Below are 54597 nucleotides of genomic sequence, written 5' to 3' on the forward strand. Positions count from 1 at the left end.
ACGTCTATCGCTGCTGGACCGAGCCGAACCTGTTGACGCAATGGTTCTCGCCGAAGCCGTGGACGACGCCGCGCGCCGAAATGGATGTGCGGACCGGTGGCTCCACCCTTGTCGTCATGGCCGATCCCGACGGCAAGGAGTTCCCGAATCCAGGCATCTTCCTCGAAGTCGTACCAGGCAAAAAGCTCGTCTTCACCGATGCCTATACCAAGGCATGGGAGCCGTCCGAAAAGCCGTTCATGACGGTCGTGCTGACCTTCGACGACGAGGGCGAGGGCAAGACCCGCTACATCGCCCGGGTTGCGCATTGGTCGGTCGCCGACCGCGAACAGCACGAGAAAATGGGTTTTCACGACGGCTGGGGCCAGTGCGCCGAACAGCTCGAGGAGGTCGCCAAGCTACTTTGATGCACAAGCGACTTTGATGCAAACGAGAGAGGGAGACTGATATGTCCAGATCGATATTTATTGCCATTTTCGCCTCGGCCGCCGCGCTCTTTGCCGCGCCGGGCGCCATCAACGCAGAGGAGGCCAAGCCCGCCATGACGACCGCAACCGCAACACTGCCGAAGCCGCAAAAGTCCGGCCTGCTGCCGATCAACGGCCTGAACTATTATTACGCCGTCTATGGCAAGGGCGAGCCACTGCTTCTGCTGCATGGCGGTCTCGGCACAACCGACATGTTCGCGCCGATCCTGCCGAAGCTTACCGAAAACCGCACCGTCATCGGGGTCGACCTGCAGGGCCATGGCCGCACCGCGCTCGGCGACCGGCCGCTCAGCCTGGAGGCGATGGGCGACGACATGGCGGCGATCGTCAAGGCGCTCGGCTACGACAAGGTCGACGTCATGGGTTATTCGCTGGGTGGGGGCGTCGCCTTCCGCATGGCCGTGCAGCATCCCGACGTGGTGCGCCGGCTCGTCCTGGTCTCGACCGGCTACGCCGCGGACGGCTTCTATGCCGAGATGCGTGGCCAGCAGGCACAAGTCGGCGCAGCGATGGCCGACATGATGAAGGACACGCCGATGTACAAATCCTACGTCGCGGTCGCGCCGCATCCGGAGGATTTTCCGAAACTGCTCGACCAGCTCGGCGCCTATATGCGCAAGGACTACGATTATTCTGCCGACGTGCCGAAGCTGAAAATGCCGGTCATGCTGGTGTTCGGCGACAGCGACATGTACCGGCCCGAGCACGAGATCAAGTTCTACCAGATGCTTGGCGGCGGGTTGAAGGACGCCGGCTGGGCGCGCGAGAACCTGTCGCAAAACCGCCTGGCGATCCTGCCGAACCGCACCCACTACGACGTGTTCTTCGCGCCGGAACTGACAGCTGCCACGCTGCCCTTCCTCAATGGCGAGACCAAGGTCAAGACTTGGGATGAGGTCGTCAACGAAACGAACTGACGCCCAGTCAATTGTCTGCCGGCCGTCTCCCGCGAGATGGCCGGCATTTCGTTGATGAGGCCTTGGCTCGGCGCATCTAGCCGATCGCCCGGATCACAGCTTTAGATAACGCCATCAAAGCTTTTCAATTGACGGTGCCACGCCTATCGATAGGTATCGCCTATCCTCGCAGGAAGGGACATGGGCGATGGCAAGATATCAGGGCGGGTGTTTGTGCGGTGCGGTGCGCTACCATGTCGAGGCGACACCCATTAATGAGCGCGTCTGCCATTGCCGGCTCTGCCAGAAGGCACTGGGTGCCGCCTTCAACGCGCGCGTGCTGTTCCGCATCGACGATGTGACGGTCGACGGTCCGCTGGCGACGGTGAATTCCTCGCCCGATCTCAAGCGTGGCTTTTGCCCGCGTTGCGGCACGATGATGTTTTCCCGGCGCGATTCCGCCGGCATCATCGGCATCACGACCGGCTCGCTCGATGATCCTTCGGTGTTCAGGCCTGAGATGCATATCTGGACCGCCTCGAAGCAGCCCTGGGTCCAGATCGACGACGGCCTGCCGCAATATGAAGGCGCGCCACCTCCGGCTTGAGGTGAAGTCTGGATAAAATTTAATCCAAAGCGACACGAGATAGCCGGCAAAGCGTCATTGGCGGGCCATCATTGCTGCCTATCTATTGCGTGCGGGCGGCAGTCGAGGAGGCGACGGAATGAACGACAGCATCAACACCCTGGACGAGCTCTTGAGTGATCCGATGATCAAGCTGGTGATGGAGCGCGACCGCGTGCAGCCGGCAGAACTTCGCACGCTGCTTGAGGAAAAGGTCCGCCGGGCGGGCGATGATGTGGCGGTCAACGATCGTTTTGTACCGCCGGCCCACCTTATGGCCACGACCTGCCACAAGCTGTGGCTGTGCGGCTAAGGTCTTGAAGCGGTCAGCCGGAATTTGCCGGCAAATAGCTGTAATGGCTGCGGAAATAAGCGAGCCTGAAGCCGAGGCGCGCATAGCTGCGATACGCCGGCCCGTCGCGTTCGGATTGCGGCGCCTCGATGTCGGCCACGAACAGTTTTGCACCGGCCGCAAGTCCGTCGCGCACCATCGCTTCGCCGAGCATTGCATCGAGGTCGAAGCTCGGCGCCATGATGCCGGGAACCGGCGCGTCGATGCCGCTCCAGGCCATGCCGTCGGCACCGATGAACATCGAGCGCACCGCCGTCACCGCGCCGTCCCGCCGCAGCATGTAATGATGCCAGCCGCGTCGGCCGGCCAGCGCCAGCAACCACGGTGAGGTCGGCAACCGATATTGGCCGTCGATGAACCCAGCCCATTCCCTTGCCGTTGCCGGCGTCACCCGCTCGACCGAGACACCCTTCGACGGGAAAAGCGGCTCTGTTGGCAATGGCGTGGCATCGCGAAAGATGCGTTCCCAACCGCCCTGACGCTGCAGGCCGCGTGCCTCGAGCCAGCAGCTGAGCGTCGCGGGCTCGGTATGCGGATTGGTGTAGAACCAGGGCCGCAGAATACCGGCCTCGCGATAATGCGCCAGAAGCGCGTCGAGCCGGCTCTCGGTGGCAGCGCTATCGACACCGAGATTCTTGACGCAGTTGAAATGGATGAACGGGATCGTCGTGCAGGTGGTCCAGACGAGATCGCCATCTTCGGCGATGGCAAGGCCTTGCCCTGCGGCAAAGTCTGACGGGGCGGCGCGATAGAGATCGAGCCAGGCATTGACCTCGGAGCGTTCGATGACGCGGCTGAGATCGCCAGATATCTCGTCGATCCCGATGGCGGGCGAGCGTGGCTCGGGTGGGGCTACGGGCTGAAATTCTGACAGGGCGGCGGGGTGCATGACTTCCTCCCAAGTATGGCCTTACACCGTAAGATTAGTGGAGACTAATCTCATGTCGTGAGTTGTCAAGCGGGATTGCGAGGCAGCCATGTGGCCGAACGTTGGGGGAAAGCGCACCCCGTCCGGGCGAACGTCCCGATGCAAACCCCTAACAATTCGATTCAAACTTTGTTGGTAGTTTCTTGTTAGGAATCCAGCTTGGTTTGTCCGGCGGCGTTGTCCTGCCTTCGGTCTGTTGTGTTTTGCGTACAGGTCCAGATGCGGATATCAGGCGTCGTCATCTTTTCGATCGCAGCGCTGTGCCTTGCCGGCTGTACGTCGACCTCCGGCGTCGATGCGCTGCAACTGCCGTCCAGCGAGACCACCAGCTCGGTTTTGCGGCCACCCGCGCCGGTGGCATCCGTGGCGAAAACTGATGCTGCGCCCGCTTTTGCCGAACAGGAGCAGGACGAACAGCCGGTCGCGATGGGCGTACCCGATCAGGACGTCGAACCGCCGGCCGAGGTCATCGCGCTGATGTCGCCGCCGAAGCGGCTGACACGCGCAGCACCGGCGATGCTTGCCGAGCCGGTCACGCGCTATGGTTTTCGCGACGCCAAGCCGATCAATTTCGGCAAGACATCCTCGCCCAGACGCCTCGCCGTCCACGGCGTCGACGTTTCGCGCTGGCAGGGCAATGTGAACTGGCAAAAGCTGCGCGCCCAGGGCGCCAACTTCGCCTACATCAAGGCGACCGACGGCGGCGATCATATCGACCCGATGTTTACCAGGAACTGGCGCAATGCCGACGCCGCCGGCCTGAAGCGCGGCGCCTATCACTTCTTCTACTGGTGCCGCACCGCCGGCGAGCAGGCCGACTGGTTCATTCGCAACGTGCCGAGGGTCGAGGGCGCGCTGCCGCCGGTGATCGACGTCGAGTGGAACGGCGAATCCAGCTGCAAGCGCCGCCCTTCGCGGCAAAAGGTGCTGGAGAAGATGCAGGTGTTCATGGACAAGCTCGAGCGCCACTACGGCCAGCGGCCGATCATCTACACCGCCCCCGACTTCTACCGCGACAATCTGCGCGGCGCCTTCCCCGATTATCCATTCTGGCTGCGCGCCGTAGCCGCCCACCCGTCAAAGGTCTATCCCGGCCGCAAATGGCTGTTCTGGCAATATTCCGGCTCCGGCCTGTCGCACGGGGTGAGGGGCCGCATCGACCTCAACGTGTTCCACGGCGATGAGAAGGCTTGGCGCGACTGGGCGGGTGGACGGCAGATGGTGGCCGAGGCCGAGTAGCGCTTCGCGGGCGTTAGCTGTTAGCCTTCGCCATTCTCGGGCGGTCCGAACACGAAATGTTTGTGCAATGGCGCCAACCACACCTAGGTTAAGACCGGCCGTATCTACCCGTCGCTGCAAAAGGTTACGCCTCGCCCTCCGCTTAGGCGCGATGAACATTTGATATCGCTATGCTATCCAGCCAGGACAAATGGTCGATACAACGAAGCTGAGATGTTCGATACTAGCGAGTTGCTAAAGTAATCAGCCTGTCCTAAGAGGGTGGAGGACGGGAGGGAAATAATGCCTATAAAGCGAGTACACGAGTTTCGAGATCCGTTACACAACTTCATAGAGCTCGATCGACAGCAGCGTGCATTGGTGGATTCGATCCCATTTCAGAGGCTGCGCCATATCCACCAACTTGCTCTTACTTCATTCGTATATCCAGGAGCTACCCACAAGCGCTTCGACCATTCAATCGGTGTGATGCATTTGGCTCAAAAGGTTTTTGACGTCCTTGTTGATCCAGCAAATATACATCCAACCGTTGAGCACATAATACCCGATCGACAAAATCTTGCCTATTGGCGTTCTGTACTCTCTCTTTCTGCGTTGGCGCATGATCTCGGCCACTTGCCCTTCTCTCACGCTGCAGAGAAAAAGCTTTTGCCTCATGGCGAAGATCACGAAAACCTGACTTTGGATCTCATCTCAAGTGATCTTATGGCAGGCGTATGGGATATGGGTCACCGGGTTCATGTGAGGGACGTTCAAAAACTCGCTGTTGGGCAAAAGAAGTTAAAAAATGAAAATTTTACAACCTGGGAATCGATTCTGTCAGAAGTAATAACTGGAGATTCGTTTGGTGTTGATAGGATGGATTACCTTCTTCGGGACTCATACTATGCGGGAGTTAATTACGGCAAATTTGACCACGCCAAGCTTATCCCGTCTCTCCGAATATTGCCAGAGTCCATGGGAAACGGCGGAAGTACAGAGCCATTGCTAGGTGTGGAGTTCAATGGATTGCATTCGGCAGAGGCGCTTCTTTTAGCTCGCTATTTCATGTATGAACAGGTATATTTTCACCCGATTCGCCGGATATATGATCTTCATCTGATTGATTACATGGTAAGCCACTACGGTGCGAACGGCTATCGTAAAGACGTTGCGTTCCACCTCTCTCAAACAGACAATGAGGTGATGTCATCGATTCGGGCGGCGTTTGGAAATTTCGATGCTCCCGGTCATGATTCAGCACAGGCAATTCTTCGACGAGGGCATTTTAGGTCCGTCTACAGCTACAACCCGACAGATCAGGAAATCCTTCAAAGCGCTATTGAAAGTGGGAGTTTAGAGCCTGATATCAATAAGCCGCTAAATTCTCCTGCGTATCAGCTTGGAAAGATACTATCGAAGAATTTTGGGGAGGCTAATATCAAAACGGATCTCTATATCCAGGGGTCGTCGCCGGCATTGTTCCCGGTGCTTATGCCTGATGGCCGCGTAGAATCTTCCGTGTCTGTGTCTCCGATCCTCGCCAATTTTCCTCTTATGACCGTTGATTCAATTTACGCTTCTCCAACTATCGCTGGCGACGTCCGTGCTTGGATTGCCCAAGAACGCCACGCCGTTCTCACTGGGGCCGTGAAATGACTACTACTAGGGAAATGGTCCTTGTTGGTGGCGTCGTTAAGGCGCTGAGAGATCGCCACAGCTGGACAGGTGAAACGCATATACAGAAAGCTATTTTTATAGCGAAAGTAGTGAAGCATGTTCCCTTCGAAAGTGAGTTCGTGCTTTATAAGCATGGCCCTTTCTCATTTGATCTGAGCAAGAGTATTGTTCATATGCGAAGCCGGGGTCTGCTAGTGACGGAGGTGAACCCTGGGTATGGGCCTTCCTTTAGTGTCAATGAAACGCTTTGGCGTGCTCTTGACAGGACGGCATCTAATATTTTTGCGCAGTATGAGGCTTCTGTTTCCAAAATATGCGAAATTTTGGCTCCTAAAAACGTTGCCGAACTTGAGAGGATAGCTACTGCAATTTACGTTTCGGAGCTTTTACCGAATTCCTCAAAGGAAGATAAAATTGGAGAACTTGTTCGGTTGAAGCCTCATATACTTCCAGATTTAGCTAAGAAAGCTTTTGAAGAGGCGAACCTCTTCCAATAAAAAAGCGTGGCCAATAGAGCTACTGACGACGCTTTAATTGCTATCGAAAGAGCTATCCTCAGCCCCCCTAGTCATCCCGATCCGAGTCACGCCAACGGATGTGGAGGAGCAGGCGGAGTTCGCCGATCCTTTGTGGGCGACCGCAATTCTTCCTCCACACCCAGGATAACTTCTTCGATCCGGAGTGCGAGGTTGTGTCCAATAGCCACGTATCGAGCATCCTCAACTGACCAGAAAAGCTGAGAGTCGAGCAGTGACAGCACGACCAGATTATCTATCTCTGGATAGCTTTGCTTGATTAAAGAGAGGGCTCCAATCGTCAATCTCGTTGATAGAGGAGGCGTCTTTGTATTCCAGAGGTGAACCGCACATCTTTTACCGTCTATCACTGTCCCAAAATCCGCCGTGAAGCTGAGTTTGAAGACGTCGTTTGGGCTAGTGTAAATGTGGCTCTTAACTTCAAAAAGTTTTGCGGGATGAGAAGCACGCCAATTCAAGAGGGTTGCGAGGCCCGCCTGGACGGAAGTTCGTTCTGGCAGTTTTGTTATGCGACCTACGGATTCGAGCATGCTCTCTATGCTCTCGCCCTTCGCGAGCAATCGACTAGAGTGAAGGCGTAGTGAGCGATGAAAGTCATAGGGAGCGTCGCTCGGAGAGAGCCTTTTTCGCAACTCCGTGCGCTGAGGCTTCGTATTGAGAGAGATCAATTTTAGATAAGCTGAGGTTCCAAATTTAGGCATTTTCTATGTCCCATGTTGCCTTAGCTACCTCGACTCTAAGTCCCGACTCCCCATATGATAACCTTGCTACAGGAGAGGTCGTCAGGTCTCTTTGTCCCGCGTTGGCTTCGGCTTATTCGCGGCATCCAAGGCCGACCCGGGAGGGTCGGCCTTGGTGTTTCCAGAGGATGTCACATAAAGACATCCTTATGCGTCGTACCCTTTTTGTTCCTCTTGCCATTTCGGCCCGATCTTGCGACCGGGCCGATCATGTTACGTTTTAGCGCTGCAGATTTTCTCAGCTACATCCGCTCGTAGCCCCGCAAGTATCACACTTCTCGCAAGTCCCGTTCCGCACCATCGTGAAGTTATGGCATTCCGAGCATTCGTTGCCGGTGTAGCCCTGCATCAGTGATTGCTGGCGCCGGTTGGCGGCGAGCGCTTTGGCTTCGGCTGCTTCTTTCGCGGCCTCGTCGGTGAACAGCTCCGTCGGGTCGGAGGCTTCCGCGTAGACGATGTCCTCGACCAGTTCCCTGGCGCGCTCCTCGTAGTCGCGCTTGTAGGCAATGGCCTCGTCACTGGCCGGCTTCAGCGTCAGCACGTTGGAGCCGGAGAAGGCGGTCGGGGCGGTACGGGCCGGAGTTCCGGAGCCCGCAAAGCCCTTGGGCTCGGCACCCATGCCCGACACCAGCTTGACCGGCGAGGCGCCGCGGGTCAGCCCCTTGGAGAAGGGCGTCGCCTTGCCTTCGTTGATGCCGCGTCCGAGTGCGGTCTTGTCGAAATCCGACTGGTCGACATGGGCGAGGTCGTGGCGGCCAAGATAGGAGACGGCGAGTTCGCGGAACACATAGTCGAGGATCGACGTGGCGTTCTTGATGGCGTCATTGCCCTGCACCATGCCAGCCGGCTCGAATTTGGTGAAGGTAAAGGCTTCGACGAATTCCTCAAGCGGCACGCCATATTGCAGGCCGAGCGAGATGGCGATGGCGAAGTTGTTCATCATCGCGCGGAAGGCGGCACCTTCCTTGTGCATGTCGATGAATATCTCGCCGAGGCGGCCATCATCGAATTCGCCGGTTCGGAGATAGACCTTGTGGCCGCCGACGACCGCCTTCTGGGTATAGCCCTTGCGGCGGTTCGGCAGTTTCTCGCGGTCGCGGTAGAGACGCTCGACGACGCGCTCGACGATCTTCTCGGTCACCTGCACGGCGCGCTGCGCGGCCGGTGCCGCGATCAGCTGCTCGACCGCTTCGTCCTCGTCGTCCTCGACGTCGGCAAGCAGCGAGGCGTTGAGCGGCTGCGACAGCTTCGAGCCGTCGCGATAGAGCGCGTTGGCCTTCAGCGCCAGCTTCCACGACAGCATGTAGGCGCCCTTGGCGTCTTCCACCGTCGCGTCGTTCGGCATGTTGATGGTCTTGGAAATGGCGCCGGAAATGAAGGGCTGTGCCGCCGCCATCATCATGATGTGGCTGTTGATCGACAGCGAGCGCTTGCCGATCTTGCCGCACGGGCTGGCGCAGTCGAACACCGGCAGGTGTTCGGCCTTCAGGAACGGCGCGCCTTCCAGCGTCATCGCTCCGCAGACATGGATGTTGGCGGCCTCGATGTCCTTCTTCGAGAAACCCAGCGCCGGCAGCATCTCGAACGAGAAATCATTGAGCTGCTCGTCGGTGAAGCCGAACGTCTCCTTCACCCAGTCGGCGCCCAGCGTCCACTGATTGAAGACGAACTTGATATCGAAGGCCGACTTCAATGCCGCATTGAGTGCGGCGATCTTTTCGTCGGTAAAGCCTTTTGCCTTGAGCGACCCGGGATTGATGCCCGGCGCCTGGTTGAGATTGCCGTGGCCGACGGCATAGGCCTCGATCTCGGCGATCTGGGCCTCGGAATAGCCGAGGGTGCGCAGCGCTTCCGGCACGGCGCGATTGATGATCTTGAAATAGCCGCCGCCGGCGAGCTTCTTGAATTTCACCAGCGCGAAGTCAGGCTCGATACCGGTGGTGTCGCAATCCATCACCAGGCCGATCGTGCCCGTCGGTGCGATCACCGTTGCCTGCGCGTTGCGGTAGCCATGCTCCTCGCCAAGCTCGATGGCGCGGTCCCAGGCGGCCTTGGCATGGTCGGCAAGCTCCTGCTGCTTGAGATCCGAGGCGACCAGCGGCACCGGGTTGACGGCAAGCTTCTCGTAGCCGTCCCTTTCGCCGTAGGCCGCGCGGCGGTGGTTGCGCATGACACGCAGCATGTTCTGCGCATTGCGGTCGTAGTCGGGGAAGGCGCCGAGCTCGGCGGCCATTTCAGCCGAAGTGGCATAGGCGGTGCCGGTCATGATCGCGGTGAGGGCGGCGCAAATGGCGCGGCCCTCGTCGGAATCGTAAGGAATGCCCGAGGTCATCAGCAGGCCGCCGATGTTGGCGTAGCCGAGGCCGAGCGTGCGGTACTCGTAGGAAAGCTTGGCGATCTCCTTCGACGGGAACTGCGCCATCATGACGGAGATTTCCAGCACCATGGTCCACAGCCGCACCGTGTGCTCGTAGGCAGCGATGTCGATGGTGCCGTCGGCGTTGCGATAGGGCAGTAGGTTGATTGAGGCCAGATTGCAGGCGGTGTCGTCGAGGAACATGTATTCCGAGCACGGGTTGGACGCCCGGATCGCACCGGCCGAGGCGCAGGTGTGCCAGTCGTTCATCGTCGTGTTGAAATGCAGGCCCGGATCGGCCGACGCCCAGGCGGCATAGCCGATCTTTTCCCAGAGATCGCGTGCCTTCAGCGTCTTCAGCACCTTGCCGTCCTTGCGGGCGGTGAGATGCCAGTCACCGTCCTGCTCGACGGCGCGCAGGAAATCGTCCGTCAGCGACACCGAATTGTTGGAGTTCTGGCCGGAAACGGTGAGATAGGCGTCCGAATCCCAGTCGGTGTCGTAGGTCTTGAACGACATCGAGGTGTAGCCCTGCTTGGCGAACTGGATGACGCGGTAGATGTAGTTCTCCGGCACCGCGTCCTTCTTGGCCGCCTTGATCTCGCGCTTCAGCGCGGTGTTGACCGCCGGGTCGAAGCAATCGTCGCCATTGCCCTCGCAGTTGATGCAGGCCTTCATGATCGCTTCGAGGTGCTTCTTGACAATCTTCGAGCCGGTGACCAGCGAGGCGACCTTCTGCTCCTCGTTGACCTTCCAGTCGATGAATTCCTCGATATCGGGATGATCAGCGTCGACGATGACCATTTTCGCGGCGCGGCGCGTCGTGCCGCCCGATTTGATAGCACCCGCCGCGCGGTCGCCGATCTTGAGGAAGCTCATCAGCCCCGACGAGCGGCCGCCGCCCGACAGCTTTTCGCCTTCGCCGCGCAGGAACGAGAAGTTCGAGCCGGTGCCGGAGCCATATTTGAACAGGCGCGCCTCACGCACCCACAAATCCATGATGCCGCCCTCGTTGACGAGGTCGTCCTGCACGCCCTGGATGAAGCAGGCATGCGGCTGCGGATGCTCGTAGGAAGACTTCGACTTGGTCAGCTTGCCGGTGAACGGGTCGACATAGAAATGGCCCTGGCTCGGACCGTCGATGCCATAGGCCCAGTGCAGGCCGGTGTTGAACCATTGCGGCGAATTCGGCGCGACGCGCTGGGTGGCCAGCATATAGGCGAGCTCGTCGCGAAAGGCGCGCGCGTCTTCCTCCGACTTGAAGTAGCCGCCCTTCCAGCCCCAATAGGTCCAGGTGCCGGCAAGCCGGTCGAAGACCTGGCGGGCGTCGGTCTCGGAACCGTAGCGCTCGGCTTCCGGCAGCTTGGCCAGTTCAGCCTCGTCGGCCACGGAGCGCCACAGGAAGGAGGGAACTTGCGTCTCTTCGACCTTCTTCAGCCGTGCCGGGACGCCAGCCTTGCGGAAATATTTCTGCGCCAGGATATCGGCGGCAACCTGGGAGAACTGCGCCGGCACGTCGATGTTGTCCAAGCGGAACACCACCGACCCATCCGGATTCTTGATCTCGGAAAGCGCCTTGCGGAATTCGATCTCCGCATAGGCAGATTGTCCTGGCTTGGTGAAACGACGCTCGATGCGCATTGGTCCGGTCCCTTTTGTCTACATATAGCGCTTTTCCCAGAGGATTTCTGCCCTCTTGACGAAACGCGCATGCCCGCCGTCTGCCGGCGTTCGAAAACCCCGGCTCTCATCTTCACAGTCTCCGCCGCCCTGCCGGTCGAACCTCTTGCGAGGCCGCTGTCCAACATGCTCACGGACCCTGTGGGTCCCTCAAAACTGAAAACTTTTTTGTAACGCCCTCGGTCGAGGGAAATTCACATTATCTAGCGTCGAACCTGCCTGCAAACACTAAATATAGTATTAACAGACAATTTATTCAAGTCCGACAATCCTCCCCTTTCGCCCCCAAGGCTTCAAAATCCCACGCCTCCGCCGGCCTCGTAAACAGGCGGGAATGCGGATCAAAACGCACATATTCCGGGAAAAAGACCGGCCTCGAAACTTTTCCGGTCGCACTCTCAACAGGAGCGCATGGCCTATAAAAGGCGACTCGTTTTGCGCCGTCAAGGATTCGTTTGCGGAGCTTTTATGACCCCAACATCTTGTGTGTCACATATGTGGATAACGGGGATAGAAGCGGAGCGCGGCGAGGAAGGTTCGGCGCCGCGCGGAGGTGCTTCGGGATGGCGTTCGCGGCACCTGACCGCGGCTATGCGCCGCTCGGGCTCAGGAGAACCGGCGTGGATCGGCGCAGAAATGGGCGATGATCTGGCGAAGGTCCGGTTCATGCACCATGCCCACAGCCTCGGCGGCGCTGACCCACTTGCGGGTGCGTGCCCGCTTTTCCTTCCACCGGTCGGCGACCTTGTCGACCTGCAGCGGGAACACCAGAACCTCGCACGGCACTTCCTCGCCGGAATCCAGCACCTTGGCGTAGAAATAGCGGCCGGCCTCTTGATGCGAGATCGTGCCGCGCAGCCCGGCCTCCTCGCCGGCTTCGCGCGCCGCCGCTTCGCAAAGCGGCTCCTTCGCTTCCGGCCAGCCCTTGGGAAGCACCCAACGGCCGGTGTCGCGGCTGGTGATCAGCATGATTTCGACGCCGTCCCCGCTATCGCGCCAAGGCAACGCTGCAACCTGCAGGCGGGACGGCACCGCGCCGAAGAGTCGCTGGACCCTTTCGGCCAGATGGTTGTGCGTCGTTGGCCTCGTCAACATCGGAGAAGCTTGCCCCAGCTTCCAGAATCATTTGCCGTCTCATGAATCTTACGGCTAATTATAAGCAATAAAAGTAAAAAATGTTTCATGGACCAGCGAGATTCTGCCGATTTGCGCCCGGTCTCGCTCAAATGGGGCGGCCGCGCGAGCATCAAGTCGGCATTTCTCGGCTGCGGATGATGCCTTGGGCGGGCTGGTTGCAACAAGCCGCGTTGCCGCGAATCAGCCGGCGTGGTCGTCGGCGATCGGCTTCTGGTAGGTGAAGCCCATGTCCCAGGGGAAATAGATCCAGGTGTCCTGGCTGACCTCGGTAACGAAAGTGTCGACCATCGGCCTGCCTTTCGGCTTGGCGTAGACGGTGGCGAAGTGCGCCTTGGGCATCATCGCGCGCACGATGCCCGCCGTCTTGCCGGTATCGGTGAGGTCGTCGATGATCAGCACGCCGGCCCCATCATCGGCGAGCAGCGCTGGTGTGATCTCCTTCAGCACCTGCAGCTGCCCCTGGCTGGTGTAGTCGTGGTAGGACGCGACGCAGACCGTCTCGATGACGCGGATGCCAAGCTCGCGCGAAATAATGGCGGCCGGAACCAGGCCGCCGCGCGTGATGCAGACGATCGCCTTCCATTGCCCCTTGTTGGCGCCGGCAAGCCGCCAGGCGAGCGCGCGCGCATCGCGGTGGAACTGGTCCCAGGAGACCGGGAAGGCTTTTTCGGGCAGGGACATCTTCGCGCACTCCGCAAAGCGCGCATCGCGCGCAGACACTATGGAATGCGCGCGGAATTAACTGGAAAGGCTTGGCTTTGGCAAGGGGAGTGGAAAGCTATCCCTGTGAAGCTACCGCGACAGGAAAGCCGCCACCGGTGCGGTGCGCAGCACCGTCCGCGTGACCCCGCCGAACAGCAGCTGGCGCAGCCAGGAATGGCTGTAGGCGCCGAGCACGAGCAGGTCCGCACCCGTTTCGGCGACCCTGGTCTGGATGATGTCGTCGACCGAGGCGCCGCCGGACCTCAGCACCGAGACGCTGACGGTCGCGCCGTGCCTGGACAGCGAGGCGGCGATCTCTGCGCCGGCCGTTTCCGGCGCCTCGTCGAGCGTATCCGGCGGGTCGATGACGACGATGTCCGTCTTTTCAGCCTCGATGATGAAGGGCAGGGCATCGAAGGCCGCACGCGCGGCTTCCTTGCTGCCGTTCCAGGCGAGCAGCACATGCTTGAAGCTGGTCACCAGCGGACCCGAATGCGGCACCACCAGCACCGGCCGGCCGGCATCGTAGACCAGCGTGTCGACGTCGGCGCTCGGGTCGCTGCCCGATTCGCGCTGCGCGGCGATGATCAGGTCCGCGGTGCGAACGGTCGAGATGCCGGTCAGCGCGCTGTCGCCGGAAAAACTCTCGAGGCTGCGCCATTCGAACGACAGGCCGGAATTCTCGACGCGATTGTGAAAGGCGGCCTGCAACTTCTCGGCGCGCTCCCGGTTCATGTCGGCCGAAACCTGCAGGAACTCGGTGTCCGGAAAGCCGGTGGCCGAGGTGTAGGGCACGGGCAGCGCCTCGGCATGAATGCCGATCAGATGGCTCTGGAACCGGCTGGCCAGCGGGATCGCGCAGTCGAGCACGCGCTCGGCGTCCTGTTCGTTCTGCAGTATGGCGACGATGGTCTTGAATCGCATGGCCGTCCGTCACTCCTTACGGCGATCCCATCGTGAGAAACGTCACTGCGTGATGCTTGGTTCCGTCACGCCGGCCGATCAGCCCGCCTTGTTTGCCTTGATCAAACCCGCCACCATAGCCTCTACGTCGGCGCGTGCGGAGTCCAGCGCCTGCCGGCTGCGGGCGCGCACCACCAGTTCCGTCCAGAATTTGCCGTCGCCATATTTCGGATAGGAGCCGATGATCGTTTCCGGATGCGCCTTCTGGATGTCGCCCAGCGGCCCGCCGATCAGGCCTTCGCCGAACGGACATTCCACGGTGGCCGACAGCATTTTGGTGCCGGCCCGCAACGTCGGCACGACATTGTCGAGCATCGCCTGGAAAATCGCCGGCACGCCGGCCATGACATGGACGTTGCCGATGCGAAAGCCCGGCGCAACCGACACTGGGTTGTCGATGTGGTCTGCCCCGCGCGGCATCCGCGCCATGCGCTTGCGCGCTTCCGTGTATTCGATGCCGCGGGCAGCATAGCTTGCCTCCAGCAGGGCGTAGGCCCTGGCGTCGTATTCGCATGGCACGCCGAAGGCCTTGGCAACCGAATCGGCGGTGATGTCGTCATGCGTCGGGCCGATGCCGCCGGTGGTGAAGACATAGGTGTAGCGGGTGCGCAGCGCATTCACCGCAGCGACGATCTCGTCTTCCTCGTCCGCAACGATGCGCACTTCCTTCAGGTCGATGCCGATCGCCGTCATGATATCGGCGAGGTGGCCAATGTTCTTGTCCTTGGTGCGGCCGGACAGAATCTCGTCGCCGATGACGAGCATGGCGGCGGTGACGATTTCGGTCATGGCAGGCTCCGGCAAACGGGTCGCCTGAGATAGCGCGGCGGACGGCCGGCGGCAATGCCGCCAAACGACGGATCCACCTGTGCCACCTCCCTTGCAGTGGACCCTTCGGCGGGTGATGCTGCGTGCCGGTTTGGAGCCTTGAGCAAGACATGCCGGTACCGATTCTTCCATGGCTGCCCGGCGCGCTGGTTCTGCTGGTGCTCGTCGTGGCAGCCTATCCTCTGCTGGCGACACGGCGGATCGCGGCGAAAGCCGAAAGGCTGGTGCCGGCCAGCGGGAAATTCATCGAGATCGACGGCAACCGCATTCATTATGTCGAGACGGGCGAGGGCCGGCCGATCGTCTTCCTGCACGGTCTCGGCGCGCAGCTTCATCATTTCCGCCACACGCTGTTCGGAATTTTCGGCTCGAACTATCGGCTGATTGCGCTCGACCGTCCGGGCTCCGGCTATTCGGTGCGGGCCACGGGCGCCAGCGGGCGGTTGCCCGAGCAGGCCGAAATCGTGCGGCGCTTCATCGAAATGCTGGGACTGGAAAAGCCGCTGATCGTCGGCCATTCGCTGGGCGGAGCCATCGCACTGACGCTGGCTGTCGAGCATCCCGAGGCGATTTCCGGTGTCGCCTTGCTGGCGCCGCTGACCCATATGGAGCCGGACGCGCGCGAGAAGTTCGGCCCGCTTTACATCAACTCGCCGTTGCGGCGCCGGATCATGGCTCATACGATGGCGATCCCGGCGGCTCTCAAATATGCAGAACGCACGTTGGCCTTCATCTTCGCGCCACAGACGGCGCCGGCCGACTATATGGTCGAGGGCGGCGGCTGGTGCGGACTGAGGCCAAGCCATTTCTACGCAACAGCGACCGATGTCGTGGCCATCGCGCATGACCTTGGCCGCATCGAGCAACGCTATGGTGAAATCACCATGCCGGCCGGCATTCTGTTTGGTGCTTCCGACCGCGTGCTGGGCATCGGTATCCACGGCTGGCCGGTGATGGAAAAGATCAGCGGGCTCGATTTCGAGCCGGTCGAGGGGCTTGGCCACATGCCGCAATTCGTCGAGCCGGAACGGGTCGTCGCTTTCATCGAACGCATTGCCGACCGCGCATTTGCGCCGAAGTCCGACACCGGCAGCTGACACCCTCCCGGACGCGGTATCGGCCGGCAGGGTGCCGCCCCGCGCATCCCGGCCGCCGGGAATACCTCCGAACCTAATCAGGATATCGGCTATTCCTTCACGGCTCCGGTCATCGAGGAAACATAGTGCTCGACAAAGAACGAATAGAGCACCACCACCGGCAGCGAGCCGATCAGCGCTCCCGCCATCAGCGCCCCCCATTCATAGACGTCCGAGCGCACCAGCTCTGTGAGCACGCCGACCGGCACAGTCTTGTTTTCGGACGACTGGATGAAGGTCAAGGCGTAGATGAACTCGTTCCATGACAGCGTGAATGCGAAGATGCCAGCGGAAATCAGGCCCGGCACCGACAGCGGCAGCACGATCTTGGTGAGGATCTGCCAGCGGCTCGCCCCGTCGATCAGCGCGCATTCTTCCAGCTCGAACGGGATCGAGCGGAAGTAACCCATCAACAGCCATGTGCAGAACGGGATCAGGAAGGTCGGATAGGTGAGGATGAGAGCGAAGGGCGTGTCGTAAAGCCCAAGGTTGAACACCATCACCGACAGCGGAATGAACAGGATCGAAGGCGGCACGAGATAGGCGAGGAACACCGCGAGGCCGACCTGACGCGCCCCGGAGAACCTCAAGCGCTCGATCGCATAGGCAGCGAACACCGCAGCCAGCAGCGACAGGAAGGTGGCGGCGGTCGAGATGATGATCGTGTTGAGCAGCCAGCCCGGATAGGACGTCTCGAAGAGCAGGTAGCGGATATGCTCGAGCGTCGGATGCACCACCCAGAACGGGTTGAAATTGGCGTAATCGGTCATCTCGAGATTGGGCTTAACCGCCGTGATCGTCATCCAGTAGAACGGAAACAACAGCACGATGACGAATATCAGCAACGGCAGGTAGACCGTCACCACGCGGCGCGGCACGCTCTGCAGGTAGCCCATGCCGCCTTCGTCGAGTTCCGGGCGTTTGCTCGTTTCGATCGCGGTCATGTCAATCTCCGCCGCCCTGCTGCCATTTGCGCCGTTGCAGGCCAAAGTAGCTGAACAGGATCGCCGCCAGCAGGAACGGGATCATGGCGACTGCGATCGCGGCGCCTTCGCCAAGCTGGCCTCCGGAAATGCCGCGCTGGAACGACAGCGTCGCCATCAGGTGGGTGGCATTCACCGGCCCGCCGCGGGTCAGCACATAGATCAGCTGGAAGTCGGTGAATGTGAACAGCACCGAAAACGTCATGGTGATGGCGATGATCGGCGTCAGCAGCGGCAGCGTCACATAGCGGAACAATTGCCAGCGGCTGGCGCCGTCGAGCGTGGCGGCCTCGTAGAGCGACTGCGGAATCGTCTGCAGGCCGGCAAGCAGCGTGATCGCGACGAAAGGAATGCCGCGCCAGACATTGGCGGCGATGACCGAAGCCCGCGCATTCTCGGGATCGCCGAGGAAATTGATGCGATGGTCGATCAGGCCCATTTCCATAAGCGCCCAGGACAGGATCGAGAACTGCGAATCGTAGATCCACCAGAAGGCGATCGCCGACAGCACCGTCGGCACCACCCAGGGGAGCAAGACGATCGCGCGGAAGAACGATTTGAACGGCAGGTTCTGGTTGAGGATAAGCGCCAGCCAGAGGCCGAGCACGAACTTCAGGATCGAGGCGCTGATCGTATAAAGCAAGGTGTTGAAAACGGAGAGCCAGAAGACGGCGTCGTCCCACAGATATTCGTAATTCTCGATGCCGATGAAGATGCCGGGGCGGCCGATGCGAGCATCGGTGAAGCCGAGCCAGACGCCGAGCCCGAGCGGATAGGTCAGGAAGACCAGCAGCAGTGCCGCCGCCGGCAGCATGAAGCCGAAGCCAAGCGCGTTTCGGCTATCGGCCAAGGTCGCCAGGATGCGAGACAAGATCGAGGGACGCGGCTGAACGGCGGCGGAGGTCACGGCCATGGGTCGGCTCCTCTAAGGTTTCGTAAACGGCCGGGCGGCCATGCGCGATTCGAAGCCGGGCAGCATGGCTGCCCGGCCGAGCCGGCTCAAACGCGATAGTAGCGGTTGGCGCGCTTTTCGGCCTCTTCCATCGCCTCTTGTGGCGTCGCCTGGCCGGTCACCGCCTTGGCGAACATGTCGACCAGCACATAGTCGGCCATGGTCGCCGCCGAGGCATAACCGAGCGGGCCGGCATAGCCGTTGGGCCGCAGCGTCGCCGAGGCCTTGGCGTAAGCGGCATTGTTCGGATCGGCCGTCCAAACCGGGTTGTTGTCAAAGGCTTTGAGCGTCTGGCAGCAATAGCCTGCCGACGACGTGATCCACTGCGACATTTGCGGATCCTCGAACATGAACTGCAGGTAGGCCTTGGCCGCGTTGGGGTAGGGCGTGTAGTCGAAGATCACGGCCGTGGTCACCTGGAACAGCTCGACGGATTTCCCGACCGGGCCGATCGGCAGGTTGGTGGTGCGGATGTCCTTGGCTATTTCAGCCAGCTTCGGATCCTTGTCCTTGTTGATCTTGGCGGTGTTGTAGGCCGAAATGCCGTTGGCGATGACGCTCAATTCGCCGGCCAGGAAGGCGCGGTTGTTGTTGACGTCGAGCCAGCTTTCAGTGCCGGGAATGAAGGTCTTGTAGAGTTGCTGCGCGTATTCGATCGCCTTCAGCGTCTCGGGGCTGTTGATCGTCACCTTGCTGTTCTCGTCGACCATCTGGCCGCCATGGCTCCACAGCAGCCAGTGCGCGTAGTTGTTGCCGTCGCCGACGCCGTGGCCGTGCGTGAAGCCGGCCGGGTGCCCCTTCGCCTGCAATGCCTTGCAAAGCTCGAGCAGGCCTGCCGTGTCCTTTGGAAATTCTGAGAAGCCGGCTTCCTTCACCCAGCTTTCGCGATAGACGATGGCATTGCCGATGGTCGCCAGCGGCAGGCCGAGGAACTTGCCTTGCCGTGTCGCATATTGGTGCGGTCCGTCGTGCCAGCCGCCATATTTCGAGCCGAGATATTCGCCTAGTTCCGTCACATCGTGCAGTTTGTCAGGATATTGGTGCGGGTCGTCGAACCAGACGAACATCAGGTCCGGGCCGGAGCCGACATTGGCGGCGACCGCCGCCTTGGGGCGAATGTCCTCCCAGCTTTCCTTGTCGACGCGGACCTCGACGCCGGTCGCTTCGGTGAAGCGCTTGGTGTTGGCCAGCCATTGATCCTCGTCGCCCTGCACGAAAGGCGACCAGCGCAGCAGCCTGAGCTTGGCGCCGTCCTCGGGCTTGTATTTCAACCCCTCCTGAGCAAAGGCGGGAGAGCCGATGAACCGGCTTCCCAAGGCTCCCGCCGCTGCGCCGGCGGTGGTGCGGATCACGTCACGTCTGGTGAATTTCATGTTCGCTTCCTCCTGCTTATTGTCCTTGCCGTCCTACTGCCCGATGGGTGTTTCGAACCGCTGTCCGGTTTTGCCGTGAAAGAGATGGATGAGGCCAGGCTCGGCCGTAAGCCGGATGGTTTCGCCCGGCGTGAAGGAATGCCGTTCCCGGAAATTGGCGACGATCTCCTCGCCGCCGGCGGTTCGGCCGATGAGCTGCACTTCGGACCCTGTCGGCTCGACCACCGCGACGGTGACCGGAATGCCCTGATGGTCGGACAGCCGTAAATGCTCGGGCCGTATCCCCAGCACGACCGGCTCACCATTGCCGATGGAAAGTGCCGAGGCCAACGGGACCGAAATCCCTCCGGCGCCGCGAAACGACGGCGAGCCGTCGCTTACGATCTCGCCCCTGAGCATATTCATGGCGGGCGACCCGATGAAGCTGGCGACAAAGAGGTTGTTCGGCCGGTCATAGAGCTCGAGTGGCGGCCCGATCTGCTCGACGATGCCGTCATGCATGACGACGATCTTGTCGGCCATGGTCATCGCCTCGATCTGGTCGTGGGTGACGTAGACCGTCGTCGTCTTCAGGCGCTGGTGCAGTTCCTTGATCTCGGCGCGCATCTGCACCCGGAGCTTGGCATCGAGATTGGACAGCGGCTCGTCGAACAGGAAAACCTGCGGGTCGCGCACGATCGCCCGGCCCATGGCGACGCGTTGGCGCTGGCCGCCGGAAAGCTGGCGGGGATAACGGTCGAGCAATGGCACCAGTCCCAGGATCTCGGCCGCACGCCGCACGCCGGCATCGCTCTCCGTCTTGGGAACGCCCTTGAGCATCAGTGAGAACGCCATGTTCTCGGCAACCGTCATATGCGGGTAGAGCGCATAGTTCTGGAAGACCATGGCGACGTCGCGCTCCTTTGGCGCAACGTTGTTGACCACACGTTTGCCGATCGCGATCTGGCCGCGCGAGATCTTTTCCAGGCCGGCGATCATTCTGAGAAGGGTCGACTTTCCGCAACCCGAAGGTCCGACCAGCGTGACGAACTCGCCGTCGTTTATATCGACGCTGACCCCGTGCAGGACCTCGACGGTCCCAAATGATTTGTAGACATCGCCGATTGCGACAGACGCCATCGATCTCCTCCCGATTGATTCCTGCAACGACTTCGAAGGAAACCGCTTTCTGCCTGGCCCGCGGCGACGCCCAGGCTCCTCCCCGGTCACGCGCGATGTAAGACGGTAGCGCTACCAAACCGACCTGTAAAGCACGCCGGCATCACTGGGATATCGACACGCCCTAATCCGAAACCTCGGTCTGCGGCCGGTCGCGGCCGTCGGCGAGCTCGTCGTGCCAGTTGCCGTCGGCGTCCTCGTACTGGATGCCGTCGGTGTTGCCGGCGACCTGCTGTTCGGCCGAAGCGATCTCGGCGGCGCGCAAGGCATCCTGATGGGTGGGGAACGTTTCGGAGAATGTCGAGCCGACCTTGTAGGCCCAGCCTCCGTCATGCTCAACGATCTTGTAGGTCAGTTTCGCCATGAAACCCTCCGGTTGAAAGCCCGTTGCCTCAATGCAGCCTGTCGTCGGCCAGCCTGTCGTCTGGCAGCCTGTCGTCTGCGACCAGCACGTCCGATTCCCTGGCGGCTTCGATCAGTGCCCGGCGCGCATCCGCCGTCGAACGATAACCTTCCAGCACTTTTAGGCAAGTGTCGAGGGCATCACGATGACGGGGCCCGCGATTGAGTGGCCAGACCGTCATCAGGCACTCCGCCGCCTCCTGGGCGCTGCGGATGTGGCGATACTTGCCGACATGGCCGAGTTCGACCACGACCGGCTTTTCAAATGGCTTGCTGTCCATCATCGCCGCCAACGCGGAGCGGCCGATTTGGTTGCAACTGCTATTTTAGCTCAGGCGAAAATAGCTCAATAGCCGCAGCCATTGCGCAGCCAGCGCGCATTCGCCCAGCCGGTGCGGCCGCCGAAATCGACCTGGTACCAGTTTCCGCGCCGGTCGAAGATCTCGGTTTGGTCGCCGTTGAACAATTGCCCGATCATGCGTGACGACGAGTTCGGTCGGGCCCGAACGGCGAGAAAGCCACTTCCGGTTGCCAGATTGTAGTGCTTGGAAAGACCGTGAACCGTACCTTCGCAATATTGCGCCCCGGCCGGCGTCGATGCGGCGAACGACAGCCCGGCCACGACCGCGGCGGCAGCCGCAATGGAAATCCCCCTGAACGACATATCTCTGCTCCCCCAACCCGCCGCGCCCAGCCGCGGCCCCGGCCACTCTACACCGGCAGAGGATCAGTGCGAAGCTGTGCTGGCCCGCCCAGCGAGACGAACCCGCCGTCAGTTCGCCGCCTTCATCCAGTGCTGCATCGTCGTCACCGAGCGGGCAAGCTGCGGCGCCGGGTGGATTTTTTCGCCGAAGGTGGCCGCGGCGCGCCAGCCCCAGCGCGGATCGGCAAGAAAGGCGCGCGCCAGCGCCACCATGTCGGCGCGGCCGTCGGCGACGATCGCCTCGGCCTGTTTCGGATCGTCGATCAGGCCGACGGCCCGCGTCGGGATGCCGACGGCCTTACGCACCGCTTCGGCCAGATGCACCTGGTAGCCGGGCCCAGAGGGCAGCTTCTGCAACGGCGAATTGCCGCCACTCGAGCAGCAGAGATAGGCGACGCCGGCTTCCTTCAGCGCTTTTGTCACTTCGATCGCATCCTCGACGTCGAAGCCGCCATCGACCCATTCCTTGATCGACAGACGCGCGCCCAGCATCAGCCTGGGCACCGCCTTCTTTACCGCCTTGGCGATCTCGACGGCGAAACGCATGCGGTTTTCCAGCGAGCCGCCCCAGCGGTCGGTACGCCGGTTGGAAAGCGGCGACAGAAACTGGAAGATCAGATAGCCATGCGCGGCATGCAGCTCGATGAAGTCGAAGCCGGCGCGCTCGGCCCGCCGCGCCGCGTCGGCGAAGCGTTCGATGATTTGCAGGATCTCGTCGTCCTCCAGCGCCCGCGGCACCTGCCAGCCGGTGTCGTAGGCGATAGCCGAGGCCGATACGATCGGCCACGGGTCCTGATCGGCGTGCAGCGGGCCGCCGCCCTCCCAGGGTTTTCGGTTGGAGGCCTTGCGTCCGGCATGGGCAAGTTGCGTACCGAATTTCGTGCCCGGCGCGGCGACGCGCTTGGCTGCATCCAGCGTGCGTCGCGCCGCCGCCTCATTGTCCTCGGAATAGAGGCCGAGACAGCCATGCGAGATGCGGCCGCGCCGTTCGACATCGGTCATCTCGACGGTGACCATGCCGGCGCCCGACATCGCCAGGTTCATCCAGTGATAGAGATGCCAATCGCTGGCCGAGCCGTCCTCGGCCGAATACTGGCACATCGGCGCGACCGCGATGCGGTTGGGGAAGGTGAGGCCATCGAGGGTGATCGGCTGGAAAAGCGATGAGGTCATAAAAAACTCCGGAAAGGGTTGCCGCTATTTAGGCAGCCGACTGTGCCAGCGCCAGACACGAGACGGTGAAACGGCCGCTGGACCAATTGGTGGACCGATTGCACGAACGGCCGTTCGCGGCTACGCCTTGCCGCGGCAGCAGAGAGTCCACCATGGAAGATCGCATTCGCATCCGCTCTGAGGAAATCCTTTCCGACGAATGGGCGGTTTTGAAAAAGACCGTCTTCGATTATCGCCGGCGCGACGGCAAATGGGAAACGCACACCCGCCAGACCTACGATCGCGGCGACGGTGCGGTGATCCTGCCTTTCGATCCCGAGCGGTCGACGGTGCTTCTGGTGCGGCAGTTCCGCTACCCGGCCTACGTCACCGGCCACAAGGAGCCGCTGATCGAGGCCTGCGCCGGCCTGCTCGACGAAGACGATCCCGAAACCTGCATCCGCAAGGAGGCCGAGGAGGAACTCGGCTACCGCCTGAAGGACGTGCAGCGGCTGTTTTCGCCCTATATGAGCCCCGGCAGCGTGACCGAGCGGCTCTGGTTCTTCGTCGCCCGCTATTCGCCCGCCGACCGCATTTCCGACGGCGGCGGCGCGCATGACGAAGGCGAGGACATCGAGGTTTTGGAAATGCCGCTCGACGAGGCGCTGGCCGGCATCCACGATGGTCGGATCATCGACGCCAAGACGATTATTTTAATCCAGCATTTGAAGCTGAACCCGATTGGGAGGTGAGGGGGCCAGAACCGGGTCGAGCGCCCTGGTCTCCAGTTACGAAGGGTATCAAACGAAGACCAATCTGGTGCGGACGACGGGAATCGAACCCGTACGATCAGAGATCGAGGGATTTTAAGTCCCTTGCGTCTACCAATTCCGCCACGTCCGCAGGCCAGCCCTTTTCAGCCGCCAGCCAAAGGCCGTCAAGCCGTCTTCTGCCGTCGACAAATCTGGCACTGGAAGCTAGCGAGGGCCAATCACCCACGGAGATACAAACAAAATCGTTTCACCTGGAGATGTTTTTAGCGACAGCTTCCGAGGCTACCGCGAATGCGTGTCCCCCGTTCGCAGGATGCGTTCGGGCGCTCTGGCCTGATAGACTCCAATCGGCAAGTGGATCGGCGCGCCGATACTCGACGCCGTCGTCTACAGACACTGGGAGATTGTCATGCTCAAGCTTGCCTCTGCCCTGGCACTGCTGCTTGTTGGGACGGCGCCTCTGTCTGCTGACGAGATGCCGATGAACGCCAAAGACATCAAATGGGGTCCTGCTCCTGCTGTCATTCCTGCTGGGGCGGAAATGGCTGTTGTCGCTGGAGATCCCTCAAAGGACGGCGCCTTTGTGCTGCGGTTGAAGACACCCGCAGGCTACAAAATTGCCGCACATAATCATCCCACCACGGAATACATGACGGTGCTTTCCGGCAACTTCCATTTTGGAATGGGCGATAAGCTCGACGAGGCGAAAGGCGTCGAACTGACTGCTGGCGGCTTCGGCGTCGCACCGGCCGGAATGAATCACTTCGCCTGGACGACAAGCGATACGATCGTAGAGGTTCATGGCGAGGGGCCATTCAAGATCACCTACGTCAACCCGGCAGACGACCCGAGCAAGAAGTGACAGTTCGGGATCGAATTGATTGAACCGGCCGAAGGCTAGAACGATGGAGTGCGTCACACTCCGCGACCGTCGATTCAGTAAGATCCGCTAACGCGGCGAAAGCTGATTAGCCGGAATCATATTCCGCTTGGGCCATTTTGCCATGAACGACGCTAAAACAAAAAACCCGCCTCGGCGGGCGGGTCGTTGGAGCCAATTAGCACCATAGCCAAATTAGTAGCATAGCTGCCGGCACAAAGCAAGAACAAAGTTGCTGCGGCCGGCACAAAATGCCCTTGGCGATTGGCGAAAGCCGTGGCGCATCAATCTCCCTCCTTGAGGGGGAGATGGCCGGTAGGCCAGAGGGGGTCGTCGCGCGTGGATCGGCGACCCCCTCTGTCGCCTTCGGCGACATCTCCCCCTCAAGGGGGGAGAGCTGCAACTTCGCCGTCCGCGCTTGCTTCCTCGCTGGTCAAAACCCTCGCGGCTTGGCACAGTCGGGCAAACGGGAGCCTGTTGATGCCGAAGACCGCCAACGCGACAAAACCAAAACCCTGGGCCGAGATGGCGACGCATCTGGTCGATGTCGCCATGGGCCGCAAGCCCGCCGATCTCGTCATCCGCAACGGGCGCTGGGTCAACGTTCATTCCGGCGAGATCATCGCCGGCACCGACATCGCCATCGCCGGCGGTCGCTTTGCCTATTGCGGGCCGAATGCCGGCCACGCCATCGGCCAGGGCACCAAGGTGGTCGATGCCGGCGGCCGCTATCTGGTGCCGGGGCTTTGCGACGCGCATATGCATGTCGAGAGCGGCATGGTGACGGTGACGGAATTCTGCCGCGCGGTGATCCCGCACGGCACCACATCGATGTTCATCGATCCGCATGAGATCGCCAACGTGCTCGGCCTGCCGGGCGTACGGCTGATGCATGACGAGGCGGTCGCCATGCCGGTCAACGTGCATGTGCAGATGCCGTCCTGCGTGCCGTCGGCACCGGGGCTGGAGCATGCCGGCGCTGAGCTGACCGTCGCCGATGTTGCCGAGGCGATGACCTGGGAGAACATCGTCGGGCTCGGCGAGGTGATGAATTTTCCGGGCGTCGCCGCCAATGATCCGGTGATGTCGGGCGAGATCGCGGCGACGGTGAGGGCCGGCAAGACTGTCGGCGGGCATTATGCCTCGCGCGATCTCGGCCTGCCGTTCCACGGCTATGTCGCCGGCGGCCCCGAGGACGACCACGAAGGCACGCGCGCCGAGGATGCCATCGCCCGCGTCCGCCAGGGCATGAAGGCGATGCTGCGGCTGGGCTCGGCCTGGTATGACGTGGCCTCGCAGATCAAGGCGGTGACGGAGAGCGGACTCGACCCGCGCAGCTTCATCCTGTGCACCGACGACAGCCACTCCGGTACGCTGGTGCACGAAGGCCATATGGACCGGGTCGTGCGCCACGCCATCAGCCAGGGCTTGAAGCCGGTGACTGCGATCCAGATGGCGACGCTCAACACCGCCCAGCATTTCCGGCTGGAGCGCGAGATCGGCTCGATCGCGCCGGGACGGCTCGCCGATCTGCTGATCGTCTCCGACCTCGCCGAAATGACCATCGACGAGGTCTATGGCCGCGGCGTCAGGCTGGCCAAGGGCGGCAAGCTCGAAATCGACATTCCGGCCTACAACTATCCGCGGACGGCGAAGAACACCGTCAAGCTCGGCAAGAAGCTCAAGGCAGGCGATTTCGACATCGCGGCACCCATGGGCGCCAACGAAATGCGGGTGCGGGTCATCGGCGTCATCGAAAACCAGGCGCCGACGCGGGCGCTGGAGGCCGATCTTGCCGTCGAGGACGGGCTGGTCGCCATGGATCGCCGCAACGATGTCTGCCAGATCGCGCTGGTCGAACGCCACAAGGGCACCGGCGGCGTCACCAACGCCTTCGTCTCCGGCTTCGGCTATATCGGCGACTGCGCGATGGCCTCCAGCGTGGCGCATGATGCCCACCACATCATCGTCGTTGGCACCAACAAGCAGGACATGGCATTGGCGGTGAACCGGCTTGGCGAGGTCGGCGGCGGCGTCGTGCTGTTCTCCAAGGGCAAGGAACTGGCGCTGGTCGAAATGCCGATCGCCGGGCTGATGTCGGACGAGCGGGCGGAAATCGTCGCCGCCAAGGCGGACAAACTCAGCGACGCCATGCGGCAGATGGGCTGCTCGCTGAACAACGCCTACATGCAGCACTCGCTGCTGGCGCTGGTCGTTATCCCCGAGCTCAGGATTTCCGACGTCGGCTTGATCGACGTGACGACCTTCCAGAAGGTTGATTTGTTCGTTTAGCGCTGTCGATATGCCGGCCTGCAAATGGCAATTTTCTGCGCTTCCGGTGGTCCCTTCAGGGGTAAATCGCGTACCCTGAAGATTAGCCGAACATCCGTCGCTTCGTCATCCCAGGGCGGAGCAGGAGCGAAGCGACGTCGCGAAGACCCTGGGATCCATGCCGTTACATCTGTGGCGCACGAAGGCGGATCAGAATCGAACGCCTCTTGGCTCCGGCAGGCAATCCAGCGATGCCGAAAGGTAACTGACGCTGTTGCGGATACAAGCCATTCCGAACCGCTGCAATCTTCGGCAGATGTAACGGCATGGATCCCAGGGTCTGCGCTCCGCTTCGCGTTCGCTCCGCCCTAGGATGACGAAGGCATGGTGGCTTAGGTTTAATCGCCAGCGTCGGCGATTAGCGGCTGCAGGCCGATCGACAGCGATCGCTCACCCGCCGGTGGCGATGGTCAGCACTTTGAACGGCGTGGTGATGACGATTTCGGCGACCGAACCGACGGCCTTGCCGAGGCCCTGGCCGAGATTGTCGAGCTGGGCCGGCGCGGTCTCTTCGGAGGCGAGGCCCGCCGGGGCGCGCAGGCGGTCGCCGAGCAGCTGCACCAGGAACGGGTTGTCGGCGAATTTGGCGTGGTTCAGCCGGTCGCCGCCCTTGGTCTTGGTCAGGTCGACCACCGAGACGCCATAGCTGGCGAGGTCGGCCGCGTCGCCATAGTCGCCGACGCGTGGCTTGTCGCCAGAGATCAGGGTCGACAGCCTGAGCGCCCGGTCGTCGCCCGAAAGCAGCACGGCGAACGGCTTGTCGGGCTTGCCGTAGCGGATCATCTGCTTCTTGAACACGTCGACGTCGATGTCGGGTGAGGCCAGGATGACGTAGCCGAGCTTGCCGCCGAGGTCGCGGTCGCCGGTGATGGCAAGCTGGCGCAATGCTTCCATGGTCACCCAGGTCCCCATCGAATGGGCAATGATGTCGATGCTCTTGGCGCGGCTCTTGGCGAGCATGCGCAGCGTCGCTTCGAGATCGTCGCGCGCCGCATTGGCGCTTTCCTTGTCGTAGATGTAGCCGGTCGTCTTGCCGCTCGACGCCCACGAAAACAGCACCGGCGTTCCTGGGTATTTCGTGTCATGCGCGATCTGCGTCAGCCGGTAGATGCCGTCGTCGAAGCCGTTGTTGAAGCCGTGCACGAAAACCAGCGCGCGGTCGCCGCGCATGGCGATATCGGCGCCGACCGCCTTGGCGAATTGCGGCGCGCCTTCGTAGAAGGTGACGCCGGTCGCCGTGAAATCCTTCGCCGGATTGCTGTTGGCCGAGCCCTTGACCCGCTCGATGGCGCCGAGCTGGTGAATTTTGGGCACCGTCACCTCGACGCTGGCAAAGCTGGTGGTCGGCGAACGGTCGCCGTCGAACACCTGCCGGGGCGCTTTCATTGCCTTTTGCCGGGTTGTGGCGACGAAGATCTTGTGCGTCGCCGCAATGTCCGAAGCAGGCACGGTGATCGTCGTCTTGTTGAGCAGATCGTGCGTGTTCTGGCCGGCGCAGCCTGCCAGCGCGAGCGCGAACGCAACGACGAGAAAGATCTTCGAAGGCACGGTCACGCGGGCTCCCGCAAAGGCGACGTCGAGCCGGAGACGTCTTGGCCTATTCGATAGAGGCAGAGGTAGGCACGGTCCAGTTCAAACTGTTCCGATGGTGCGGCGATGGTCAACAGTTACTGCCGCGCAACGCAGCTATTGTCCGACCGAGGCGATGCGGTCCGTCACTTCGCGGTCGCTGGCAAACCCGTCATCCTCGCGCAGCTTCTGGCCGATCAACTGCACCAATTCCGGGTTGTCGGCGAATTTGGTGTGGTTGAAACGGTCGGCACCCTTGACGCTGGAGAGGTCGACGACCGACACGCCGTAGCTGGCGAGGTCGGCGGCGTCCTTGTAGTCGCCGACGCGCGGCCGCGCGCCGGCGATCAGGCCGGACAGCCTGAGCGCCCGGTCGTCGTCGGAGAGCAGCAGGATGAACGGCTTGTCCGGCTTGCCGTAGCGGCGCATCTGGCTCTTGAACACGTCGACGTCGATGTCGGGCGAGGCCAGCACGACGTCGCCGAGCTTGCCGCCGAGATCGCGGTCGCCGGTGATGGCGAGCTGGCGCAGCGCCTCCATGGTGACCCAGGTTCCCAGCGAATGGGCAACGATGTCGATGCGCCGCGCGCCGGTTTGCGCCAGCATTCTCAGCGTTACTTCGAGCTGGTCGCGGGCAACGCTGGCGCTTTCCTTGTCGTAGACATAGTCGGTGGTCTTGGCGCCCGACGCCCAGGAAAACAGCACCGGCGTGCCCGGATAGCCGGAATCATGGGTGATCTGGGTGACGCGGTAGACCGCGTCGTCGAAGCCGGTGTTGTAGCCGTGGACGAAGACCATGACGCGGCCGCCGCGCGCCGCGATGTCGGCGCTGAGCGCACTGGAGAATTTCGGCTGGGTGTCGTAGCCGACAACCTCGGAAGCCATGAAGTATTTGGCCGGATCGTCCGACTTGCCGCGCGAGCGCCGCTCGATCTGGCCTGTCTTGTGGATGCCGGGGACGGTGACGTTGACGCGGGCATAGTTCAGCGTCGCCGACCGCTCGCCGTCGAAGACCTTGTTGGGATCGTCGGAGCGCTTGCGCGTCGTTGCGATGAAGATCGAGTGGTTGCCGGCGATTTCCGTCACCGGCACCGCCATCATGGCGCTGCCGAGCAGTTCCTCGGTTTGGCGGCCGCCGCAGCCGGCGAGCAGCGCGGCAAGGACAATGATGCAAATCGTCTTCAAGGGCACTTAAGCAATTCCACTCCGGCCTGACCAAAGGCCATCCACCTCCGCCGCCCCTCCCGGACAGGCGAAGTGCGGCAGAAGTAAGTCGCGGATGCCGAAATGCGCTCAGTGCCTCGCGACGGCCATCGCACTGTTGCGCGAAAGCCAGAACGGCGGCAGGAACGCCGGGATGTTGGAAAACGGCAGCACTTCCGGCTTCAGCCTTATGCCAAGCACGTCGGTCATGAAGGCGCGGCGCGCCTCGATGCGGCGCCAGGCTTCGGGATAGCGCGCGGCGATCTCTTCGCGCAGCGCGTCGTCTGCCAGCGCGATCCCGTCCTCGATGTTGGTGGTGAAATAATCGGTGCCGGTCGCTGGGATGATGTCGACCTGCAAGGCCATGCCCGACTTCAATCTGATATCGGAGCCGGAAAATACCGGCGAATGCATCCATTCGTCGATATGGATGAGATGGCCGGGGTTGAGCGCTACGCCGAAGAACCGATCGCCGATCCGCTCGTGCACCGCTTGCCACAGTGCGCCGCCGGGAACGCCGATGCCGACCGTCTCATACCAGTCGACGACGGCGCAGAAATAGGGCGCGACCAGTTTCTCGACATAGTCCCGGATGCCCGTTGGAAGCTCGGCCGCGTCCTCGACCAGAAAACCGGCGCGGGCGTTGAGCGAGCCCTGGATGCCATAGGCCATGGTGATCGGGTCGCCGCGTTTGATGACGTCGAGACGGGGGCTCGGCAAGCCATAGGCTGCGCGCCTGCCGGCCGACAGCATCGGGTGACAGCATTGCGGCAGGCCGTTGATGCCCATCAGCCGCGCCGCCTGCAATTCGGTCATGCCGGGTTCGATGACCTGCAGGACATTGCGCAGGCCTTGCGAGGAATAGGTCGCGGAGAATTCGAACGCGGCCAGCTGGTCGGCCTCGTTGATGGCGCGCAGGCCGTCGGCAGGGTTCATCAAAAGGTTCGCCGCGTTGACGATCACACCCCTGTCGCCGGCAAGCGTCCGTAGCGTGTCGGCGATGAAGGACGGCAGGTCGAGCGTCGTTTCGCCAAAACCGGCATCGCCGGGACCGAACGGTTTCCAGCCGATGGCGCCGATGCGCTGGCCGGCCTTCAGGCCGCAATCGGCAAGAATGTCGGCGAGCGCTTGCGAGCGGTCGCGCGGCTGCGCCGGCAGCGAGAACGTCTGGTAGAGCACGCGCTCGTACGGCCCGTCGCAGATCTCGGCATAGCCCCAGCCCTCATTGCCGACCAGCAGTTTCGGCGGCTTGTCGGGAACGATGACCAGCAGCGTCTCCTCGAAGCGCGGATCGTAGCCGCAGAGATAGGCAACATTGGCGGCATGTTCGCGGTCGCCATAGACGACGAACGCGTCGAACTCCGCTTCGCCGCCGCGTGCAACCAGTGCCCTGATGCGGGCCTCATAGGTGGCGAGCGGGAGCAGCGGCATCACCGTCGGCTCGCCGAACTCCGGCAGCGACACGGTTTTCTGGGCCACCGATGCGACAGGCATGAACAGACGCTCCTAACGGCCAACGAGGTTTTGGGAACACCCTTTCAGGGTGGCCGGACAATGGCTTCGTGAAGCCGGATATGCAATAGCGGGACCGAATTCGGCTAGCCTGTGGGGTGCTCTTGCCATGACCAGTTTCTCCTCTCGCGTCGCTGCCGCCGCTGCCGCGATGCGCGAGATCTTTCCGGAAACGCCGCTGCAGGAAAACGACTATCTGTCGAAGAAGAGCGGCGCGCGGGTGCTGCTGAAGCGCGAGGACCTGACGCCGGTGCGCTCCTACAAGATCCGCGGCGCCTTCAACTTCTTCCGCAAGACGCTTGCCGCCGGCAACGCTGCCGAGCTGTTCGTCTGCGCCTCGGCCGGCAATCACGCGCAGGGCTTTGCCTTCGTCTGCCGCCATTTCGGCAAGAAGGGCGTCGTCTTCATGCCGGTGACCACGCCGCAGCAGAAGATCGACAAGACGCGGCTGTTCGGCGGCGAGTTCGTCGAGATCAGGCTGGTCGGCGATTTTTTCGACGACTGCTACCGCGCGGCACTCGAATTCACCGAAACTGCCGGCGCCCACATGGTGCCGCCGTTCGACCATAAGGACATCATCGAAGGGCAGGCGACCGTCGCCTACGAGATATCAGGCCAGATGCCCGGTGCGCGCATGCCCGACATTGTCATGCTGCCGGTCGGCGGCGGCGGCCTGGCCGCCGGCGTCACCCATTATTTCGCCGACCAGCACCGCGAAACGCGCTTCGTCTTTTGCGAGCCGGCCGGCGCCCCGAGCCTGAGCGAGAGCCTTGCCGCCGGAAAGCGGGTCAAGCTCGCCAAGGTCGACAATTTCGTCGACGGAGCGGCGGTGGCCGAGATCGGCCGCGAGCCGTTGCGCCACCTCAAGGAGTTTGCTGCCGATGCCGTACGGCTGATCCCGGAAAACCGGCTCTGCGCGACCATGATCGAAATGCTCAATGTCGAAGGCGTCGTGCTCGAGCCGGCCGGTGCGCTGGCGATCGATGCGCTCAAGGATTTTTCCAAAAAGGAAATCAGGGGCAAGACCATCGTCGCCGTGGTGTCCGGCGGCAATTTCGATTTCGAGCGGCTGCCGGATGTGAAGGAACGGGCGCTGCGCTTCGAGGGCTTGAAGAAATACTTCATCATCCGCTTTCCGCAGCGGCCCGGCGCGTTGCGCGATTTCCTCGAATTGCTAGGCCCCGACGACGACATCGCCCGCTTCGAATATCTGAAGAAATCGGCGCGCAATTTCGGCTCGGTGCTGATCGGCATCGAAACCAAGGACCGCCGCAATTTCGACCTGCTCAAGGCGAATTTCGACGCCGAGAGCGTCCACTACCAGGACATCACCGACAACGAGACGCTCGCCGGGTTCATTATATGAGCAGCAACGATCTTCCGAACGCCCCGGCGAACGTTTTTATCGCGCTGTTTTCCGGCATCAATGTCGGCGGCAATCGCATCGTCAAGATGGCGGAACTCAGGTCATTTTTTGAGCAGCTCGGCTTCTCCGATATCGCCACCCATGTGCAGAGCGGCAACGCCGTGTTCCGGTCGCCAGACGGCGATGCGGCGATGCTGACCAGGCGGCTGGAAGCGGAATTCGAGAAGAAATGGGGCTTCCATTCGCGCATCATGGTGCGCGATCTCGGCTGGCTCGAGCGGCTGGCGGCGGACAATCCCTATCCGGAAGTGGCCGGCGAGCCGACCAAGCTGCATGCTTATGCGCTGGAGCGCCGGCCGACCGCCGAGGAGATCGCCCGGCTGGCGGAAAAATGCACCGGGCCCGAACGCTTCGAGATCAAGGGCGACGTGCTCTACCTGCATGCGCCCGACGGCCTCGGCAAATCGGTCTTTGCCAATCTCATCCCGCGCGTTCTGAAGGTGCACTGCACGGCGCGCAACTGGCGCACCGTGCTGATGCTGCTCGAGATGGCCAAGGCCCGCGCTTGACAGGTCGTCTACGCGGCCGGAGCGCGTTTCCAGTCGAATGCCAGCTCTTCACGGAAGGCGAAGCGCTTGATGTGCTCGGCGACGACCGTTTCCAGGCGCTCGAGCGAGCCAGCTTCATCTGTCGTCACCGCAATGTGCAGCGCAGCCGGATCCGCATCGAGAACCGTGCGGCCGAGCGTCAGATCGATGGTGCCGTGGTTCGGGTCGAATTCGACGGGAAACTTGTGCGCCCAATGTTTGCACAGCTGCTGCAGATAGCGGCTGGCATGTTCGGTGGCGACGTCGACATGGCTGGCCGGCATGAATGAATTCTCCTTGGGAAGGCGGACGCGAAAACCGAACCAGCGCCCGCCTGCGTCCGCTCAAGATAGCGTGATCGGTTACCAGCTGCCGGTGTTCGGCATCGACGCCCACGGCTCGGCCTTCGGCTTGGCCGGACCTTTCTGCAACAGCTCGATCGAGATGCCGTCCGGCGATTTGACGAACGCCATGTTGCCGTCGCGCGGCGGCCGGTTGATGGTAACGCCATTGTCCATCAGCCGCTGGCAGGTGGCGTAGATGTCGTCGACCTCATAAGCAAGATGGCCGAAATTGCGGCCGCCCTTGTAGTCTTCCGGGTCCCAATTGTAGGTCAGCTCGATCAGCGGCGCCTTTTCGGAGATGCCGCTCTGCTCGTCTTCGGGCGCGGCGAGGAAGATCAGCGTGTAGCGGCCCTGCTCGTTTTCATGGCGGCGCACTTCCTTGAGACCAAGCTTGTTGCAGTAGAAATCGAGCGAAGCATCGATGTCGGCGATGCGGACCATGGTGTGCAGATAGCGCATGATTTCCTCCTTATGTTGCGTTGCGGCGCACCATAGGGGCGGCCCGGCCAAAGGGCAATCGGCCACGCTTGCCGGCGCCGGCAAACGGCAAATCCGCTATTCCTGTACGGAACCGTGAAAAAAGGCACGTCAGGTCTTGCACACACCGGAAGCCGCGGTGTTAATCTGATACCAAGAATCAGTTGCAGTGTTTCTTGAAAAAAGGGGGCGTTCTTATGGGGGAAAAGGCCTCTTTCATGGGGCGGGACGGGGCCGGTAACGATGCGTTGAAGCGGGATGAGAGCGCCGATACGGCCGATCTCGTCGAAATCGCCGGCGCCATCAAATGGTTCGACGTGGCCAAGGGCTACGGTTTCATCCTTCCCGATGATGGTACTTCGGGCGACATCCTCCTCCACGTGACATGCCTTCGAAAGGACGGTTTTCAGACCGCGCTTGAAGGCGCCCGCGTCGTCTGCCTGGTCAAGCAGGGCGAGCGTGGGCTGCAGGCCTTCCGCGTGCTCTCGATGGATGTCACCACGGCGATCCATCCGGCGGAGATGCAGGAGCAGCGCACCCATGTCGCGGTGACGCCGGAAAGCGGCCTCGAACGGGCGCTGGTGAAATGGTTCAACCGCACCAAAGGGTTCGGCTTTCTGACCCGGGGCGAGGGCACCGAGGATATTTTCGTCCACATGGAGACGCTGCGCCGCTACGGCATCACCGAACTCCGCCCGGGCCAGGTGGTGCTGGTCCGCTTCGGACGCGGCGACAAAGGCCTTATGGCTGCCGAAATTCACCCCGATATGGGTACCTTGCCGGTCTCGCATTAGTTCCGGTCGAGGATTTCATATGGCTCACAGGAACCGGCTGACGGCGGGCGCGCTCTGCGCCGGGATTTTCCTCATCGTCGCCGCAAGTGCGTTCTTCTATTTTCAGCAACCGAGTTCGGCCGACGGCAAGGCGATGATCCTTCCCGTCGACCCGGCGCTGCTTGTCGCGGTGACGAAGGCCGGCGAGCGTTCTTTCTCCGTCGAAATTGCCGACACGCCCGCCGAGCGCGAGGCCGGCCTGATGTTCCGCCGGCACATGGCCGACAATCACGGCATGCTGTTCGTGTTCGGTGCGCCGCAGGATGTGAGCTTCTGGATGAAGAACACGCCGATGCCGCTCGACCTGATCTTCGTCGGCCAGGACGGCCGGATCCGGGCGATCAAGCAAGGCGAGCCGCAGTCGGAGGCGATCATCTCGCCGGACGAACCGGTGCGCTTCGTGCTCGAGCTCAAGGCAGGCACCGCCGCCAAAAAGGGCATTAAGGACGGCGACCTGCTGCGCCATCCGGCCATCGGCACGGCGCCGGGGCCGGCCATGCCGCCGCCCGACAAGGGCGACGCGCCGAGTGTCGATTCCGACTGAACGAACGGGCAGGATCTTCGGCCGATGCAGTTCTTCTCCCATGATGGTTTCGACCTTGCTTTCCTTGACCGCCAACCGGCATCGGGGCAGGGCGATCCGGTGCTGATGATCCACGGCTTTGCCTCGAGCCATTACGTCAACTGGGTGTCGCCCGGCTGGTTCAAGACGCTGAACGATGCCGGCTACCGTGCGATCGCCTTCGACAATCGCGGCCATGGCTCGTCGTCGAAGAGCTATGACGAAGCCGACTACACGCCGGCAGAAATGGCGTCCGACGCGGCAGCGCTTTTGAACCATCTCGGCATCGAACGCGCCCATGTCATGGGTTATTCGATGGGCGCGCGCATATCGGCGTTCCTGGCGCTCTCCAACCCGGACAAGGTGGCGACGCTGGTCTTCGGCGGTCTCGGCATCGGCATGGTCGACGGCGTCGGCGACTGGGATCCGATAGCCAACGCCCTTCTGGTCGACGATCCGGCAGGCACCAGCGATCCGCGCGGCCGCTCGTTCCGCGCCTTCGCCGATCAGACCCGCAGCGATCGCCGGGCGCTCGCCGCCTGCATCGCCACCTCGCGCGAATTGCTGAGCGAGGCCGACATTGCCCGCATTGCCCAGCCGACGCTGATCGCCGTCGGCACCAAGGACGACATCGGCGGCTCGCCGGATGAACTCGCCGCTCTGATGCCCAACGCCAGGGCTTTTCACATCGAAGGCCGCGACCATATGCTGGCGGTCGGCGACAAGACCTTCAAGCAGCGTGTGCTGGAGTTTTATGCCGAGCATCCGCTTTGATGGACGGCTCCCAAAGCGGCCATTGGGCCTGAAGCTGGGGTCCTTAGCGGTTTTGCAACGATACAGGAGTAAATAAGCGCGACGTGTGGATCGGTTCAAACCCGCCATGCGCTGAACGGAGGGCAGGGGGTATCATGGCACAATGGGGAAGGACCGACGCCGCTTTGCTGGGCGTCATTGCAAAAAGCAGGTTCGGCGAATGGTCCGTCGTACTAGCGCTGGCTGCTTTGGCGGCAGGGGCGATGGCGATCACCGCGTTGATAGCAATGCCGAGCGGCGCGTCTCCACTGCTCCAAAACAGTGCGACGGGCTTCTTCGCTGCGGTATTTTTTCTGGCCGGGCCTTTGGCACATCTTACGGGAGTGGTCTTCGGGTTGATGGCCGTTGGTCGCCCAAACGACAATCGTGTGCTCGGCCTGGCTGGCATCGTGGTCAATGGTGCGTCGCTGGCGGCTGGGGTGTTCATGTTGTGGGGAATGGCATCGACTTTTGGCGCATTCACCTGATTTCGGGCAAATATCGCGGACGCACGCGAGCTACGCGAACTACTATCCGCCCGGGCCGTGCCCAAGCGCCTGGAGCGAGCGCGCCATGTTTTGCCGGGCCTGGGTTTCGAAGCGCCGGCGGAATTCCTCGCTGTGAAAGATATGCGGGCGGGTGAGGAAGCCGTTTAGGACGGCGGCACGGCCGGCCCGCCACATCGGCTCGTCGACCCACTGGTATTCGCGGCGAACCGCCTGTTCGTAGGCGTCGAACACGTCAGGCGCAGCACCCAGGATCGCCAGGTCCATGTCGAGGAACAGCGCCGCGTCACGAACCGAATGCTGGTCACCAAGGGGCGGCAATTCGTGGCTGGCAGTGGCAGTGATCATCGCCGCGATGTGGCCGAGGCGTCGTGCGTCGGCGCGGCCGGCGAGCTTCTCCTCGGCAAGTGCGGCACTCCTCGCCTCATTGTCCTTGGCGCGGCTGTCGTAGATCACGTCGTGGAACCAGATCGCCGCTTCGACTGCTTCAGGATCATGCAGCAATGCCTTGTAATCGTTGGCTAGCGCCAGCATCGCCTCGATATGGCCAAGGTCGTGGTAGTGGCGATCTTCGGCCGCATAGAGCGCGGAAAGCTCGCGCTTCAGGGTCTCGTCGATCAAGGTTGCGTTTTCCATGGCTGCTTGAAATTCCGCCAACCCAATCCATTTGACGAAGCACTAAGGAAAATTGAGTTCACCCGTGCTATGATCTGGTTTATAGGTGCGGCCGGAGAATAGGCAAGCCGCCAACCGAGACAGTGGATGCCGAGACATTGGGTGGCCGGAGACATCAGATGAACAGCGTTACGATTTCTCGTCCCACCATGGTGCAGCCGGTAGATCCGATCTGGCGTTCGATTCGCGACGAAGCGATGGAAGCGGTCAACCGCGATCCGCTGCTGGCGGCGTTCCTCTATTCGACCATCCTCAACCAGGAAAACCTGGAAGAAGCGGTCATTCACCGGCTGGCCGAGCGCCTCGCCCACCAGGACATCGGCTCCGACCTCATCCGCCAGACGTTCAAGGCGATGGCGGCCGACGACAATGATTGGTCGACGACGGTGCGCGTCGACATCCAGGCCTATTACGATCGCGATCCGGCCTGCGACCGCTTCATCATGCCGGTGCTCTACTTCAAGGGTTTTCATGCCATCCAGACGCACCGGCTGGCGCATTGGCTGTGGAACCAGGGCCGCCAGGATTTTGCACTGTATTTGCAGAGCCGGTCGTCCTCGGTGTTCCAGACCGACATCAATCCGGCCGCCCGCATCGGCAAGGGCATCTTCCTCGATCACGCCACCGGCCTCGTCGTCGGCCAGACGGCGGTCATCGAGGACGACGTGTCGATCCTGCACGGCGTGACGCTGGGCGGCACCGGCAAGGCCGGCGGCGACCGCCACCCTAAGATCCGCTACGGCGTGCTGATCGGCGCCGGCGCCAAGATCCTCGGCAACATCGAGATCGGCCATTGCTCGAAGATCGCGGCCGGCTCGGTGGTGCTGTCGCCAGTGCCGCACAACAAGACGGTTGCCGGCGTGCCGGCCCGCGTCGTCGGCGAGACCGGCTGCGATCAGCCTTCGCGGCAGATGGACCAGCTGTTGCCATCGCAGACGATGGACCACGTCGTCAGCTTCGACATCTGAGTGCTCGGGCGGGGGCTGAATTCCTGCCCCCTGTGCCGGCTTGCCTTTACATGGCCATTGTCGACGTGCCAGAAGCGCGCTCACCAATGCATGTCGCCCAAAAGTGCCCAGCAGTTTTGGGATAGCGACATGCATGAAGAAGGATTCAAAGCGCGTCGCATCGATCTCTTCAGACGCGACGCACTTTAGCAAGCGACGATCGGAGAAGACTGTTGAAGCCGGACGAAATCAGAAAGCTGGATGCTTATTTCAAGCGCACCTTCCAGAATCCCAAACTCGAAGTGAAGGCGCGGCCGCGCAAGGAAGATTCGGCCGAGGTCTATGTCGGCGACGAGTTCCTCGGCATCGTCTTCAAGGACGAGGACGACGGGGACTATAATTTCTCGATGGCGATCCTCGACATCGATCTGGCCTGAGCCGGAGATTTAGCTGGCCGCTACGCCTCAAGCGCAGCGGCGGTACGGAACCTTGCAAGACGCCGGCGGGACAGCGCCTCCCTCTGGCCTGCCGGCCATCTCCCCCACTTGGGGACCACTTGGGGGGAGATTGGCAGCTTCGGCGCTGCGCTCTTCCTGCAACATTGGAGATTGGCGAAAGCCAAGATGACGGCCGATCTACCCCCTCGTGGAGATGTCCGGCAGGACAGAGAGGGGCGCGAAGGATCCCTGCGGAACGGCTCGTTTCGTTGCTTACCGCCCGGTCTTCAGCACACGCGCTGCCTCGCCCGAAATCGCCGCGTCGAGCGCCTGCCAGTCGCCCAGGAATTCCCGGGGGAAGCGGTAGGTGAGGCTGAGATTGTCGCCGACCAGGATGTCGCGCTCGCAGGGCGCTAGCGATTCGTCCGCGCTCGGGCCGCTCAGGCAGCGTGCGACGAACGGATCCTTGCCGGGGCGGTCGGCGACCGCCAGCACTTCGTTGAGATAGCCCGATTTTTCGCTGAAGGCGTAAAGCGTCGTGCGGCCAGGGCCGGGCGTACCCAGCTTGGCAATCAGCGCACTGTAGATCGGCGCAAAGCGGCCGCTCATGTCGCGCGACATCATCTGCGGCTCGAACGACAGGAAGACGATGTCCTTGCTGGGTCCGGTGTGGTTGAAGTCGTTGCGGGCAGCCTCGCTGTAGCCGTCCATCTCGGGATAGCGCAGATAGAGGTCAAGCCGTGAGGCGATGCCGTCGCGCCGGGCCTGGGCAAAGCGGATGACATTGGCCGGCACGGCGATGATGTTGTTGCCGATGACGACCTTGTGGACCGTGGTGTCGTCGGTGTACCCGGCCATGGCGATCGAGCGGCCGAACCATTTGCCGCCGAGGCTGATCGCCACGGAAAGCAGCGCCAGCGTCGCGAACGCATAAAACACCCGCTTCATCAGCGTCGAATCGACGACGCTGAGTTGCGGGCCCTCCGTGGCGGCTGCCTGCTTCATCGCGGCCCTCGTTTACCGTCCCGTCGGGTGTGCCTGAGCGGCACATTTCGGCGCGGCACGGCTCTTGCTACGCAGCTTTTGCAGGCGACTGTGCGATTTTATGGTAAACGGAGGGTAAAGATGGGGCCGGTCGAACAAATCATATTCAGTTTTATGGCCGGGCTGACGGCTTGCGGCCTGGCCGGATCGGCGATGGAGCTGATCGCCGGCCGCAAGCTTGCCTTCGTCCAGCCCTATGTATCGTCGAAGCACATGCTGCGCTCGCTCGCGGCGACGGCTTGCGCCGGGCCGCTGATGTTCGCCAACGAGGCGCTGGACGCCTGGCGCGAGCGTCGCATCTCGGTGCTGGGGCTGATCTCCTGCGGCTGTACGGCGACCATCTGGGCGCTGGCGCTGGGCATGGTGGTGATCGCCATTGCGTCCTGGGCGGCTTCGCTTCTAGGGTCTGGCAGCTTGTCGGTGTGAGACGATCTGGAGACAGCAATGCCGATCTACGCGATTGACGGAAAAGCGCCCGCCTTCGAGGACGCCGACAGCAACTGGATCGCGCCCAACGCCACGCTGATCGGCAATATCAGGATCGGCCGCAATGCCGGCTTCTGGTTCGGCGTCGTTATCCGCGGCGACGACGAGCCGATCGTCATCGGCGCCGACACAAACGTGCAGGAGCACACAATCATGCACACCGACGCGGGCTTTCCGCTGACCGTCGGCCAAGGCTGCACGATCGGCCACCGTGCCTTGCTGCATGGCTGCACGATCGGCGACAACAGCCTGATCGGCATGGGCGCCATCGTGCTGAACGGCGCCAAGATCGGTAACAACTCGCTGGTCGGGGCCGGCGCGCTGGTCACCGAAGGTAAGCAATTCCCCGACAATTCGCTGATCGTCGGCTCGCCCGCGCGCGTCGTCAGGACGCTCGACGAAGCCGCAATCGCCAGGCTGCGCGCCTCTGCCGCGCATTATGTGGCCAACGGCAAGCGATTCAGGGCTGGGCTGAAGAAGGTCTAGCCGATCCAGAAATGGTGGAGCCGGCCTTGGGGTACCGAAAGCATAGCCACTTCCAAGTCAAACCGGCTGGGCGGTCGGCCGGAACAAGATCTCGTTGATATCGACGTCGTCGGGCTCGTTGATCGCGAAGGCGACCGTGCGGGCAAACGTATCTGGCCCCACGGCGATCTTGCTCACGAAGTCCCTGGTGTCCTGCTGGATATCCTTCTCGCTGATGTGCTCGAGCAACTCTGTGGTGACAGCGCCCGGCGAGATCACCGTGGTGCGGATGTTGTAGGGTTTCACCTCTTTCCGCAGACCCTCGGACAGCGCACGCACGGCGAACTTGGTGGCGCAATAGACCGCCGCACCCGGGTCGACCACATGGCCGTATACGGACGAGACATTGATAATGTGGCCCGATCGCTGTTCCTTCATGTACGGAAGTGCGGCCGCGATGCCGTAAAGGACGCCCTTGATGTTGACGTCGATCATCCGGTCCCATTCGTCAATCTTGAGCCGTTCGAGCGGGGCCAACGGCATGAGGCCCGCATTGTTCAGCATCACGTCGATGCGGCCGAATTCCCGGACCGCCGTGTTCACCAGGTTCTGGACCTGGCCGGCGTCGGTGACGTCCGTAGTGACGGCCTTGGCTTTGAGCCCAGCGGCGGTCAGTTCCTGGACAAGCGCGTCGATGCGGTGTGACCGGCGTGCACCCAGGACCACGGAAGCGCCTCGCGCGGCAAGATGGCGTGCCGTCGCTTCACCGAGGCCACTGCTGGCACCGGTGATGACGACGACCTTGTTCTCGATTCCTTCGGACATGAGATTCTCCTAGACAAGAATTGAAAGAGTTCAGGTGCGGGGGCCGGCCGAGGCGGCGAGCAAGGCCGAACCCGTGAGCAGGACGGCGGCGAGAAGGAAGGCGCTCCACCAGCCGGCCGCGTCGAACAGCAGGCCTCCCGCGATAGCGCCGCCCGCGATCGCGAACTGGATCAGGGCGACCTGGAGTCCGCCCCCGGCCTCCAGGTCTTCAGGGATGAGCGTGGTCATCCAGGTGTTCCACGCCACCGGGATCGGGGTCGCGAACAGTCCCCAAAGAACCAGCAGGCCGGCCGTGGCCCGTGCAAACGGTCCAAAGGCAATCAGCAGTAGAGCGAAGACCGCGAGTGCACTCGGCAGCCCGATCAGCAAGGCTGTGAGGTGCCGCCGGAGTATGAGGCCGATGATCGACAGTCCCGCCAGGCCGCCGAGGCCGACGCCCAACAGAGCCATTGAGAGGGTGTTGACCTCGAGGCCCGTCACGTTTTCCAGAAACGGCCGCAGGTAGATCGAGAGCGCGTTCTGCCCGATGAACGCGAGCCCGGTTGCGCCCATGCCGATGGCGAATCTGCGATTCCGCAGCAAGCGGAACATGCTCGACACCGAGGCGGCCTCCATCGGTAGCATCTTCGGGAGAACGGCCAACTGCCACACGAGCGCCGCAAGGCCGATGGGGACAGTGACGAAAAAGGTTCCCCGCCATCCGATCAGCGATCCGAGGAAGCTGCCGACGGGCGCGGCGATCACCAATGCGAACGCAGTGCCACCCTGGAGCAAGGCAATGGCCTTGGGCAGGTCGGGTCCCGGGGCCAAGCGGGCCAGAATGGCCGTCGACAGTGACCAGAAACCGCCGATCGCGATGCCGACCAGCGCCCGCCCGGCCAGGAAGACCAGGAAGTTGGGAGCAACCGCCACCGCCAGGCTCGATGCGGCCAGCACTGCCGTATGGAGCAGAACCACCGTCCGTCGATCGACGTTTCGCAACAGCGAGTTGCCGAAGAGGCTGGTAACCACGGCGAAGAATCCGGATACCGCGATTGCCTGGCCGGCCTGACCCTCGGAGACGGCCAGATCCTGAGCGATCGGGGTGAGCAGGCTCACCGGCAGGAACTCCAGTCCGACTAGAAGGAAGGTCAGCAGCGACAGGCAGACCACCGCAGACCATGGGGTCGTCGTGCTGTCAGCAGTGGCGGCCTCGCCCAGCGCGAGTTCAATGGTCATAAGGCAGTCTCCTGTCCGTTCCCGAATTAAGTAGTCGGGCTGGCCAAATGCGACTAGCGGGTATAATTTTGATGTGGTTGTGAATGAGGCTCATCAATGCCACGCGACGAGTTCGCCGAAATGCGCGCGTTTCTGGAGATCACCCGGACGCGGAGCTTCACCCGAGCAGCCGCCAAGCTCGGCGTCACTCCTTCGGCTCTTAGCCACACCATCAAGTCGCTGGAGTCGCGGCTTGGCGTCCGTCTTCTGTCTCGCACCACGCGCGACGTGGCCCCGACGGCGGCCGGTCAACGCCTCAAGGAAGGCATCGAACCGCATTTCGAAGGCATCGCGGCTGAGGTCAGCGCTCTCGGCGTCCTGCGCGACAGGCCGTCCGGCAACATTCGCCTGGTGTGCACCGACGATTCGGTCGACATTGTCTTCCGCGCCCGGCTGCCAAAGTTCCTGAGCGACTTCCCCGATATCAATGTCGAGCTGGTGGTCGATAACGCCTTCACCAACATCGTCGAGCGCCAGTTCGACGCCGGTGTTCGGCTGGGCGAGTCCATTGGCCGGGACATGGTAGCCGTGCGCATCGGAGCCGACGTGACCTACACTGTCGTCGGCTCACCCCGTTACTTCGCCCACCGGACACCGCCGCAGACGCCGCAGGAGCTGACCGACCATAACTGCATCAACTACCGGCTGCCGACGTCAGGATGGGTCTATGCATGGGAATTGCGGGAAGGAGCGCGCGAGTTCAGTGCTCGGGTCGAGGGGCAACTGACGCTTAACAACATGGGGCCGGCGATCCAGGCCGCGCTTGACGGAGTGGGCTTGGCCTATCTACCGCGCGAACTCGTCCTGCCACACATTGAGAGTGGCCTTCTTCAGGAAGTCCTGACCAAATGGTGCCCGACGTTCCAGGGTTACCACCTGTACTATCCAAGCCGACGCCATCCCTCTCCGGCGTTTTCCGCCTTTGTCGACGCGTTCCGTATCAGGGGCAAGTAACAGCGTTTCGACGGCAAACGGCAGCTCGTATCCCACAAACGATCGTGAGACAGCTTGGATGACGAAGCGCAGTTGGAGGCAAAGCCGAGATAACTGTATCGAAATGTTGTTCCGCCGGAAATGGTGGAGCCGGCCCGGGGACGGGGCCGGCTCCTTAAACCCGGTCGTTGGGGACGGGGAGGGTGGGGACTCGACCGGGTTTCTCCTAAAGCGCGAAGTCATGCGACGCACTTAACCTCTGTTTTATGCATGTCGTTATCCCACAACCGCTACGCGCTTTTGGGCGACATGCATTGGCGTCCTCAGCGGACGCTGGCGACCGCGTCGGAGCGGCCGTCGTTGATCGTCACCCAGGCGCCGGAATTCCGGTCGGACTGGCGCTTCAGATAGGTGTAGCCGGTATTGGTCCAGGACAGCACCTTGGGCTGGAGATTGTCGAGGATGAACTCGCCAAGACTGGTGCGCACGGTCAGCACAGCATGGCCGTCGCCGTTGCGCTGACGCACGACCGTCATCAGCAGATCGCCGGCCGGCACGCCGATGCTCATCAGCTCGCGGCGCTTTTCCAGCGCATAGTCCTCGCAGTCGCCGAAGCCGTTATTGGGAAAGGACCAGACTTCCTCCTTGCCCCACATTTCCATGTCGGTGCGGGGCGCGACCTTGCTGTTGACCGAATTGTTGATCTTGACGATCGTCGCCCACAGCTTGCGGGTGAGCTCGACCGGTGCCTGGTCAGGCGTCCTCTGATTGCATTCCCGCGGAAACTGCTGGCACAATTCGTAGTGACCGACCGGCTGTGTGGTGCGGCCGCCGGTCTGCATGAAGGCCGGCTCCGCCGCGTTTGCAGTCCCCCAGCCGAAAAGCTGCATCGCTATTGCCGCCAGCAACAGCTTGCCCCTCATCCTGTTCATTATTCCGTCTCCCCGTTTGAGGAGACAATGACACGGCTGGATTTATTTGACGCAAAAGCGCGAAGTAGACATTAAGTAAAACAACAATAGAATAAACATAAAATTTGATGCAATTAAGTATAGAATTGTTTATGGATTCCAGCCGGGTGCGTTCCCATGCTTCGTCGCCCCGTTCGAACAGCTAAGATGGCGGGACGAGGGGGCGCGAAGGTCGCCAGCCTCGCTTCCCGATGGCGCTAACGCTTCCGCGTCAGCCGCGCGGTGAGCTGAATTCGGTATCAAGCGTTTCGGGGCGCTGGATGACGGCGAACTCGATGGCGATGCCATCTTCGAAATGGCGCACCACCTGGCCGCGCATGGTGCCCAGCGTCACCTGGACGCCGATGGCCGGCTTGACGTCGATCTCGATCGCCGCGCCCGACAGCGACAGGTCGATGATGCGGCACTGGTACTGGCGTCCGTCGGCAAGCTGCAGCACGCTCGTCGGGTTGCGCGGCGCGACGCGTTCATGGCGGCGGTCTTCCGGCAAGTCGAGCTCGTGCTTGTTGGCAAGCCAGGTCAGTTGCGCGGCGAGCTTGTCCCTCTTGCGCTCCGACGCGATGACGGTCATCGCAAAGCCATCCTGCAAAGTGCGGGTAATGACGCCCTCGATGCGTCCGATATGATCGATATAGGCAATGACCTTTTCGCCAGCCAGGCCGGCGCGCTCGGTGCGCAGCGAAACGTTGCCGGGCGACATGTCGACTACCTGGCAGGGATGTTCGGTGCGGTCTTCCAGCATGAAGCGTCCGTAAATCTTCACGCGGACGCGCTGAAAGTTACGCCTTTCAGCTTGGGACGGTGCATGGTCGACCGCCGCTGACCTCATCACTGCCATACCCCGTTCGGCATTCCGCGCATGGATGCGGGGAATTTCAGCGGAAAACTACAACAAAGCAGGTTAACAAAGGGGAAAATCCGGCGCTGTTGCTTTAAGCTTTGGGCATCATTCCTCGCGTCCGCCGTCGAAGACGACCAGGTGACGGATGCGGCGGGCCTGGCCGAGCGCCGAAATCGTCTCGGGCGGGTCGTATTCCGACGGGGCGAGCGAGGGAACCTCCATCGCCGGCCGGTTCTTCAGGAACATCGGCTCCTTGTCGGGATCGACGACACGGATCGAATCGATCAACGCGTCGAAAACCGGGTCCGCGCCCAGCCAGAAGGGCTTTTCGACGGCGCTTATCACGCCGAGGCAGCGCGGGCTCTCGACCCCGCCGTCGAGCGGCAGCGCGAGCAGCTCAAACCTGTTGGAGCGGCCATTGCGGCTGAAACCCTCATAGGTAATGAGGGCCGCCGATTTCAGGTCGAAGACGCCGTCGGTGAGCTTCGAGATCAGCCGCTGGTCCTTTTCGCGCCACAGCGAAGGGAATGAAAATCCCTTTAATTCGCGGCCATAGACTGCGCAAAGCCTGGTGCCGGCGAGCCGGAACACCGCTTCGCCGCGCGTGTCCTTTTCCAGGATGAACGTGTCGGCCAGCAGCGACTTGATGTCGGCCGGTTCGACTTCCGAGCGCTTCGGGGCAGGGCGTCCGTCACGCAACCGGTTCCAATAATGGAACAGCGTGATCGATCCGGTCTGGTTCATGCTAATGCTGCTCCGCGCATTCTGTCTTCAGATGTCCCATCGGTGAACAGAAGGGCGCCCTCCGAAGACCTACATGCGTTGCGGAGCAGGATGCGTGCCAGCATCGTTAATACTTGTTCACGGGTCGGGGCGGTTAAGGTTAACAACTAGTTTACGTTGCGCGCCTGCCAGCCCTGTGGCACACAAAAACCACTCCAGAAGCGGTCGTTTTGCGACGATCGGCAGCACTTCAGTCAAGAGTTCAGGGGGAGCAAGGGGGCTCGACCAGCCGTTCAAGGGAAACCTTGGACGGCTTCTTTTTCGATTCGGGCCTGCTGATTCGCCGTTTGTGATTCGGTTGGCCGTGATCTACATGCTCGCGAAGTCCAATCCAGCGACTGAGTGCAAGCCATATGAGTGACCCAGAAAGCCCACCGGAGATCGAGCAGGGCCAGGGTGGGCCTGTCGCCCGCGAACCGGAGCAGCGCCGCGAGCCGGTGTTCAACCTGCCGCCCGTGGTGCTGGCGGTGATCGGCATCTGCGTCGCGGTCCATCTGATCCGGGTCTATTGGCTGACCGACGACCAGGACTTCGAACTGCTTGTCCGGGCTGCCTTCGTGCCGATTCGCTATTCCGGCCGCTTCGACCTGGATTTCTTCGCGTTTTCAAGCCCTTTTACCTATGCCTTCCTGCATGGCGGCTTTGCCCATCTTGCCATCAATATGGTGTGGCTTGCGGCCTTCGGCTCACCGTTGGCCAACCGCTTCGGCGCGCTGCGCTTCAGCCTGTTCTTCGCCGCCACCGGACTGGCGGCGGTGGCGCTGTTCTGGGCCATGCACCCGCTTGGCGACGCACCGCTGGTCGGCGCCTCCGGCGCGATTTCCGGCATGATGGGCGCGGCGGCGCGCTACGGCTTCCGCATCGACCGCTCGTCGGGCAGGGCCGCCTTCGCTGGCCGGCCCTTACCGATGGCGGCGGTCCTCCGCTCGCGCGGCGTCGTCACCTTTCTCGCCATGTGGATGGTGATCAACCTGGCGACCGGCCTCTTCGGCCTGGCGCCCGGCATTGACGGCCAGATCGCCTGGGAAGCCCATATTGGCGGCTTTGTTGCCGGCTTCTTCGGCCTGCGGTTTTTTGATCGGCGAGAGCAGGTGCCCCGGCAGACGGAGGAGCCGGAGAGCTGAGACCTCCGCACTTGAAAAGCAACCGATCGCGGCGCACCATGTTCATCCCAGGGAAAGCCGGCCAGGGCAGGAGCCGGCAGGAAATGCAGAGGAGGACGCCATGACTGTTAAGGCAATTCTCGAGGCGAAAGGCCACGACGTGGTGACGCTCGGGCCGAACGAAAAGCTCAGCGAAGCCATCCGCATGCTTTCCGAACACAGGATCGGCGCGCTGGTCATCACCAACGGCGATCACAAGATCGTCGGCATTCTTTCCGAGCGCGATGTGGTGCGGGTTCTCGCCAAGGAGGGAGCCGCGGCGCTCGACCTTGCCATCCGCTCGGCGATGACGCCCAAGGTGAAGATCTGCAATGAGAACCACACCGTCAACGAGGTGATGGAGATCATGACCAAGGGTCGCTTCCGCCATCTGCCGGTGGAAAAGAACGGGCTGCTCGACGGCATCGTGTCGATCGGCGATGTGGTCAAGCGGCGCATCGAGGATGTCGAGCGCGAGGCCGAGGAGATCAGGGCCTATATCGCCACGGCATGAGGCGGCGGCGGCCGGGTTGCCGGCCATTTGAATTTTTCAAGCTGCTATAGCAGTCCATCGCGGCAGCTGCGGGCCTGTGCCGCGTCGGCACCTGCGGCTTGGCGCTTGTCTCGCGAAGCGGTTTGCACTAGCGAAGTTGCACACCAAAATATGCGTTCCGCATATCCGCAATTCCAATATGCAGGCCCTTATGAGCATCATCGATACCCGCACGCCCGACGCCAAGCGCCTGGTTCCCGGCGCCACCGGCGACTGGGAGATCATCATCGGCCTCGAAGTCCACGCGCAGGTGACCTCGCAGGCAAAGCTGTTTTCCGGCGCCTCGACCACTTTCGGCGCCGCGCCCAATGCCAATGTCAGCCTGGTCGATGCGGCGATGCCTGGCATGCTGCCGGTGATCAACGAGGAATGCGTCAAGCAGGCGATCCGTACCGGTCTGGGCCTGAAGGCCCAGATCAACCACAAATCGGTCTTCGACAGGAAAAACTATTTCTACCCCGACCTGCCGCAGGGCTACCAGATCTCGCAGTTCAAGCAACCGATCGTCGGCGAGGGCAAGGTGATCGTCTCCGTCGGCCCCGACCGGCAGGGCGAGTTCGAGGATATCGAGGTCGGCATCGAGCGCCTGCATCTGGAGCAGGATGCCGGCAAGTCGATGCACGACCAGCATGCGACGATGTCCTATGTCGATCTCAACCGCTCCGGCGTGGCGCTGATGGAGATCGTTTCGAAGCCGGATATGCGCTCCGCCGATGAAGCCAAGGCCTATGTCACCAAGCTGCGCACCATCGTGCGCTACCTCGGCACGTGCGACGGCAACATGGACGAAGGCTCGCTGCGCGCCGACGTCAACGTCTCGGTACGCCGGCCTGGCGGTGAATTCGGCACGCGCTGCGAGATCAAGAACGTCAACTCGATCCGTTTCATCGGCCAGGCCATCGACTCCGAGGCGCGCCGCCAGATCGCCATCCTGGAGGACGGCGGCAAGATCGACCAGGAAACGCGGCTGTTCGATCCCAATAAGGGCGAAACGCGCTCGATGCGTTCCAAGGAAGAAGCGCACGACTATCGCTATTTCCCGGATCCCGACCTTCTGCCGCTGGAATTCGACCAGGCCTATGTCGATGCGCTGGCAAAGGACCTGCCTGAACTTCCGGACGCCAAGAAGGCACGGCTGATCTCCTCGCTCGGCCTGTCGACCTACGACGCCTCGATCCTGGTATCGGAAAAGGCGGTCGCCGACTATTTCGAGAAGGTGGCCGCTGGTCGCGATGGCAAGCTTGCCGCCAACTGGGTCATCAACGATTTGCTGGGTGCGTTGAACAGAGCCGGCAAGAGTATTGAAAATGCTCCGGTTTCGCCCGATCAGCTCGGCGCGGTCATCGATCTGATCAAGGAGGGCACCATCTCCGGCAAGATCGCCAAGGATCTGTTCGAGATCGTCTGGAACGAGGGCGGCGATCCGCGTCAGCTGGTCGAAAGCCGCGGCATGAAGCAGGTCACCGATACCGGGGCTATCGAAACGGCGGTGGACGAGGTGATCGCCGCCAACCCGGACAAGGTCGAACAGGCGCGCGCCAAGCCGACCATGGCCGGCTGGTTCGTCGGCCAGGTGATGAAGGCGACCGGCGGCAAGGCCAACCCGCAGGTGGTCAACGAGCTGGTCAAGGCCAAGCTCGGGATCGAATAGGATGTTCGTCCGCACCGCCAGCGAGCGCGATCTTGCGGCGGTGCGCGCATTGCTGGTGGAGACATGGCACGCCACCTATGACGCCATCTACGGCGCGGCGCGGGTCACCGAAATCACCGACGAATGGCATTCGATCGCCGCGCTCAAAGCGCGGTTGACACGACCGAACTCGGAATTCCTGGTCGCGGACGACGGCAAAAGCATCGGTGGCATGGCTTTCGCGGCCGCCACGACGGATGCCGGGGTCGTCATGCTGAACCAGCTTTACGTGCATCCGGCCTGGCAGAGGCAAGGCATCGGCCAGGCCCTGCTGGACGAGATCGAGGCCAGCTTTCCGGAGGCCCGAACGCTGCGCGTCGAGGTCGAGGAAGCAAGTGCTCCGGCCGTTGCCTTTTACCGCTCGAGAGGGTTCACGCCCGCCGGCAACACGGCCGATTGCGGCGGCGCCTCAGGATTGCCGGCGCTGGTTTTGGAGAAGGCGATCGGCTAGCTCGTTCGCCTGGCGCTCAGTTGCGTTTCACGGGCAGGTTGAAGCAGCCGGCGGCGAGAAACTCGCACGGCAGGCTGCCGCCGCCGCCCGACGTGTGCGGGGGCGTAGCGGCTTCGATCTTTTCGACCTCGTAATATTTCGAGGTGACGCCCCATTTTTTAACGCCCTGGCACGTCGAGCGCACGCCAACCTCCGTCGCCTTTGCCGCCGTCTTGTAATAGGTGGTGATCCGGCAGGATTGGCTGACCGGCAGCGCGTTCGCCGGGATCGTGACCGGCGGCAGGAAGTTCGGGAAGGCAAGCAGCGAGATTGCCGCAATGATCCGGACGGCGGGCATGGTGTGGGGAAAGTGCAGCATCGTGCACCTCCATCGATGGCGCCGCTCGCTCGTGGCGCAGCGGCGGGTTTGTTCCCGCAAGATCAGGCCATGAAGCCAGCGCTGCCGCATCTGCCGCGCGGGGGATGGCGGCAGCGGTCTGAACCGCCGCCGCCATCCGCGAGCGGCCGCGTCAGGGCGTTTTCGGCTTGATGAGCGTCTTTATCGGAACGGCGACTTTTGGGGGCCGGACCGTACTGGTTCCACCATCGACGGCCAGCTCGCCGCTGTTGAGATAGCGCACCGTATAGTGCAGCTCATAGGCGGGAACTCTGATCCATGTAGGCTTGGGATTGAACTGGTCCGGCGGCCTCGAATACCACTTCGGGATCAGCATGATCTTGGAACCGGCATCGAATCCCGCAGTCTTGGCCGCTACTGCGAAGGCGCTGTCTCTGGGATCGTTCGGCGGCTGGTCGACATTGCCGATGACGACCAGCGAATCGTATTTTCGCGCGTCGAGCCGTACTGCGGGAAGGTTCAGCGCAGCCGCGTCGCCTTCGCGCATGGTCAGCGCCTTCTGAAGGCCGTCCTCATTGGCGTAGAGGTTGAGGTTTATAGCCTCGGATTCCGCATAGACGACATTGTTGTGGAAGTCGCGGGCTGACAGGCGTGTGAGGCTGTCGAAGGTGACTTCAACCGTCGGCTTGGCTATGGCGTCCGTCACCACCAGGTTGCGCCGCGGCACCGTCCAGAAGATGAGATCATCGCCGGTAGCCTGCGTGCCGGCATCGGAGCCGTCTATTGCCGAGCATTTCGAATTTGGAACCGGCGTCGTCACCGGTAGGGGTGCCGAAAACGAGTTGCGTACCTGCGCGTCGATGTAATTGCCGACGTTGAAAACGTCCTCGAGGATGTTGCCGCCCTCGAAGCTCGCCGGGCCGGGTTGCGAGCGGATGATGACCTGGCTGGAATCGGTCTGCCAGCCGCTGCAGAAGACGTTGACGTCTATGGGAATGCCGATGTGGCGGTCGGAGGTCACAGGGATCGAGACTTTGATGGTCAGGATGTAAGGAACTTTGACAAACCAGCTGTTCGGCTGGTTCAGCATCTGCGTCGCAAAGCGCGACGGCCGCCATTGCTTCAGCGATTCGATCGATGCGCGCGACGATCGTCCCTGGGCGGCCAGCTGTGCGTTGGTGGCGTCGACCTTGGCTTGCGCCAGGTTGCGGACGGTGTTGGTGATCAGGAACACGCCGAGTTCGGCTTTGCAGGGCCTGTTCGATTGTGTGGCGTTGCATGGGGCAAGTGCCGCACTAGGAACCGGCGGCCCCGAAGGCGGCGGCTGGGCGGCCGCGGTGGCCGCCATCAGGCAGAAGAACAGCATCATGCAGGTTTTCAACATGGTATCCTCGCTCTCTGGTTGGAAACCACCCTCCGGCTAGACGCCAGCACTTCTTCGATAGCGGTTCATCGCCCGCACGGGGGATGAACCGCGAAACATCGGGCCGGCCCAGCGACGTCGAGCCGCCGTCCTTTCGGGTCGGACATCTACTGCTTCACGACGCCTTTGGTTGTCGCCTTCGGCGCGACGACCTTGGGCTTGGGGGTTTTCGGGCCGGGGTCGACTACCAATGCAGCCGTGCAGGAGCACTTGCCCGAACCGCAGTTCAGGTCGCCCTTGCACATTTTGGAATGCCGCATATCGGTGCAGTCGGCGGTCCCGGAGCAGGAGCAACTGCCTTGCCCGATCGTTCCGGACTGACATTTGAAGCTCCATGCCGGACCGGCGGCAAGGCCGGCCACAGCGAGCGATAAGGCAAAAAGCGTCGTCGAGATGAGTTTGCGCATGAATACCTCCCGGTTCTATCGAGCGATGGAACCACGAAGCAGCAACGCCTTCATCTCCCGCGCGGGGGACGAACTCGCATACCGGTGACGATCGTCAATGCTGTCCCTTCAGCACGACGAGATAGCCGCGTTCGACGCGAAGCCGGAACGCGATTTGCCCTGCAGTGCCGGGATCCTTGGAAACCTTGTCAATAACATAGCCGCTGGGATGCGAGCCAAGCCATTCTTCCGGTTTGTCGGTGCTTTCGAACGGCCTTTGCAACCCGGCCAGGAAGCCGACTTCGCCTTGATAGTCGAAAGCCACGGCCCAGTCCGCATCCTTTCGCTCGTCGATGAAGTTGGCGAGCGGCGTCAGGTCATAGCGTTTGAACGCGGTTGCCGATGCCACCGCGTGGCCGATGCCGAAAATGACAAGCATGACGACGGCCGAGCTTTTCAGCCTGGCGAGCGGGATCTCCGCCATGAAATAGCCGAACAGGATGGTCACGAACGGCAACATCGGCACGACATAGTGAGGCTGCTTGCCGGATATCGCGCTGAACGCCAGCAACACGGCAACGAACGAGAACGACAGCAGGCGCAAGGCGCGCAGATCCGGCGACTTCGTCTCGATCAGGCTGCGTATCCGCGTGCGCAGCTTCAACCGCCAGACCTCGGGTATGAAGATCCACGGTATGAACATGACCGGCAGCAGCAGCAGATAGAAATAGAACGGCCGGCCGTGCGAATTGCGCAAATTGCCGGTGACGCGCCCCGCCGATTGGTTCCAGACCAGATCATAGACGAAACTGCCCTTTGTCAGGATCGTCGCCGGCACCAGCCAGATCGCCACCGGAATCAGCGCGGCAAGCACTGCCAGGCCCACTCCAGCGAGGAAGTTCGGTGTCGTCAGTCCCGCCCGTCGGTCGCGCCAGAACGGGTAGAACAGGATGGGCGCGCCGATATGGATCAGCACCACCGGGCCTTTCGTCAGCACGCCCATGCCGATGAACAGCCCGGCCAGAACGGCCTGCCAGCGATTGCCGCTCCGGGCAAAGGCAATCAACGACAACAGCGCGGCGAGCACAAAGACCGTCAGCAACAGGTCGAATAGGATCAGCGTCGAATAGATGACGAACACGCAGCTTCCAGCAACCAGCCAGGGGATGCGCCGTGCGATGTCGTCGCGGCCCGGAAACAGGGTCTTTGCCAAAGCCGTCGTCAGCCAGATGACGAGCGAGGAGGCGGCGAAGATGACCAGCATCGCGGCCGGCCGGCTGGCGCCGAAAATCTTCCAGACAAGGTCGATAAGCCAAAACAGCAGCGGCGGTTTCTGCAGATAGGGCGCGAAATTCATGGTCGGGACGAAGATCTGTCCGCTCAGATACATTTCCCAGGTGACGCTGAGATATCGCGTTTCGTCGACGGGCAGCAGTGGCCGGAAAGCGACTGCGATTACGATCAGCCCAAGCAAAAAGAGGTAGGGGAGCAGCCGCTCGGTAGATGTCGGTGTCAAAGATCGAGATCCGCGCCAGAAACCATTTTCTTTCCAGCCGAGCAGAGTGCCGCGTTTCTGGACCGCGAACGACCGCACCACGATTTTGGCCGAATTGCAACGATGCCGGGTTTCGTTTCCCAGATTTTGCCGACGATGGTGTCAAAGTTTGAAAAACTTACCGACCGAGTCCTTTGGACCACCGCCGGTTCGAGAATCTGCGCAAATCAACTGGAGCGCAACGGCGGTGACAATTCGCGCATCAAGAGTTCGAGCTCGCGCTGATCGCCGGTGCCGGTCTTGTCGAAGATCGTCGCCAACTGCGACTTGACGGTGCCGTCCGAGACGCCGCCGGCCGCGGCGATTTCCTTTCGCGTCAGGCCGGCGGCAACGTGACCGGCGACTCGCCTTTCTGCCGCGGTCAGTCCGAACAGCGCCGCAATGGCATCCAGCGCCGGGGTCGGTGTCGAACCGGCCGCGGCGATGAAGATCGCTGCGGCGGCGCGCTGCGAGATGCGCGTCGAGATTTCACGCCGCGCCAGCGGCATAACATGGGCCACCGCCGGAACAGCCGTCTTGGCCAGCGGAATGTTAATGCCGCAAGGTCCGAGTGCGAATTCGTCGCGCGTGCCGAGATGGACGGCACGGCCGATTGCGGCATTGGCGTTGGCATAGGTGAATGAAAGCTGTCCGCGCACGCAAGCGACCGAAATGTTTTCGGCGAGCAGCGCTT

At 62.0% G+C, this 54597-nt stretch carries 57 protein-coding genes and 1 tRNA gene (2 of these 58 only partly in view); 26 read left to right on the forward strand and 32 right to left on the reverse strand.

The features are described from left to right. The 4 genes from NKI63_RS07435 to NKI63_RS07450 all read left to right on the forward strand — a co-directional run. Nucleotides 1-407, forward strand: the 3' portion of a protein-coding gene (locus NKI63_RS07435; protein ID WP_352477390.1) for an SRPBCC family protein. The gene continues 79 nt to the left of window position 1, outside the view; 407 of the gene's 486 nt are visible here — the last part of the coding sequence; the start codon falls outside the window, past its left edge; it ends in the stop codon at nt 405-407. A 41-nt stretch (nt 408-448) separates the two neighbouring features. Further along, complete coding sequence (locus tag NKI63_RS07440; protein ID WP_352820898.1) at nt 449-1405, forward strand: alpha/beta fold hydrolase; 957 nt, start codon at nt 449-451, stop codon at nt 1403-1405. 187 nt (nt 1406-1592) lie between these two features. Continuing rightward, on the forward strand, nt 1593-1991 hold the full coding sequence (locus NKI63_RS07445) for a GFA family protein (RefSeq protein WP_352820900.1): 399 nt from the start codon (nt 1593-1595) through the stop codon (nt 1989-1991). A 118-nt stretch (nt 1992-2109) separates the two neighbouring features. Next, entirely contained in the window at nt 2110-2322 is a 213-nt protein-coding gene (locus NKI63_RS07450) for a hypothetical protein (protein WP_352820902.1), read from the forward strand. A 13-nt stretch (nt 2323-2335) separates the two neighbouring features. On the opposite strand, the gene NKI63_RS07455 is transcribed toward NKI63_RS07450, so the two are convergent. After that, entirely contained in the window at nt 2336-3250 is a 915-nt protein-coding gene (locus NKI63_RS07455; RefSeq protein WP_352820904.1) for a hypothetical protein, read from the reverse strand. Nucleotides 3251-3508: 258 nt separating this feature from the next. On the opposite strand from NKI63_RS07455, the gene NKI63_RS07460 reads away from it, so the two are divergent. The 3 genes from NKI63_RS07460 to NKI63_RS07470 all read left to right on the forward strand — a co-directional run bounded on the left by NKI63_RS07460 (nt 3509) and on the right by NKI63_RS07470 (nt 6684). After that, nucleotides 3509-4528, forward strand: a complete 1020-nt coding sequence (locus NKI63_RS07460; protein WP_352820907.1) for a GH25 family lysozyme — start codon at nt 3509-3511, stop codon at nt 4526-4528. A gap of 282 nt (nt 4529-4810) precedes the next feature. After that, nucleotides 4811-6166 (forward strand): HD domain-containing protein, encoded by a 1356-nt coding sequence (locus tag NKI63_RS07465; protein ID WP_352820909.1) that lies wholly within the window; start codon nt 4811-4813, stop codon nt 6164-6166. After that, nucleotides 6163-6684, forward strand: coding sequence for a hypothetical protein (locus tag NKI63_RS07470; RefSeq protein WP_352820912.1), 522 nt, complete (start codon nt 6163-6165; stop codon nt 6682-6684). Before NKI63_RS07465 ends, NKI63_RS07470 begins: the two co-directional genes overlap by 4 nt. 1017 nt (nt 6685-7701) lie before the next feature. Here NKI63_RS07470 and NKI63_RS07475 read toward each other — a convergent pair. The 5 genes from NKI63_RS07475 to NKI63_RS07495 all read right to left on the reverse strand — a co-directional run bounded on the left by NKI63_RS07475 (nt 7702) and on the right by NKI63_RS07495 (nt 15090). Then, nucleotides 7702-11460 carry a vitamin B12-dependent ribonucleotide reductase gene (locus tag NKI63_RS07475; protein ID WP_352820914.1) on the reverse strand — a complete coding sequence of 1253 codons (3759 nt, stop codon included), beginning with the start codon at nt 11458-11460 and terminating at the stop codon, nt 7702-7704. A 645-nt stretch (nt 11461-12105) separates the two neighbouring features. Then, complete coding sequence (locus NKI63_RS07480) at nt 12106-12594, reverse strand: NUDIX hydrolase (protein ID WP_352689904.1); 489 nt, start codon at nt 12592-12594, stop codon at nt 12106-12108. 222 nt (nt 12595-12816) lie between these two features. Then, nucleotides 12817-13317, reverse strand: coding sequence for a xanthine phosphoribosyltransferase (gene gpt, locus NKI63_RS07485; RefSeq protein WP_352649197.1), 501 nt, complete (start codon nt 13315-13317; stop codon nt 12817-12819). 111 nt (nt 13318-13428) lie between these two features. After that, nucleotides 13429-14262 carry a universal stress protein gene (locus NKI63_RS07490; RefSeq protein WP_352477397.1) on the reverse strand — a complete coding sequence of 278 codons (834 nt, stop codon included), beginning with the start codon at nt 14260-14262 and terminating at the stop codon, nt 13429-13431. A 78-nt stretch (nt 14263-14340) separates the two neighbouring features. Beyond that, nucleotides 14341-15090, reverse strand: a complete 750-nt coding sequence (locus NKI63_RS07495; RefSeq protein ID WP_352509434.1) for a competence/damage-inducible protein A — start codon at nt 15088-15090, stop codon at nt 14341-14343. Between the two features lie 149 nt (nt 15091-15239). On the opposite strand from NKI63_RS07495, the gene NKI63_RS07500 reads away from it, so the two are divergent. Continuing rightward, nucleotides 15240-16226, forward strand: a complete 987-nt coding sequence (locus NKI63_RS07500) for an alpha/beta fold hydrolase (protein WP_352509433.1) — start codon at nt 15240-15242, stop codon at nt 16224-16226. 89 nt (nt 16227-16315) lie between these two features. Here the strand turns inward: NKI63_RS07500 and NKI63_RS07505 are convergent, their stop codons facing one another. The 8 genes from NKI63_RS07505 to NKI63_RS07540 all read right to left on the reverse strand — a co-directional run bounded on the left by NKI63_RS07505 (nt 16316) and on the right by NKI63_RS07540 (nt 23009). Next, nucleotides 16316-17209 carry a carbohydrate ABC transporter permease gene (locus NKI63_RS07505; RefSeq protein ID WP_023717433.1) on the reverse strand — a complete coding sequence of 298 codons (894 nt, stop codon included), beginning with the start codon at nt 17207-17209 and terminating at the stop codon, nt 16316-16318. A 1-nt stretch (nt 17210) separates the two neighbouring features. Further along, a complete protein-coding gene (locus tag NKI63_RS07510; RefSeq protein WP_254817687.1) occupies nt 17211-18161 on the reverse strand; it encodes a carbohydrate ABC transporter permease in 951 nt (316 codons plus the stop codon). A gap of 86 nt (nt 18162-18247) precedes the next feature. After that, nucleotides 18248-19573, reverse strand: coding sequence for an ABC transporter substrate-binding protein (locus NKI63_RS07515; RefSeq protein ID WP_254817688.1), 1326 nt, complete (start codon nt 19571-19573; stop codon nt 18248-18250). A 33-nt stretch (nt 19574-19606) separates the two neighbouring features. Continuing rightward, complete coding sequence (locus NKI63_RS07520; RefSeq protein ID WP_352477401.1) at nt 19607-20692, reverse strand: ABC transporter ATP-binding protein; 1086 nt, start codon at nt 20690-20692, stop codon at nt 19607-19609. 163 nt (nt 20693-20855) lie between these two features. Continuing rightward, nucleotides 20856-21095 carry a DUF2188 domain-containing protein gene (locus tag NKI63_RS07525; protein WP_254817690.1) on the reverse strand — a complete coding sequence of 80 codons (240 nt, stop codon included), beginning with the start codon at nt 21093-21095 and terminating at the stop codon, nt 20856-20858. Between the two features lie 28 nt (nt 21096-21123). After that, nucleotides 21124-21417, reverse strand: coding sequence for a DUF982 domain-containing protein (locus tag NKI63_RS07530; RefSeq protein ID WP_352467305.1), 294 nt, complete (start codon nt 21415-21417; stop codon nt 21124-21126). Nucleotides 21418-21479: 62 nt separating this feature from the next. Further along, nucleotides 21480-21797 (reverse strand): SH3 domain-containing protein, encoded by a 318-nt coding sequence (locus tag NKI63_RS07535; protein ID WP_352509431.1) that lies wholly within the window; start codon nt 21795-21797, stop codon nt 21480-21482. 108 nt (nt 21798-21905) lie between these two features. After that, on the reverse strand, nt 21906-23009 hold the full coding sequence (locus NKI63_RS07540) for an NADH:flavin oxidoreductase/NADH oxidase (protein ID WP_352777964.1): 1104 nt from the start codon (nt 23007-23009) through the stop codon (nt 21906-21908). Between the two features lie 152 nt (nt 23010-23161). On the opposite strand from NKI63_RS07540, the gene NKI63_RS07545 reads away from it, so the two are divergent. Further along, nucleotides 23162-23740, forward strand: a complete 579-nt coding sequence (locus tag NKI63_RS07545; RefSeq protein ID WP_352509429.1) for an NUDIX domain-containing protein — start codon at nt 23162-23164, stop codon at nt 23738-23740. A gap of 65 nt (nt 23741-23805) precedes the next feature. On the opposite strand, the gene NKI63_RS07550 is transcribed toward NKI63_RS07545, so the two are convergent. Continuing rightward, nucleotides 23806-23891 (reverse strand) — tRNA-Leu (locus NKI63_RS07550). A gap of 279 nt (nt 23892-24170) precedes the next feature. Between NKI63_RS07550 and NKI63_RS07555 the strand changes: the two genes are divergently transcribed. Next, a complete protein-coding gene (locus tag NKI63_RS07555) occupies nt 24171-24623 on the forward strand; it encodes a cupin domain-containing protein (RefSeq protein ID WP_352509427.1) in 453 nt (150 codons plus the stop codon). A 498-nt stretch (nt 24624-25121) separates the two neighbouring features. Beyond that, nucleotides 25122-26933: an adenine deaminase gene (gene ade / locus NKI63_RS07560; protein ID WP_352777962.1), complete on the forward strand. Its 1812-nt coding sequence runs from the start codon at nt 25122-25124 to the stop codon at nt 26931-26933. Nucleotides 26934-27362: 429 nt separating this feature from the next. On the opposite strand, the gene NKI63_RS07565 is transcribed toward ade, so the two are convergent. From NKI63_RS07565 to NKI63_RS07575, 3 genes are all read right to left on the reverse strand, one after another. Continuing rightward, nucleotides 27363-28526, reverse strand: coding sequence for an alpha/beta hydrolase (locus NKI63_RS07565; RefSeq protein ID WP_352705096.1), 1164 nt, complete (start codon nt 28524-28526; stop codon nt 27363-27365). Nucleotides 28527-28658: 132 nt separating this feature from the next. Then, nucleotides 28659-29732, reverse strand: a complete 1074-nt coding sequence (locus NKI63_RS07570; protein WP_254817699.1) for an alpha/beta hydrolase — start codon at nt 29730-29732, stop codon at nt 28659-28661. A gap of 102 nt (nt 29733-29834) precedes the next feature. Beyond that, nucleotides 29835-31238: a hypothetical protein gene (locus NKI63_RS07575; RefSeq protein ID WP_352777960.1), complete on the reverse strand. Its 1404-nt coding sequence runs from the start codon at nt 31236-31238 to the stop codon at nt 29835-29837. A 127-nt stretch (nt 31239-31365) separates the two neighbouring features. Here NKI63_RS07575 and ilvA point away from each other — a divergent pair, with 127 nt between their 5' ends. Then, nucleotides 31366-32622: a threonine ammonia-lyase IlvA gene (gene ilvA, locus NKI63_RS07580; RefSeq protein ID WP_352820923.1), complete on the forward strand. Its 1257-nt coding sequence runs from the start codon at nt 31366-31368 to the stop codon at nt 32620-32622. After that, on the forward strand, nt 32619-33191 hold the full coding sequence (locus NKI63_RS07585) for a DUF1697 domain-containing protein (RefSeq protein ID WP_352777957.1): 573 nt from the start codon (nt 32619-32621) through the stop codon (nt 33189-33191). Before ilvA ends, NKI63_RS07585 begins: the two co-directional genes overlap by 4 nt. Before the next feature lie 8 nt (nt 33192-33199). On the opposite strand, the gene NKI63_RS07590 is transcribed toward NKI63_RS07585, so the two are convergent. Then, a complete protein-coding gene (locus tag NKI63_RS07590) occupies nt 33200-33493 on the reverse strand; it encodes a DUF2218 domain-containing protein (RefSeq protein WP_254817703.1) in 294 nt (97 codons plus the stop codon). 78 nt (nt 33494-33571) lie between these two features. Further along, nucleotides 33572-34012 carry a lactoylglutathione lyase gene (gene gloA / locus NKI63_RS07595; RefSeq protein ID WP_352509416.1) on the reverse strand — a complete coding sequence of 147 codons (441 nt, stop codon included), beginning with the start codon at nt 34010-34012 and terminating at the stop codon, nt 33572-33574. Nucleotides 34013-34227: 215 nt separating this feature from the next. Between gloA and NKI63_RS07600 the strand changes: the two genes are divergently transcribed. The 4 genes from NKI63_RS07600 (at nt 34228) to NKI63_RS07615 (ending at nt 36705) form a co-directional block, all read left to right on the forward strand. Beyond that, on the forward strand, nt 34228-34824 hold the full coding sequence (locus NKI63_RS07600) for a cold-shock protein (RefSeq protein ID WP_254817705.1): 597 nt from the start codon (nt 34228-34230) through the stop codon (nt 34822-34824). Nucleotides 34825-34843: 19 nt separating this feature from the next. Continuing rightward, nucleotides 34844-35407, forward strand: coding sequence for a DUF192 domain-containing protein (locus NKI63_RS07605; protein ID WP_352820927.1), 564 nt, complete (start codon nt 34844-34846; stop codon nt 35405-35407). 24 nt (nt 35408-35431) lie between these two features. Beyond that, nucleotides 35432-36199 (forward strand): alpha/beta fold hydrolase, encoded by a 768-nt coding sequence (locus NKI63_RS07610; RefSeq protein ID WP_352777953.1) that lies wholly within the window; start codon nt 35432-35434, stop codon nt 36197-36199. Between the two features lie 134 nt (nt 36200-36333). Then, complete coding sequence (locus NKI63_RS07615) at nt 36334-36705, forward strand: hypothetical protein (protein WP_352820930.1); 372 nt, start codon at nt 36334-36336, stop codon at nt 36703-36705. A gap of 42 nt (nt 36706-36747) precedes the next feature. On the opposite strand, the gene NKI63_RS07620 is transcribed toward NKI63_RS07615, so the two are convergent. Next, nucleotides 36748-37359, reverse strand: coding sequence for an HD domain-containing protein (locus NKI63_RS07620; RefSeq protein WP_352820933.1), 612 nt, complete (start codon nt 37357-37359; stop codon nt 36748-36750). A gap of 158 nt (nt 37360-37517) precedes the next feature. On the opposite strand from NKI63_RS07620, the gene cysE reads away from it, so the two are divergent. Together cysE and NKI63_RS07630 are read left to right on the forward strand one after the other, a co-directional pair. Continuing rightward, on the forward strand, nt 37518-38366 hold the full coding sequence (gene cysE, locus NKI63_RS07625) for a serine O-acetyltransferase (protein WP_352649215.1): 849 nt from the start codon (nt 37518-37520) through the stop codon (nt 38364-38366). Between the two features lie 212 nt (nt 38367-38578). Then, nucleotides 38579-38782 carry a DUF3126 family protein gene (locus NKI63_RS07630; RefSeq protein WP_023674799.1) on the forward strand — a complete coding sequence of 68 codons (204 nt, stop codon included), beginning with the start codon at nt 38579-38581 and terminating at the stop codon, nt 38780-38782. 273 nt (nt 38783-39055) lie between these two features. Here the strand turns inward: NKI63_RS07630 and NKI63_RS07635 are convergent, their stop codons facing one another. Continuing rightward, complete coding sequence (locus NKI63_RS07635; RefSeq protein WP_352777948.1) at nt 39056-39787, reverse strand: hypothetical protein; 732 nt, start codon at nt 39785-39787, stop codon at nt 39056-39058. Nucleotides 39788-39907: 120 nt separating this feature from the next. On the opposite strand from NKI63_RS07635, the gene NKI63_RS07640 reads away from it, so the two are divergent. Together NKI63_RS07640 and NKI63_RS07645 are read left to right on the forward strand one after the other, a co-directional pair. Further along, nucleotides 39908-40252 carry a DUF6949 family protein gene (locus NKI63_RS07640; protein ID WP_352508582.1) on the forward strand — a complete coding sequence of 115 codons (345 nt, stop codon included), beginning with the start codon at nt 39908-39910 and terminating at the stop codon, nt 40250-40252. A gap of 18 nt (nt 40253-40270) precedes the next feature. After that, nucleotides 40271-40798 carry a gamma carbonic anhydrase family protein gene (locus tag NKI63_RS07645; protein WP_352777946.1) on the forward strand — a complete coding sequence of 176 codons (528 nt, stop codon included), beginning with the start codon at nt 40271-40273 and terminating at the stop codon, nt 40796-40798. Between the two features lie 57 nt (nt 40799-40855). Here the strand turns inward: NKI63_RS07645 and NKI63_RS07650 are convergent, their stop codons facing one another. Beyond that, on the reverse strand, nt 40856-41602 hold the full coding sequence (locus tag NKI63_RS07650) for an SDR family oxidoreductase (RefSeq protein WP_352777943.1): 747 nt from the start codon (nt 41600-41602) through the stop codon (nt 40856-40858). Nucleotides 41603-41632: 30 nt separating this feature from the next. After that, nucleotides 41633-42820 (reverse strand): MFS transporter, encoded by a 1188-nt coding sequence (locus NKI63_RS07655; protein ID WP_352777942.1) that lies wholly within the window; start codon nt 42818-42820, stop codon nt 41633-41635. A gap of 96 nt (nt 42821-42916) precedes the next feature. On the opposite strand from NKI63_RS07655, the gene NKI63_RS07660 reads away from it, so the two are divergent. After that, nucleotides 42917-43813, forward strand: coding sequence for a LysR family transcriptional regulator (locus tag NKI63_RS07660; protein WP_352820937.1), 897 nt, complete (start codon nt 42917-42919; stop codon nt 43811-43813). A 302-nt stretch (nt 43814-44115) separates the two neighbouring features. Here the strand turns inward: NKI63_RS07660 and NKI63_RS07665 are convergent, their stop codons facing one another. The 3 genes from NKI63_RS07665 to NKI63_RS07675 all read right to left on the reverse strand — a co-directional run bounded on the left by NKI63_RS07665 (nt 44116) and on the right by NKI63_RS07675 (nt 46348). After that, nucleotides 44116-44715: a transglutaminase-like cysteine peptidase gene (locus NKI63_RS07665; protein ID WP_352778012.1), complete on the reverse strand. Its 600-nt coding sequence runs from the start codon at nt 44713-44715 to the stop codon at nt 44116-44118. Between the two features lie 259 nt (nt 44716-44974). Beyond that, nucleotides 44975-45592, reverse strand: a complete 618-nt coding sequence (locus tag NKI63_RS07670; protein ID WP_254817716.1) for a PilZ domain-containing protein — start codon at nt 45590-45592, stop codon at nt 44975-44977. Between the two features lie 117 nt (nt 45593-45709). Further along, nucleotides 45710-46348, reverse strand: a complete 639-nt coding sequence (locus NKI63_RS07675; protein ID WP_352649221.1) for a PAS domain-containing protein — start codon at nt 46346-46348, stop codon at nt 45710-45712. Nucleotides 46349-46740: 392 nt separating this feature from the next. Between NKI63_RS07675 and NKI63_RS07680 the strand changes: the two genes are divergently transcribed. From NKI63_RS07680 to NKI63_RS07695, 4 genes are all read left to right on the forward strand, one after another. Then, nucleotides 46741-47511 (forward strand): rhomboid family intramembrane serine protease, encoded by a 771-nt coding sequence (locus NKI63_RS07680; RefSeq protein ID WP_352508576.1) that lies wholly within the window; start codon nt 46741-46743, stop codon nt 47509-47511. Nucleotides 47512-47611: 100 nt separating this feature from the next. Next, entirely contained in the window at nt 47612-48043 is a 432-nt protein-coding gene (locus NKI63_RS07685) for a CBS domain-containing protein (protein WP_023717464.1), read from the forward strand. Between the two features lie 190 nt (nt 48044-48233). Next, a complete protein-coding gene (gene gatB, locus NKI63_RS07690; RefSeq protein ID WP_352649222.1) occupies nt 48234-49733 on the forward strand; it encodes an Asp-tRNA(Asn)/Glu-tRNA(Gln) amidotransferase subunit GatB in 1500 nt (499 codons plus the stop codon). Nucleotide 49734: 1 nt separating this feature from the next. Next, entirely contained in the window at nt 49735-50223 is a 489-nt protein-coding gene (locus NKI63_RS07695) for a GNAT family N-acetyltransferase (protein ID WP_352508574.1), read from the forward strand. Between the two features lie 16 nt (nt 50224-50239). On the opposite strand, the gene NKI63_RS07700 is transcribed toward NKI63_RS07695, so the two are convergent. From NKI63_RS07700 to NKI63_RS07720, 5 genes are all read right to left on the reverse strand, one after another. After that, nucleotides 50240-50581: a hypothetical protein gene (locus NKI63_RS07700; RefSeq protein WP_352508573.1), complete on the reverse strand. Its 342-nt coding sequence runs from the start codon at nt 50579-50581 to the stop codon at nt 50240-50242. Between the two features lie 151 nt (nt 50582-50732). Then, on the reverse strand, nt 50733-51944 hold the full coding sequence (locus NKI63_RS07705) for a hypothetical protein (RefSeq protein WP_352508572.1): 1212 nt from the start codon (nt 51942-51944) through the stop codon (nt 50733-50735). Nucleotides 51945-52090: 146 nt separating this feature from the next. After that, complete coding sequence (locus NKI63_RS07710) at nt 52091-52390, reverse strand: hypothetical protein (RefSeq protein ID WP_352508571.1); 300 nt, start codon at nt 52388-52390, stop codon at nt 52091-52093. A 94-nt stretch (nt 52391-52484) separates the two neighbouring features. Next, complete coding sequence (locus NKI63_RS07715; RefSeq protein WP_352508570.1) at nt 52485-53885, reverse strand: ArnT family glycosyltransferase; 1401 nt, start codon at nt 53883-53885, stop codon at nt 52485-52487. A gap of 206 nt (nt 53886-54091) precedes the next feature. Further along, nucleotides 54092-54597 carry the end of a helix-turn-helix transcriptional regulator gene (locus NKI63_RS07720; RefSeq protein WP_352508569.1) on the reverse strand. Its footprint extends 655 nt past the window's final position, so the window shows 506 of its 1161 coding nt (coding positions 656-1161); its start codon lies beyond the right edge, outside the window; its stop codon occupies nt 54092-54094.

The organism is Mesorhizobium sp. M0410 (assembly GCF_040321435.1).
GTDB lineage: Bacteria > Pseudomonadota > Alphaproteobacteria > Rhizobiales > Rhizobiaceae > Mesorhizobium.

Bases quoted from the DNA above. Each gene is read 5' to 3' on its own strand.
- NKI63_RS07440 (WP_352820898.1), top strand. From the start codon at position 449: ATGTCCAGATCGATATTTATTGCCATTTTCGCCTCGGCCGCCGCGCTC.
- NKI63_RS07445 (WP_352820900.1), top strand. From the start codon at position 1,593: ATGGCAAGATATCAGGGCGGGTGTTTGTGCGGTGCGGTGCGCTACCAT.
- NKI63_RS07450 (WP_352820902.1), top strand. From the start codon at position 2,110: ATGAACGACAGCATCAACACCCTGGACGAGCTCTTGAGTGATCCGATG.
- NKI63_RS07455 (WP_352820904.1), bottom strand. From the start codon at position 3,250: ATGCACCCCGCCGCCCTGTCAGAATTTCAGCCCGTAGCCCCACCCGAG.
- NKI63_RS07460 (WP_352820907.1), top strand. From the start codon at position 3,509: ATGCGGATATCAGGCGTCGTCATCTTTTCGATCGCAGCGCTGTGCCTT.
- NKI63_RS07465 (WP_352820909.1), top strand. From the start codon at position 4,811: ATGCCTATAAAGCGAGTACACGAGTTTCGAGATCCGTTACACAACTTC.
- NKI63_RS07470 (WP_352820912.1), top strand. From the start codon at position 6,163: ATGACTACTACTAGGGAAATGGTCCTTGTTGGTGGCGTCGTTAAGGCG.
- NKI63_RS07475 (WP_352820914.1), bottom strand. From the start codon at position 11,460: ATGCGCATCGAGCGTCGTTTCACCAAGCCAGGACAATCTGCCTATGCG.
- NKI63_RS07480 (WP_352689904.1), bottom strand. From the start codon at position 12,594: ATGTTGACGAGGCCAACGACGCACAACCATCTGGCCGAAAGGGTCCAG.
- gpt (WP_352649197.1), bottom strand. From the start codon at position 13,317: ATGTCCCTGCCCGAAAAAGCCTTCCCGGTCTCCTGGGACCAGTTCCAC.
- NKI63_RS07490 (WP_352477397.1), bottom strand. From the start codon at position 14,262: ATGCGATTCAAGACCATCGTCGCCATACTGCAGAACGAACAGGACGCC.
- NKI63_RS07495 (WP_352509434.1), bottom strand. From the start codon at position 15,090: ATGACCGAAATCGTCACCGCCGCCATGCTCGTCATCGGCGACGAGATT.
- NKI63_RS07500 (WP_352509433.1), top strand. From the start codon at position 15,240: ATGCCGGTACCGATTCTTCCATGGCTGCCCGGCGCGCTGGTTCTGCTG.
- NKI63_RS07505 (WP_023717433.1), bottom strand. From the start codon at position 17,209: ATGACCGCGATCGAAACGAGCAAACGCCCGGAACTCGACGAAGGCGGC.
- NKI63_RS07510 (WP_254817687.1), bottom strand. From the start codon at position 18,161: ATGGCCGTGACCTCCGCCGCCGTTCAGCCGCGTCCCTCGATCTTGTCT.
- NKI63_RS07515 (WP_254817688.1), bottom strand. From the start codon at position 19,573: ATGAAATTCACCAGACGTGACGTGATCCGCACCACCGCCGGCGCAGCG.
- NKI63_RS07520 (WP_352477401.1), bottom strand. From the start codon at position 20,692: ATGGCGTCTGTCGCAATCGGCGATGTCTACAAATCATTTGGGACCGTC.
- NKI63_RS07525 (WP_254817690.1), bottom strand. From the start codon at position 21,095: ATGGCGAAACTGACCTACAAGATCGTTGAGCATGACGGAGGCTGGGCC.
- NKI63_RS07530 (WP_352467305.1), bottom strand. From the start codon at position 21,417: ATGATGGACAGCAAGCCATTTGAAAAGCCGGTCGTGGTCGAACTCGGC.
- NKI63_RS07535 (WP_352509431.1), bottom strand. From the start codon at position 21,797: ATGTCGTTCAGGGGGATTTCCATTGCGGCTGCCGCCGCGGTCGTGGCC.
- NKI63_RS07540 (WP_352777964.1), bottom strand. From the start codon at position 23,009: ATGACCTCATCGCTTTTCCAGCCGATCACCCTCGATGGCCTCACCTTC.
- NKI63_RS07545 (WP_352509429.1), top strand. From the start codon at position 23,162: ATGGAAGATCGCATTCGCATCCGCTCTGAGGAAATCCTTTCCGACGAA.
- NKI63_RS07555 (WP_352509427.1), top strand. From the start codon at position 24,171: ATGCTCAAGCTTGCCTCTGCCCTGGCACTGCTGCTTGTTGGGACGGCG.
- ade (WP_352777962.1), top strand. From the start codon at position 25,122: ATGCCGAAGACCGCCAACGCGACAAAACCAAAACCCTGGGCCGAGATG.
- NKI63_RS07575 (WP_352777960.1), bottom strand. From the start codon at position 31,238: ATGCCTGTCGCATCGGTGGCCCAGAAAACCGTGTCGCTGCCGGAGTTC.
- ilvA (WP_352820923.1), top strand. From the start codon at position 31,366: ATGACCAGTTTCTCCTCTCGCGTCGCTGCCGCCGCTGCCGCGATGCGC.
- NKI63_RS07585 (WP_352777957.1), top strand. From the start codon at position 32,619: ATGAGCAGCAACGATCTTCCGAACGCCCCGGCGAACGTTTTTATCGCG.
- NKI63_RS07590 (WP_254817703.1), bottom strand. From the start codon at position 33,493: ATGCCGGCCAGCCATGTCGACGTCGCCACCGAACATGCCAGCCGCTAT.
- gloA (WP_352509416.1), bottom strand. From the start codon at position 34,012: ATGCGCTATCTGCACACCATGGTCCGCATCGCCGACATCGATGCTTCG.
- NKI63_RS07600 (WP_254817705.1), top strand. From the start codon at position 34,228: ATGGGGGAAAAGGCCTCTTTCATGGGGCGGGACGGGGCCGGTAACGAT.
- NKI63_RS07605 (WP_352820927.1), top strand. From the start codon at position 34,844: ATGGCTCACAGGAACCGGCTGACGGCGGGCGCGCTCTGCGCCGGGATT.
- NKI63_RS07610 (WP_352777953.1), top strand. From the start codon at position 35,432: ATGCAGTTCTTCTCCCATGATGGTTTCGACCTTGCTTTCCTTGACCGC.
- NKI63_RS07615 (WP_352820930.1), top strand. From the start codon at position 36,334: ATGGCACAATGGGGAAGGACCGACGCCGCTTTGCTGGGCGTCATTGCA.
- NKI63_RS07620 (WP_352820933.1), bottom strand. From the start codon at position 37,359: ATGGAAAACGCAACCTTGATCGACGAGACCCTGAAGCGCGAGCTTTCC.
- cysE (WP_352649215.1), top strand. From the start codon at position 37,518: ATGAACAGCGTTACGATTTCTCGTCCCACCATGGTGCAGCCGGTAGAT.
- NKI63_RS07635 (WP_352777948.1), bottom strand. From the start codon at position 39,787: ATGAAGCAGGCAGCCGCCACGGAGGGCCCGCAACTCAGCGTCGTCGAT.
- NKI63_RS07640 (WP_352508582.1), top strand. From the start codon at position 39,908: ATGGGGCCGGTCGAACAAATCATATTCAGTTTTATGGCCGGGCTGACG.
- NKI63_RS07645 (WP_352777946.1), top strand. From the start codon at position 40,271: ATGCCGATCTACGCGATTGACGGAAAAGCGCCCGCCTTCGAGGACGCC.
- NKI63_RS07650 (WP_352777943.1), bottom strand. From the start codon at position 41,602: ATGTCCGAAGGAATCGAGAACAAGGTCGTCGTCATCACCGGTGCCAGC.
- NKI63_RS07655 (WP_352777942.1), bottom strand. From the start codon at position 42,820: ATGACCATTGAACTCGCGCTGGGCGAGGCCGCCACTGCTGACAGCACG.
- NKI63_RS07660 (WP_352820937.1), top strand. From the start codon at position 42,917: ATGCCACGCGACGAGTTCGCCGAAATGCGCGCGTTTCTGGAGATCACC.
- NKI63_RS07665 (WP_352778012.1), bottom strand. From the start codon at position 44,715: ATGAGGGGCAAGCTGTTGCTGGCGGCAATAGCGATGCAGCTTTTCGGC.
- NKI63_RS07670 (WP_254817716.1), bottom strand. From the start codon at position 45,592: ATGAGGTCAGCGGCGGTCGACCATGCACCGTCCCAAGCTGAAAGGCGT.
- NKI63_RS07675 (WP_352649221.1), bottom strand. From the start codon at position 46,348: ATGAACCAGACCGGATCGATCACGCTGTTCCATTATTGGAACCGGTTG.
- NKI63_RS07680 (WP_352508576.1), top strand. From the start codon at position 46,741: ATGAGTGACCCAGAAAGCCCACCGGAGATCGAGCAGGGCCAGGGTGGG.
- NKI63_RS07685 (WP_023717464.1), top strand. From the start codon at position 47,612: ATGACTGTTAAGGCAATTCTCGAGGCGAAAGGCCACGACGTGGTGACG.
- gatB (WP_352649222.1), top strand. From the start codon at position 48,234: ATGAGCATCATCGATACCCGCACGCCCGACGCCAAGCGCCTGGTTCCC.
- NKI63_RS07695 (WP_352508574.1), top strand. From the start codon at position 49,735: ATGTTCGTCCGCACCGCCAGCGAGCGCGATCTTGCGGCGGTGCGCGCA.
- NKI63_RS07700 (WP_352508573.1), bottom strand. From the start codon at position 50,581: ATGCTGCACTTTCCCCACACCATGCCCGCCGTCCGGATCATTGCGGCA.
- NKI63_RS07705 (WP_352508572.1), bottom strand. From the start codon at position 51,944: ATGTTGAAAACCTGCATGATGCTGTTCTTCTGCCTGATGGCGGCCACC.
- NKI63_RS07710 (WP_352508571.1), bottom strand. From the start codon at position 52,390: ATGCGCAAACTCATCTCGACGACGCTTTTTGCCTTATCGCTCGCTGTG.